This window comes from Arthrobacter sp. Edens01, assembly GCF_001307035.1.
In the GTDB taxonomy this organism is placed as follows: domain Bacteria; phylum Actinomycetota; class Actinomycetes; order Actinomycetales; family Micrococcaceae; genus Arthrobacter_B.
Map to the genome: position 1 here is coordinate 452,819 of NZ_LKIU01000002.1, position 57,671 is coordinate 510,489.

51 protein-coding genes (2 of these 51 running past the window's edge) are annotated in these 57,671 nt (G+C 64.4%); 42 read left to right on the forward strand and 9 right to left on the reverse strand.

The annotated features are described in order from the left end of the window. Together rpsI and glmM are read left to right on the forward strand one after the other, a co-directional pair. Positions 1–33 carry the end of a 30S ribosomal protein S9 gene (gene rpsI, locus AO716_RS02565; RefSeq protein WP_055239379.1) on the forward strand. It extends 465 nt beyond the left edge of the window, so only the last 33 of its 498 coding nucleotides appear in the window; its start codon lies beyond the left edge, outside the window; it ends in the stop codon at positions 31–33. 579 nt (positions 34–612) lie between these two features. After that, on the forward strand, positions 613–1,983 hold the full coding sequence (gene glmM / locus AO716_RS02570) for a phosphoglucosamine mutase (protein WP_055239380.1): 1,371 nt from the start codon (positions 613–615) through the stop codon (positions 1,981–1,983). 22 nt (positions 1,984–2,005) lie between these two features. Here the strand turns inward: glmM and mscL are convergent, their stop codons facing one another. Both mscL and coaA read right to left on the reverse strand, forming a co-directional pair. Continuing rightward, positions 2,006–2,434 carry a large conductance mechanosensitive channel protein MscL gene (gene mscL, locus AO716_RS02575; RefSeq protein ID WP_055239381.1) on the reverse strand — a complete coding sequence of 143 codons (429 nt, stop codon included), beginning with the start codon at positions 2,432–2,434 and terminating at the stop codon, positions 2,006–2,008. A 51-nt stretch (positions 2,435–2,485) separates the two neighbouring features. Continuing rightward, entirely contained in the window at positions 2,486–3,466 is a 981-nt protein-coding gene (gene coaA / locus AO716_RS02580; RefSeq protein ID WP_082413256.1) for a type I pantothenate kinase, read from the reverse strand. A 114-nt stretch (positions 3,467–3,580) separates the two neighbouring features. Here coaA and glmS point away from each other — a divergent pair, with 114 nt between their 5' ends. The 18 genes from glmS to tsaD all read left to right on the forward strand — a co-directional run bounded on the left by glmS (position 3,581) and on the right by tsaD (position 22,555). Continuing rightward, positions 3,581–5,458 carry a glutamine--fructose-6-phosphate transaminase (isomerizing) gene (gene glmS, locus AO716_RS02585; RefSeq protein WP_055239382.1) on the forward strand — a complete coding sequence of 626 codons (1,878 nt, stop codon included), beginning with the start codon at positions 3,581–3,583 and terminating at the stop codon, positions 5,456–5,458. A gap of 28 nt (positions 5,459–5,486) precedes the next feature. Further along, positions 5,487–5,837, forward strand: a complete 351-nt coding sequence (locus AO716_RS02590) for a holo-ACP synthase (protein ID WP_055239383.1) — start codon at positions 5,487–5,489, stop codon at positions 5,835–5,837. Between the two features lie 10 nt (positions 5,838–5,847). After that, positions 5,848–7,386, forward strand: coding sequence for an NAD(P)H-hydrate epimerase (locus AO716_RS02595; protein WP_055239384.1), 1,539 nt, complete (start codon positions 5,848–5,850; stop codon positions 7,384–7,386). A 56-nt stretch (positions 7,387–7,442) separates the two neighbouring features. After that, positions 7,443–9,629 carry a glycogen debranching protein GlgX gene (gene glgX, locus AO716_RS02600; RefSeq protein ID WP_055239385.1) on the forward strand — a complete coding sequence of 729 codons (2,187 nt, stop codon included), beginning with the start codon at positions 7,443–7,445 and terminating at the stop codon, positions 9,627–9,629. Further along, positions 9,626–11,953, forward strand: a complete 2,328-nt coding sequence (gene treY, locus AO716_RS02605) for a malto-oligosyltrehalose synthase (RefSeq protein WP_055239386.1) — start codon at positions 9,626–9,628, stop codon at positions 11,951–11,953. Before glgX ends, treY begins: the two co-directional genes overlap by 4 nt. Further along, the gene (treZ, locus tag AO716_RS02610; RefSeq protein ID WP_055239387.1) at positions 11,950–13,692 is read left to right on the forward strand and encodes a malto-oligosyltrehalose trehalohydrolase; all 1,743 of its coding nucleotides are present in this window, start codon (positions 11,950–11,952) and stop codon (positions 13,690–13,692) included. The genes treY and treZ overlap by 4 nt, the downstream gene beginning before the upstream one ends. Positions 13,693–13,752: 60 nt before the next feature. Next, positions 13,753–14,796 carry an L-glyceraldehyde 3-phosphate reductase gene (mgrA, locus tag AO716_RS02615; RefSeq protein WP_055239388.1) on the forward strand — a complete coding sequence of 348 codons (1,044 nt, stop codon included), beginning with the start codon at positions 13,753–13,755 and terminating at the stop codon, positions 14,794–14,796. A gap of 8 nt (positions 14,797–14,804) precedes the next feature. Further along, entirely contained in the window at positions 14,805–15,311 is a 507-nt protein-coding gene (locus tag AO716_RS02620) for a GNAT family N-acetyltransferase (RefSeq protein WP_268753544.1), read from the forward strand. Between the two features lie 34 nt (positions 15,312–15,345). Then, positions 15,346–16,551, forward strand: a complete 1,206-nt coding sequence (gene alr / locus AO716_RS02625) for an alanine racemase (protein ID WP_055239390.1) — start codon at positions 15,346–15,348, stop codon at positions 16,549–16,551. Beyond that, entirely contained in the window at positions 16,548–17,093 is a 546-nt protein-coding gene (gene tsaE, locus AO716_RS02630; protein WP_055239391.1) for a tRNA (adenosine(37)-N6)-threonylcarbamoyltransferase complex ATPase subunit type 1 TsaE, read from the forward strand. The genes alr and tsaE overlap by 4 nt, the downstream gene beginning before the upstream one ends. Positions 17,094–17,185: 92 nt before the next feature. Continuing rightward, entirely contained in the window at positions 17,186–17,500 is a 315-nt protein-coding gene (locus tag AO716_RS02635; protein WP_055239392.1) for a DUF6507 family protein, read from the forward strand. 5 nt (positions 17,501–17,505) lie between these two features. Next, positions 17,506–18,666 carry a hypothetical protein gene (locus tag AO716_RS02640; RefSeq protein ID WP_152969829.1) on the forward strand — a complete coding sequence of 387 codons (1,161 nt, stop codon included), beginning with the start codon at positions 17,506–17,508 and terminating at the stop codon, positions 18,664–18,666. Beyond that, positions 18,645–18,986 (forward strand): hypothetical protein, encoded by a 342-nt coding sequence (locus AO716_RS02645; RefSeq protein WP_055239394.1) that lies wholly within the window; start codon positions 18,645–18,647, stop codon positions 18,984–18,986. Before AO716_RS02640 ends, AO716_RS02645 begins: the two co-directional genes overlap by 22 nt. 35 nt (positions 18,987–19,021) lie before the next feature. Beyond that, positions 19,022–19,432: a hypothetical protein gene (locus tag AO716_RS02650; RefSeq protein WP_152969830.1), complete on the forward strand. Its 411-nt coding sequence runs from the start codon at positions 19,022–19,024 to the stop codon at positions 19,430–19,432. Next, on the forward strand, positions 19,429–20,244 hold the full coding sequence (locus AO716_RS02655; RefSeq protein WP_055239396.1) for a hypothetical protein: 816 nt from the start codon (positions 19,429–19,431) through the stop codon (positions 20,242–20,244). Before AO716_RS02650 ends, AO716_RS02655 begins: the two co-directional genes overlap by 4 nt. A gap of 63 nt (positions 20,245–20,307) precedes the next feature. Then, positions 20,308–20,976: a tRNA (adenosine(37)-N6)-threonylcarbamoyltransferase complex dimerization subunit type 1 TsaB gene (gene tsaB, locus AO716_RS02660; protein WP_055239397.1), complete on the forward strand. Its 669-nt coding sequence runs from the start codon at positions 20,308–20,310 to the stop codon at positions 20,974–20,976. 26 nt (positions 20,977–21,002) lie between these two features. After that, entirely contained in the window at positions 21,003–21,482 is a 480-nt protein-coding gene (rimI, locus tag AO716_RS02665) for a ribosomal protein S18-alanine N-acetyltransferase (protein ID WP_055239740.1), read from the forward strand. Beyond that, positions 21,479–22,555: a tRNA (adenosine(37)-N6)-threonylcarbamoyltransferase complex transferase subunit TsaD gene (gene tsaD, locus AO716_RS02670; protein WP_055239398.1), complete on the forward strand. Its 1,077-nt coding sequence runs from the start codon at positions 21,479–21,481 to the stop codon at positions 22,553–22,555. Before rimI ends, tsaD begins: the two co-directional genes overlap by 4 nt. Positions 22,556–22,786: 231 nt before the next feature. Here the strand turns inward: tsaD and AO716_RS02675 are convergent, their stop codons facing one another. Together AO716_RS02675 and AO716_RS02680 are read right to left on the reverse strand one after the other, a co-directional pair. Continuing rightward, the gene (locus tag AO716_RS02675) at positions 22,787–24,775 is read right to left on the reverse strand and encodes an HNH endonuclease signature motif containing protein (protein WP_055239399.1); all 1,989 of its coding nucleotides are present in this window, start codon (positions 24,773–24,775) and stop codon (positions 22,787–22,789) included. A gap of 275 nt (positions 24,776–25,050) precedes the next feature. Next, on the reverse strand, positions 25,051–26,199 hold the full coding sequence (locus AO716_RS02680) for a glutamate--cysteine ligase (protein ID WP_055239400.1): 1,149 nt from the start codon (positions 26,197–26,199) through the stop codon (positions 25,051–25,053). Between the two features lie 147 nt (positions 26,200–26,346). Between AO716_RS02680 and AO716_RS02685 the strand changes: the two genes are divergently transcribed. Continuing rightward, positions 26,347–27,159: a shikimate 5-dehydrogenase gene (locus tag AO716_RS02685; RefSeq protein WP_082413257.1), complete on the forward strand. Its 813-nt coding sequence runs from the start codon at positions 26,347–26,349 to the stop codon at positions 27,157–27,159. On the opposite strand, the gene AO716_RS02690 is transcribed toward AO716_RS02685, so the two are convergent. Continuing rightward, the gene (locus AO716_RS02690; RefSeq protein WP_055239401.1) at positions 27,156–28,382 is read right to left on the reverse strand and encodes a class I SAM-dependent methyltransferase; all 1,227 of its coding nucleotides are present in this window, start codon (positions 28,380–28,382) and stop codon (positions 27,156–27,158) included. The genes AO716_RS02685 and AO716_RS02690 overlap by 4 nt on opposite strands. 132 nt (positions 28,383–28,514) lie before the next feature. On the opposite strand from AO716_RS02690, the gene AO716_RS02695 reads away from it, so the two are divergent. The 9 genes from AO716_RS02695 (at position 28,515) to AO716_RS02735 (ending at position 36,799) form a co-directional block, all read left to right on the forward strand. Beyond that, positions 28,515–28,862 carry a DUF6507 family protein gene (locus tag AO716_RS02695; RefSeq protein ID WP_055239402.1) on the forward strand — a complete coding sequence of 116 codons (348 nt, stop codon included), beginning with the start codon at positions 28,515–28,517 and terminating at the stop codon, positions 28,860–28,862. Next, the gene (locus AO716_RS02700; protein ID WP_055239403.1) at positions 28,862–30,196 is read left to right on the forward strand and encodes a hypothetical protein; all 1,335 of its coding nucleotides are present in this window, start codon (positions 28,862–28,864) and stop codon (positions 30,194–30,196) included. The genes AO716_RS02695 and AO716_RS02700 overlap by 1 nt, the downstream gene beginning before the upstream one ends. 76 nt (positions 30,197–30,272) lie before the next feature. Further along, entirely contained in the window at positions 30,273–30,677 is a 405-nt protein-coding gene (locus AO716_RS02705; RefSeq protein ID WP_055239404.1) for a hypothetical protein, read from the forward strand. Then, a complete protein-coding gene (locus AO716_RS02710) occupies positions 30,674–31,987 on the forward strand; it encodes a hypothetical protein (protein ID WP_055239405.1) in 1,314 nt (437 codons plus the stop codon). The genes AO716_RS02705 and AO716_RS02710 overlap by 4 nt, the downstream gene beginning before the upstream one ends. Before the next feature lie 58 nt (positions 31,988–32,045). Then, a complete protein-coding gene (locus AO716_RS02715; RefSeq protein ID WP_055239406.1) occupies positions 32,046–33,194 on the forward strand; it encodes a MalY/PatB family protein in 1,149 nt (382 codons plus the stop codon). A 97-nt stretch (positions 33,195–33,291) separates the two neighbouring features. Next, on the forward strand, positions 33,292–33,654 hold the full coding sequence (locus AO716_RS02720; protein WP_055239407.1) for a DUF6507 family protein: 363 nt from the start codon (positions 33,292–33,294) through the stop codon (positions 33,652–33,654). Further along, positions 33,654–34,892, forward strand: coding sequence for a hypothetical protein (locus tag AO716_RS02725; RefSeq protein ID WP_152969831.1), 1,239 nt, complete (start codon positions 33,654–33,656; stop codon positions 34,890–34,892). Before AO716_RS02720 ends, AO716_RS02725 begins: the two co-directional genes overlap by 1 nt. Positions 34,893–34,979: 87 nt before the next feature. Further along, the gene (locus AO716_RS02730) at positions 34,980–35,381 is read left to right on the forward strand and encodes a hypothetical protein (RefSeq protein ID WP_055239409.1); all 402 of its coding nucleotides are present in this window, start codon (positions 34,980–34,982) and stop codon (positions 35,379–35,381) included. Next, positions 35,378–36,799: a hypothetical protein gene (locus tag AO716_RS02735; RefSeq protein WP_055239410.1), complete on the forward strand. Its 1,422-nt coding sequence runs from the start codon at positions 35,378–35,380 to the stop codon at positions 36,797–36,799. Before AO716_RS02730 ends, AO716_RS02735 begins: the two co-directional genes overlap by 4 nt. Positions 36,800–36,805: 6 nt before the next feature. Here AO716_RS02735 and AO716_RS02740 read toward each other — a convergent pair whose 3' ends face one another. From AO716_RS02740 to AO716_RS02755, 4 genes are all read right to left on the reverse strand, one after another. Then, positions 36,806–37,564: an ABC transporter ATP-binding protein gene (locus AO716_RS02740; RefSeq protein WP_055239411.1), complete on the reverse strand. Its 759-nt coding sequence runs from the start codon at positions 37,562–37,564 to the stop codon at positions 36,806–36,808. Beyond that, complete coding sequence (locus AO716_RS02745; RefSeq protein WP_414826572.1) at positions 37,561–38,577, reverse strand: iron chelate uptake ABC transporter family permease subunit; 1,017 nt, start codon at positions 38,575–38,577, stop codon at positions 37,561–37,563. Before AO716_RS02745 ends, AO716_RS02740 begins: the two co-directional genes overlap by 4 nt. After that, positions 38,570–39,610 carry an ABC transporter permease gene (locus AO716_RS02750; protein WP_235471979.1) on the reverse strand — a complete coding sequence of 347 codons (1,041 nt, stop codon included), beginning with the start codon at positions 39,608–39,610 and terminating at the stop codon, positions 38,570–38,572. The genes AO716_RS02745 and AO716_RS02750 overlap by 8 nt, the downstream gene beginning before the upstream one ends. An 84-nt stretch (positions 39,611–39,694) precedes the next feature. Next, complete coding sequence (locus AO716_RS02755; protein ID WP_082413258.1) at positions 39,695–40,648, reverse strand: siderophore ABC transporter substrate-binding protein; 954 nt, start codon at positions 40,646–40,648, stop codon at positions 39,695–39,697. Positions 40,649–41,036: 388 nt separating this feature from the next. Here AO716_RS02755 and groES point away from each other — a divergent pair, with 388 nt between their 5' ends. The 12 genes from groES to AO716_RS17410 form a co-directional block, all read left to right on the forward strand. After that, the gene (groES, locus tag AO716_RS02760) at positions 41,037–41,333 is read left to right on the forward strand and encodes a co-chaperone GroES (protein ID WP_055239413.1); all 297 of its coding nucleotides are present in this window, start codon (positions 41,037–41,039) and stop codon (positions 41,331–41,333) included. A gap of 69 nt (positions 41,334–41,402) precedes the next feature. After that, a complete protein-coding gene (gene groL / locus AO716_RS02765) occupies positions 41,403–43,013 on the forward strand; it encodes a chaperonin GroEL (protein ID WP_055239414.1) in 1,611 nt (536 codons plus the stop codon). Positions 43,014–43,185: 172 nt separating this feature from the next. After that, entirely contained in the window at positions 43,186–45,276 is a 2,091-nt protein-coding gene (locus AO716_RS02770) for an acyltransferase family protein (RefSeq protein WP_235471980.1), read from the forward strand. 141 nt (positions 45,277–45,417) lie between these two features. Further along, positions 45,418–46,935 carry an IMP dehydrogenase gene (gene guaB, locus AO716_RS02775; protein ID WP_055239415.1) on the forward strand — a complete coding sequence of 506 codons (1,518 nt, stop codon included), beginning with the start codon at positions 45,418–45,420 and terminating at the stop codon, positions 46,933–46,935. A gap of 78 nt (positions 46,936–47,013) precedes the next feature. Next, a complete protein-coding gene (locus AO716_RS02780) occupies positions 47,014–48,153 on the forward strand; it encodes a GuaB3 family IMP dehydrogenase-related protein (RefSeq protein ID WP_055239416.1) in 1,140 nt (379 codons plus the stop codon). 52 nt (positions 48,154–48,205) lie between these two features. Continuing rightward, positions 48,206–49,927, forward strand: a complete 1,722-nt coding sequence (locus AO716_RS02785) for a glycerol-3-phosphate dehydrogenase/oxidase (RefSeq protein WP_055239417.1) — start codon at positions 48,206–48,208, stop codon at positions 49,925–49,927. A 17-nt stretch (positions 49,928–49,944) separates the two neighbouring features. After that, complete coding sequence (locus AO716_RS02790; RefSeq protein ID WP_055239418.1) at positions 49,945–50,436, forward strand: PTS sugar transporter subunit IIA; 492 nt, start codon at positions 49,945–49,947, stop codon at positions 50,434–50,436. Between the two features lie 55 nt (positions 50,437–50,491). Further along, positions 50,492–51,319 carry an SURF1 family protein gene (locus AO716_RS02795; protein ID WP_055239419.1) on the forward strand — a complete coding sequence of 276 codons (828 nt, stop codon included), beginning with the start codon at positions 50,492–50,494 and terminating at the stop codon, positions 51,317–51,319. Next, positions 51,316–51,738, forward strand: coding sequence for a DUF3817 domain-containing protein (locus AO716_RS02800; RefSeq protein WP_055239420.1), 423 nt, complete (start codon positions 51,316–51,318; stop codon positions 51,736–51,738). The genes AO716_RS02795 and AO716_RS02800 overlap by 4 nt, the downstream gene beginning before the upstream one ends. Positions 51,739–51,794: 56 nt before the next feature. Further along, positions 51,795–53,384, forward strand: coding sequence for a glutamine-hydrolyzing GMP synthase (guaA, locus tag AO716_RS02805; protein ID WP_055239421.1), 1,590 nt, complete (start codon positions 51,795–51,797; stop codon positions 53,382–53,384). Positions 53,385–53,522: 138 nt separating this feature from the next. After that, positions 53,523–57,398 carry an AAA family ATPase gene (locus AO716_RS02810; RefSeq protein WP_055239422.1) on the forward strand — a complete coding sequence of 1,292 codons (3,876 nt, stop codon included), beginning with the start codon at positions 53,523–53,525 and terminating at the stop codon, positions 57,396–57,398. After that, a protein-coding gene (locus AO716_RS17410; RefSeq protein WP_160317901.1) for a hypothetical protein crosses the window boundary here: on the forward strand, positions 57,376–57,671 show its 5' portion. Its footprint extends 103 nt past the window's final position; the window shows 296 of its 399 coding nt (coding positions 1–296); the start codon lies at positions 57,376–57,378; its stop codon lies beyond the right edge, outside the window. The genes AO716_RS02810 and AO716_RS17410 overlap by 23 nt, the downstream gene beginning before the upstream one ends.

Genomic DNA, 57,671 nt, shown 5'->3' on the forward strand with positions numbered 1-57,671 from the left:
GCCCGCAAGGCACCTCAGTACTCCAAGCGCTAAAAAGCGCCTTCCCTTTGTGCTGCCGCTGGCGCGTCAGCACAAAGGGGCCCGCGGCGCTTTTCAGTGCTTGGCTCCACAAGCGCTGATCCAGCGTGGCTCGCAAACCCCCGGTCCTGCCGGGGGTTTTTGCGTATGGGTTGGCTCCACAAGCGCTAATCCAGGCACGGACGCTCAAAGCCCCCGGTTCTTACCGGGGGCTTTTTGCTTGCCAGGATTCGGTTGGGCGTGATTTAGACCGCCAGACTAGGCCATATTGCTCACAGCCGTATTCACGCCGGGATAGCGGTGTATCCCCTGGTTGTCACGTGCCAAGGGCCGCCGGGGAGCGTGTCCGATGACGCGCTTGCGGAGTTGGAAAACCCGGCACCAGCTCGAACGGAGGGAGCAGTAAACCCCCTAGCCAATGCCGGGTTCGATCATTGGAGCCCGAAAATGATCGGGAAACCGGGCTGCGTTCTGCCGCACCACGTTTCGCCGCAGGCGATACTGAGGTGGCAGAATAGGCCCGGGGGATGCGCCTGTGCACCCTGAACCGGGCTACTCATTCCCCGGCGACCACATGCTGTAAGGATTTTTTCTATGACACGACTGTTTGGTACCGACGGGGTTCGGGGCCTGGCCAACGGACTGATCACGGCTGAGGTTGCCCTGGGACTGGCGCAGGCCGCAGCAGTGGTTCTGGGACATCGGCAGGTGCCGGCCGGAAAGCGCCCGGTCGCAGTCGTGGCACGGGATCCGCGCATCAGCGGTGATTTCATTTCCGCGGCCATAGAAGCTGGACTCGCCAGCTCCGGCGTCGATGTTTATGACGCCGGGATCCTCCCGACACCAGCCGCCGCATACCTGGTCGCTGACCTTGAAGCAGACTTCGGCGTCATGATCTCTGCCTCCCACAACGCGGCGCCGGATAACGGGATCAAGTTCCTTGCCCGCGGCGGCCAGAAGCTCGACGACGCGCTTGAAGACGCCATTGAGGCTGAAATGGATGCCCCGAGCCTGCGCCCGACCGGTGCCGGAGTCGGCCGGATCAAACGCTTCGCCGATGCTGAAGACCGCTACGTTGTGCACCTTCTGCAGACACTGCCCAACCGGCTTGACGGCCTCAAAGTGGTGCTGGACTGCGCACACGGCGCAGCCAGCGGCTGCTCGCCGCAGGTATTCGCTGACGCCGGTGCGGAGGTCGTTGTCATTGGCGCCGAACCGGACGGAATCAACATCAATGACGGGTACGGCTCCACGCATCTGGCGCCGCTGCAGGCCGCAGTCCTGGAGCACGGCGCGGACCTCGGTATAGCGCACGACGGCGATGCTGACCGCTGCCTCGCTGTGGACGCCGAAGGCGGCATCGTGGACGGTGACCAGATCATGGCCATCATGGCCGTAGCCATGAAAGCGTCCGGAGAACTCAAGGATGACGCTCTCGTAGCCACTGTCATGAGCAACCTCGGTCTCAAGCTGGCGCTCCGGGAAGCCGGCATCAGCATCCGCGAAACCGGTGTGGGTGACCGTTACGTGCTGGAAGCCATGCGCGAGGGAGGCTACAGCCTCGGCGGGGAGCAGTCCGGCCACGTGATTTTCTCCCAGTACGCCACTACCGGCGACGGCGTCCTGACCGGACTCCAGCTCGCCGCCCAGGTGGCACGTACCGGCCGCAGCCTCAAACAGCTGGCCAGCATCATGGAGAAGCTGCCCCAGGTCCTTATCAACGTCAAGAACGTAGACAAGAACGCGGCAGCCAGCAACGAAGCCGTCCGCCAGGCAGTCATCGATGCCCAGGAGAAGCTTGGTGAAACCGGCCGGGTCCTGCTGCGTCCCTCGGGGACCGAACCCCTGGTGCGCGTGATGGTTGAAGCCGCAGACATGGACACCGCACAGAGTGTTGCAGCCAAGCTCGCGGCCGTGGTCGAAGCGAACCTCTCGCTGAAAGCCTCCGAAGGCGCAGGAGTCTAACTCCGCCGGGCCCCCGGCGGAGCTAGTGTTTGGGTCCGCCCGGTGCCTGCGCTGCTCCGTTCGGGGGCTGTGCAGTGAGCGCGTCCCGGATCTCAGTCAGCAGCATGACCTGGGGATCCGCGCTCTGTTCCGGGGTGATCCCCAGCCGGCGGTTCCGGCGTTCAATCATCTTGTTCATCGGCAGCACGATCGCGAAGTACACGGCCGCTGCCACGAGCAGGAAATTGACGACGGCGGTCAGCAGCACGCCGAACTGAATCTGGTTCCCGTTGAAGGTAACCACCGCAAAACTGTCGAAATTCGGCGAACCGACGAGTCCGGAGATGAACGGCATAAGCACTGAATTGACCAGGGCGTTCACAACAGTCGTAAACGCAGCGCCGATGATTACGGCGACCGCCAGGTCCAGGACGTTGCCCTTCATGATGAAGTCTTTGAATCCCTTTAGCATCTCGCCAGAGTAACCGCCCAGGGGTCCGCGGCGCCTCTCTCACCGAAGATTTCAGGTCTTGCGCAGCAACATGCGACGAACCGAGTGGTCCGCGTCCTTGGTGAGCACCAGCTGGGCACGGCCACGGGTGGGCAGGACGTTGGTAACGAGGTTCGGTTCGTTGATCCGCTTCCAGATGTCCAGGGCTGTCTGGCGTGCCTCGTGGTCCGTCAGCCCCGCGTAGCGGTGGAAGTAGGACGCAGGGTTGGCGAATGCGCCGCTGCGAAGCGACTGGAAACGCTGGACGTACCACTCCTCTATGTAGGAGGTCCGTGCGTCCACGTAAATCGAGAAGTCGAAGAAATCACTCAGTGCCAGGCCTGAGCGGCCGTCAGGGCGCGTCCGTGCCGGTGCGAGCACATTCAGGCCTTCCACAATCAGGACGTCGGGGCGGCGGACGACGATTTCCGAATCCGGAACAATGTCGTAAGTCAGGTGGGAGTAACGCGGCGCCCGGACTTCCTCGGCTCCGCTTTTCACCGCGCTGACGAAACGCAGCAGCCGGCGGCGGTCGTAGCTTTCCGGGAAACCCTTGCGTTCCATCAGTCCGCGGCGCTTCAGCTCGGCGTTCGGGTAGAGGAACCCGTCCGTTGTGATCAGCTCTACGTTGGGCGTGTCCGGCCAGCGGCGAAGCATTTCCCGCAGCACGCGCGCTGTGGTCGATTTCCCCACGGCGACCGATCCGGCGACGCCGATCACGAAGGGCGTGCGGGTGGTCTGTTCCCCGAGGAAGGTTGTGGTGGCACTGTGCAGCTTGCCCGCCGCTGCGACGTAAAGGTTCAGCAGCCGGGAGAGAGGCAGATAGACCTCACGCACCTCATCGAGGTTCAGCTGGTCGCCGAGACCGCGAAGCCGGGTGATGTCCTCCTGGTTGAGCGGGGACTCAATCTCATGGGACAGACGTGACCAGGTTTGCCGGTCCAGCTCAACGAAGGGAGTGAAGTTGGTCTCTTGGCCGTTGCCGGAAGATAGCTTCGGAGTTGGTTCGGTCACTCTAGGAATTGTGCACTGCCCGGGCAGGCAATCCAAACGCAGAAGAAGTTTGGACGGGAGGAGCGGTGGATGGCGTTTAGACCGGCAGCGACTGCTGCCGGTACGCTTAGGACCATGTGTGGAATCGTAGGTTATACCGGCCGCCCGGGCGCAGCCGCAGCAGTAGGCCACAGTGCCCTGGACGTTGTCATGGAAGGCCTCAAGCGGCTTGAATACCGCGGCTATGATTCAGCCGGCGTCGCCGTGCTTACTTCAGGACGTGTCGAGTCCCGCAAGAAGTCGGGCAAGCTGGCCAACCTCGTGGCTGTGCTGGAGGAAACGCCCCTGCCTGTGGCGACTACCGGCATCGGGCACACTCGCTGGGCGACCCATGGTGGACCGACCGACGGCAACGCACACCCGCACCTCGCAGATGGGGACAGGCTCGCTCTGATCCACAACGGGATCATCGAGAACTTCGCCGAGCTCAAGGAAGAGCTCCTGGCAGACGGAACAGTGTTCCGTTCAGAAACGGATACTGAAGTTGCTGCAGCGCTTCTGGGCCGTATCTACGCCGGCGACGGCGGCCAGGACCTGGCCCGCAGCATGCAGCTTGCCTGCCAGCGGCTCGAAGGTGCCTTCACCCTGCTGGCAGTCCATGCAGACTCTCCGGACACCGTTGTGGCCGCGCGCCGGAACTCCCCGCTCGTCGTCGGCCTTGGTGACGGGGAAAACTTCCTGGGCTCCGACGTGTCCGGGTTCATCGATTTCACCCGCCGCGCGGTGGAGCTCGGCCAGGACCAGATCGTCACCATCACCCCCGACACCGTCCAGATCACGGACTTCCAGGGCAACCCCGCCGAGGGTACCGAGTTTGAGGTGGACTGGGACGCCGCCGCTGCTGAAAAGGGCGGCTACGACTCCTTCATGGAAAAGGAGATCAACGACCAGCCCCAGGCCGTCGCCGATACCCTGCTGGGACGGTCGGACGCCGATGGACGGCTGACGCTGGATGAACTGCGCGTCAGCCCGGAAGAGCTGAAGTCCATCAACAAGATCATGGTGCTGGCCTGCGGAACCTCCGCCTACGCCGGCCAGGTGGCCAAGTACGCAATCGAACACTGGTGCCGGATCCCGGTTGAGGTGGAACTCAGCCACGAGTTCCGGTACCGCGATCCCATCGTTGATGCCAACACGCTGATCGTGGCAATCTCCCAGTCCGGTGAGACCATGGACACGCTGATGGCTGTCCGGTACGCCAAGGAGCAGGGCGCCAAGGTCATGGCGATCTGCAACACCAACGGATCCACGATCCCGCGCGAAGCAGACGCAGTCCTGTACACGCACGCCGGCCCCGAAATCGCTGTTGCGTCCACCAAGGCATTCCTGGCCCAGATCACTGCCACGTACCTGCTTGGCCTCTACCTGGCGCAGATCCGCGGCAACAAGTTCCAGGGTGAGATCAAGGACATCCTGGCGGACCTGGCCAAGGTTCCGGCCAAGATCCAGCAGGTCCTGGACAGCTCCGGGTCCATCAAGGAACTCGGCAACCTCATGGCAGGGACGTCCTCGGTTCTCTTCCTGGGCCGCCACGTGGGCTTCCCCGTTGCCATGGAGGGTGCGCTGAAGCTCAAGGAACTGGCGTACATCCACGCTGAAGGCTTCGCTGCCGGCGAGCTGAAGCACGGACCGATCGCCCTGATCGAAGAGGGCCAGCCCGTCTTCGTGGTGGTTCCTTCTCCCCGCGGCCGCGATTCACTGCACGCGAAGGTTGTTTCCAACATCCAGGAGATCCGCGCCCGCGGTGCCAAGACAATCGTCATCGCCGAAGAAGGCGACGACGCCGTCAAGGCCTACGCTGAGCACGTCTTCTATGTCCCGGAGTCGCCCACGCTGCTGGCTCCGCTGCTGACCACGGTTCCGCTGCAGATCTTCGCGTGCGCACTGGCTACGGCCAAGGGCTACGACGTCGATCAGCCGCGTAACCTGGCAAAGTCCGTAACCGTCGAATAAGCAGCAGCCAGAGACCTGGGGGAACACCGTGATTGTTGGTATTGGCGTGGACGTGGTGGACGTTCCGAGGTTTGGACGCCAGCTTGAACGCACCCCGGGCCTGCGGTCACGGCTGTTCGTCCCGGCCGAGCGCGAACTGAACCTGCGGTCGCTGGCCGCCCGGTTCGCTGCAAAGGAAGCTGTGGCCAAGGCACTCGGTGCTCCCGCCGGCATGAACTGGCAGCACTGCCAGATTGAACTCGACTCCGCCGGAGCGCCGCGGATTCGGGTAGAGGGCACAGTCGCGGCTGCCGCGGAAGCCCGCGGTGTCCGTACCTGGCACCTGTCCCTGAGCCATGACGGGGACCTGGCCACTGCCATGGTGGTCGCAGAGGGCTAGTCTGGTACGCATGATCAGTGCGTACTCCGGGACCACGGTCCGGGCTGCCGAGCGTCCGCTGCTGGATGCAGGGGCCGGCAGCGAACTCATGCAGCTGGCTGCCCACGGGCTCTACGCCGCCGCTGCACGGCTTCTGAAGGAACGCCGCGGACGGATTTACGGAGCCTCCACGGTGGTCCTGGCCGGTGCCGGCAACAATGGCGGCGATGCGCTGTATGCAGCGGCCCGCCTGCTTCGGCGGGGATCGTCGGCAACTGCCGTCCTCACGGCTTCTTCGGCCCATGAACAGGGACTTGAGGCCTTCAGGCGCCTGGGCGGTAGGGTCTTGGAGCTCAGTGCGGAGAACGCGTCTGAAACGGTGCGGCTGTGCCGCAGCGCGGACCTGGTACTCGACGGAATCCTGGGCACCGGAGGCAGGGGCGGCCTGCGGGGACCCGCCGCGGAATTGGCGGCGCTCCTTCCCGCACGCCTTCGGCGCGGGCAGTCTCCCGCCGTCGTCGCCTGCGACCTGCCCAGCGGCATTGATGCCGACACCGGCCAGACACCGGGGAAGCACTTACGGGCGGATGTGACCGTGACGTTCGGGGCGCTGAAAACCGGTCTGGCCGCTGGTCCCGGAGCAGAGGCAGCCGGGCGGATCGAACTCATAGACATTGGTATCACTGAGTATCTTGGCGCGCCCGAGGTGCAGCGCCTTGAGCTGCAGGACATAGCCGCACTGCTGGCCGAGCCGGTCCCCGGCGACCAGAAATACAGCAGGGGAGTGCTGGGCATCGCTGCGGGCTCAGAGACCTACCCGGGAGCAGCCGTGCTGGCTACCGGAGCTGCGCTGGCCACGGGCACCGGCATGGTGCGGTACCTCGGGGCCGAACCCGTTCGACGTTTGATCAACCAGGCACACCCTGAAGCCGTATGCGCGGACAGCACCGTCTCCCTGACGCACGTGCAGGCCTGGGTTGCCGGCCCCGGTGCGGGAACAGATGAGACCCAGCGGCGCCGGGCCGTGGACGCGATGGCTTCCGGACTCCCTTGCGTGATCGACGCCGATGCTCTCTCTGCTGTCGAACCCGGCCTTGGGCCACAGGTCATCCTGACCCCGCATGCCGGGGAAATGACCGCACTCCTGAACAGGCTGGGAGAAAGCGCGGACCGTGCGGGAATCGAGGCAGATCCCCTGAACTGGGTGCGCAGGACCGCCGCGCTTACCGGGGCCACGGTGTTGTTGAAAGGCTGGGCGACCCTGGTCGCGGCCCCCGGCGGCCCGGTCTACAGCCAGGCCGAAGCAACCCCCTGGCTGGCTACGGCCGGCAGCGGAGATACCCTTTCCGGCATCCTGGGGGCGCTCCTTTCCACGGCCCGAACGCAGTCTCCGGAGCCTGGGTACTACGCCCGGCTGGCCGCTGCGGCAGCCAGCATCCACGGGAGGGCCGGAGCCCTGGCTGCCAGCGACGGACCGGTGCAGCCCTCCCAGCTGCCGGCTGCGGTCCGGACAGTGGTGGCAGGCCTCGAAAGGTGGCGTCCCGGTTCCGTTGAAGCTGACATACTGTAGAAAAGTAAGCAGGCATAGTATTTTGCCTGCCACCCACAGCAGTCAGGAGCTTTTGAATGGAAGTCTGGCCCGGAGATGCCTACCCGCTGGGAGCCACCTATGACGGAAACGGCACCAACTTTGCTCTCTACAGTGAAGTCGCAGATTCGGTAAAGCTCTGCCTGTTCGACGACGACGGTACTGAGACCTGCATACCGCTTACCGAAGTCGACGGGTACGTCTGGCATTGCTATTTGCCGCATGTTGTTCCCGGCCAGAAGTACGGATACCGCGTTGACGGACCCTACGACCCGGCAAACGGCAACCGCTGCAATCCCAATAAGCTTCTGCTGGATCCGTATGCCAAGGCGGTGTCCGGCCAGGTCAACTGGGATCAGTCACTGTTCGGATACAACTTCGGCGACGAGGATTCCCGCAACGACGACGACTCCGCCGCCAACATGATGAAGGCAGTCGTGATCAACCCGTTCTTCGACTGGGACGGGGACCGCAGGCCGCGTGCCGAGTACCACCAGTCGGTGATCTACGAAGCACACGTCAAGGGCCTGACCCAGCAGCACCCTGAGGTCCCGGAGGAGCAGCGGGGAACCTACGCAGGCATTGCCCATCCGGCGGTGATCGCGCACCTCCAGAAACTCGGCATCACCACGCTTGAACTGATGCCCGTGCACCAGTTCGTCAATGACTCCACGCTGCAGGACCAGGGGCTGTCCAACTACTGGGGCTACAACACCATCGGGTTCTTTGCGCCGCAGAACACCTACAGCTCCACGGGGGACGACGGCCAGCAGGTCCAGGAGTTCAAAGCGATGGTGAAGGCCCTGCACCTGGCCGGCATCGAGGTCATCCTGGACGTCGTCTACAACCACACGGCGGAGGGCAACCAGCTGGGCCCCACACTGTCCTTCCGCGGAATCGACAACGCGGCGTACTACCGGTTGATGGAGGATGACCAGCGCTATTACATGGACTACACCGGTACCGGCAATTCGCTGAACGTCCGCAACCCGCACTCGCTGCAGCTGATCATGGATTCGCTGCGCTACTGGGTGACCGAAATGCATGTAGACGGCTTCCGCTTTGACCTCGCCTCTGCGCTGGCACGGGAGTTCTACGACGTCGACCGGCTCTCCAGCTTCTTTGAAATGGTGCAGCAGGACCCTGTGGTGTCTCAGGTGAAACTGATCGCCGAGCCGTGGGATATCGGTCCCGGCGGCTACCAGGTGGGGAACTTCCCGCCCCAGTGGACTGAATGGAACGGCAAGTACCGCGACACAGTGCGGGACTTTTGGCGGGGGGAACCATCCACCCTGGGCGAGTTTGCCTCCCGCATCACCGGCTCGGCGGACCTCTATGAATCCTCCGGGCGGCGCCCGGTGGCTTCCATCAACTTTGTCACCGCCCACGACGGATTCACTCTTCGCGACCTTGTCTCCTACAACGAGAAACACAACGAGGCCAACGGGGAAGACAACAACGACGGTGAATCCCACAACCGGTCCTGGAACTGCGGAGTCGAGGGGCCCACGGATGACCCTGAGGTCCTCTCCCTTCGGGCACGCCAGCAGCGCAACTTCCTGGCCACACTGCTCCTTTCCCAGGGTGTGCCGATGATCTCCCACGGAGACGAGCTCGGCCGAACGCAGCAGGGCAACAACAACGGCTACGCCCAGGACTCCGAGCTGACCTGGATTGACTGGGAACAGATGGACACACCCCTCATGGAGTTCACTGCCGCAGTCAACAAGCTGCGCGCGGAGCATCCCACGTTCCGCCGTCGCCGGTTCTTCGACGGCCGCCCCGCGGAGCGCGGGGAAGGGGACGTCCTGCCGGATATTGTCTGGCTGAACGAAGACGGAACGCCCATGCGGCCCGAGGACTGGGACAGCCAGCTGGGCCGCTCCCTCGGCGTTTTCCTGAACGGGGAAGGAATCCGCGGCAATGACCGCCGCGGGCAGCGCATCACCGACGCCGGCTTCCTGCTGTACTTCAACGCCGACGACGAGCCTGTGACAGTAACCCTGCCTCCGAAGGAGTACGGCACGCTGTGGGACAACGTCATCGACACCGCCGGTGCCGGGGCCGACGGTGAACCGGTTGGCGCTGACGGAAAGCTCCAGGTCGAGGCGAAGTCCCTCGTTGTGCTCCGCGAGCACCAGCAGGAGGAAGAAGACCACGACCACTCCGTGGCAGCTTCGCTGGCCGCCCTGGCGGGTGCGAAAACCCGGGAGGGCACCGTATGAGGACACCGCGCTCGACTTACAGGCTGCAGATCCATTCCGGCTTCACCCTGTATGACGCGGCAGCGCTGGTGCCGTACCTGCAGGACCTCGGAGTGGACTGGATCTACCTCTCCCCGCTGCTCACGGCGGAAGAAGGATCAACCCACGGCTACGACGTGACGGATCCCTCCTCCATTGATCCTGCACGCGGCGGCCCGGACGGTTTCCGTGCCCTGGCGGACGCTGCACATGCAGCGGGGATGGGCGTCCTCGTAGACATTGTTCCCAACCACATGGGCGTCGCCACGCCGCGCGCCAACCGCTGGTGGTGGTCCGTGCTGAAGGAGGGCCGCGGCTCACGTTACGCGGAGGCCTTCGATATTGACTGGGCCGCGGGCGGCGGCAGGCTTCGGCTGCCCGTGCTGGGGGACAACGCGGATGCCCTGGACGAGCTGCGCATCGAGGACGGTGAGCTTCGGTACTACGAGCAGGCGTTCCCCATCGCTGAAGGAACCGCCGGCCCCGGTGATACGGCCCGGGATGTACACGCCCGCCAGCACTACGAGCTGGTGAATTGGCGGCGCGCGGACAGCGAACTCAACTACCGCCGTTTCTTCGGGGTGAATACCCTGGCAGGAATCCGGGTGGAGGTGCCATGGGTGTTCGAGGAATCCCACGCCGAGATCCGCCGCTGGTTCGGCGAAGGCCTGGCCGACGGACTGAGGATTGACCATCCCGACGGGCTGGCAGACCCCGAAGGTTACCTGGAACAGCTCAGTGAGCTGACCGGCGGGGCCTACGTCCTTGTGGAGAAAATCCTGGAACCGGGAGAAAAGCTGCCCGGCAGCTGGCCAGTAGCCGGGACCACCGGGTATGACGCGCTCGCCGAGGTTGACCGGTTGTTCGTGGATCAGGCCGCGGCCGGGCTGCTCACCGAAGCTTCCGATGCAGAGCCCTACCGGCACATGATCCATGACACCAAGCGCGCGGTCGCCGACGGGCTGCTGCATTCGGAAGTCCAGCGCCTGGTGCGGCTGCTGCCCGCCGGGTCCGGTCTGGATACCGGCACAGCTGCAGACGCCCTCGCGGAGCTGCTGGCCTGTTTCCCGGTGTACCGCAGCTATCTTCCCGAAGGCGCCGGCTACCTTGAGGAAGCAGCCCTGAACGCCCGCGTTCGTCGTCCTGACCTGGACTCTGTCTTCGACGTGCTGGTGCCCCTGCTGCGTGGAAACACGCCGGACAGCCGGGACGGGCTCGGTGAACTTGCCGTGCGGTTCCAGCAGACCTCCGGGATGGTTATGGCCAAGGGCGTCGAGGACACCGCCTTCTACCGCTACACCAGGCTGACATCCCTGAACGAGGTTGGCGCGGACCCTTCCCTGTTTGCCCTGGAACCGCACGACCTGCACCTGGGGATGCTGGTCCGCCAGCAGGAAGCCCCGGATGCCATGACCACGCTCAGCACCCATGACACCAAGCGGAGTGAAGACACCCGGGCACGAATAAGTGTCCTGTCCGAGATGCCGCAGGAATGGACCGAGGCTGTTCTCCGGCTTGAGGAACTGCTGCCGCTGGGAGACCGCCCACTGGCCGACCTGATGTGGCAGGCGCTTTCCGGGACGTGGCCGCTGGACCGGGAAAGAGCCCATGCCTACGCCGAGAAAGCGGCGCGGGAAGCCGGGCAGAGCACCACATGGACAGCGCCGGACGAGGCTTTCGAGAAGCAGCTTCACTCTCTGGTGGACGGTGCCTTCGACCACCCGGAGGCAAACGCGATTCTGGAAACAATCGCAGAACGTATCAGCAGCGCCGGATTCTCCAACTCCCTTGGCGCCAAACTGGTTCAGCTGACCATGCCGGGTGTCCCGGACGTATACCAGGGGACCGAACTCTGGGACTATTCCCTTGTGGACCCGGATAACCGACGGCCGGTGGACTTTCAAACCCGTACGGCCCTTTCTGCCGCCTCGCCAGACTGGGCGGGGACCGGCAAGCTGCCCGGGATTGACCGGGCAGGTGAGGCAAAGTTCCTGGTGACCAGGGAAGCGCTGCGGCTGCGCCGGGACAGACCGGATCTCTTTTCCGGCTACTCGGCGCTGATAGCCAGCGGCCCGGCGGCTGGTCACTTCTTTGGCTTTGACCGAGGGGGCGCGATGACGCTGGTGACCCGGCTTCCGCTGGGGCTCGCCCGCGACGGCGGATGGCGGGGAACAACTGTGGCGCTGCCGCCCGGTTCCTACCGGGACAGGCTGACCGGCCGCACTTTCAGCGGCGGCGCTGCCCACGCTGATGAGCTTTTCGCTGTGTATCCCGTTGCCCTGCTGTCCCTCGAGGAGGAACGATGAGCACCAACTTTGATGTGTGGGCTCCGAACGCCGGCAACATGCGGCTTGTTGCCAACGGGCAGCAGCAGCAGATGACGCAGGGGACCGGCGGGTGGTGGCATGCGTCGGAGGCGGTGCCGGGTGACGTTGACTACGGCTACCTCCTCGACGACGCGACTGATCCAGTTCCCGACCCGCGCTCGAGGCGCCAGCCCGGAGGCGTGCACGGGCTGTCCCGGACTTTTGACGCCGCGGCCTTCCCCTGGACGGATTCGGCCTGGATCTCACCCGGGCTGACCGGAGGCGCGATCTACGAACTGCACATTGGCACCTTCACGCCCGAAGGAACGCTGGACTCCGCGGCGCAGAAACTGACGTACCTGGCGGACCTCGGTATCCAGTACATCGAGCTGATGCCGGTCAACGCCTTCAACGGCACCCATAACTGGGGCTACGACGGCGTGCTTTGGTACGCCGTGCAGGAATCCTACGGGGGACCGGCCGCCTATCAGCGGTTCGTTGACGCAGCGCATTCGCACGGAATCGGAGTCATCCAGGACGTCGTCTACAACCACCTGGGTCCCAGCGGCAATTACCTGAACCTTTTTGGTCCCTACCTTCATTCGGGGCGCGGCACCGGCTGGGGCGATGCGGTGAACCTGGATGGTCCGGACTCGGACGAGGTCCGCGCATATATCCTGGGCAACCTTGAAATGTGGTTCCGCGACTATCATGTGGACGGACTGAGGCTGGATGCGGTGCACGCACTGCAGGATGAGCGGGCCCTCCACATCCTCGAAGAAATGGCTGCGCTCACGGACGACCTCTCCGCAGACCTCGGCGGTGCACTGTTCCTGATAGCTGAATCCGACCTGAACAATCCGCGGCTGATAACTCCCCGAGACCTCAACGGCTACGGCCTTGCAGCGCAGTGGTCTGACGACTTCCACCACGCGGCCCACAGTAACCTGACCGGCGAAACTGACGGGTACTACGCGGACTTCGACTCCCTCGCTGCCGTGGCCAAGGTGCTGCAGGGCGGGTATTTCCACGACGGCGGGTTCTCGTCTTTCCGGGGCCGCAGCCACGGCCGGCCGCTGGACACAGCACTGCACTCGGCGCGACAGCTGGTGGTAGCCACACAAAACCACGACCAAGTGGGCAATCGTGCTGCCGGGGACAGGAATACTGCCACCCTGGGGAACCAGCAGCTGGCGCTCGCCGCGGTCCTGAACCTCGCGTCGTCCTGCACTCCCATGATCTTTATGGGCGAGGAATTCGGGGCGTCTACACCCTGGCAGTTCTTCACCTCCCATCCCGAGGAAGACCTGGGCAGGGCCACCGCTGAGGGCAGGCTTCAGGAGTTCGCGCGGATGGGATGGGACCCTGCAGCTGTCCCGGATCCCCAGGACACGGCCACCTTCCAGAATTCGAAACTCGACTGGTCAGAACTCACTGATGACCATCACGGAGAGCTGCTGCGGCTTTACCGCGATCTGCTGGCCCTGCGGAAATCCATGCCGGAGCTCACCGAGCCCGATTTCCGGAAGATCGACGTTGATTTTGACGAAGTCTCCCGCTGGCTCAGCATCCAGCGAGGGAAGGTGGTCGTGGCCCTGAACTTTGCCGACTCGCCGAGGGAACTGCCGCTTCCACTGCAGGGACCGGTCAAGGTCGCGCTCGAGACGGCGCCCTCGGTAATGTACGACGGCGCGATCCAGCTCCCCGGGTTTGGTGCGGCGATTGTCTCCGGTTCCTGAGCGCGCGGACACCCCGCCCGCATCCTCGATTCACCGCAGTACCGATGGCAGGATGGTGTCATGACTTACACCCCTGCTCCGGACCGCTATGACTCCATGCCCTACCGCCGCGTTGGACGCAGCGGACTGCAGCTGCCGGCTGTGTCGCTGGGCCTGTGGCACAACTTCGGTGATGACGTGCCGTTCGACAGGCAGCGCGCCATCCTGCGCCGGGCCTTCGACATGGGGGTGACCCACTTTGACCTGGCCAACAACTATGGTCCGCCGTTCGGAAGCGCTGAAACCAACTTCGGCCGGCACCTGAAGGACGACTTCCGGCCATTCCGGGATGAACTGATTATCTCGAGCAAGGCCGGCTATGACATGTGGCCCGGTCCTTACGGCAACTGGGGTTCGCGGAAGTACCTGCTGGCCAGCCTGGACCAGTCGCTGGAGCGGATGGGCCTGGACTACGTGGACATCTTCTACAGCCACCGGCCGGACCCCGAGACGCCGCTGGAAGAGACCATGGGAGCCCTGGATACGGCGGTCCGTTCCGGCAAAGCCCTTTACGCAGGCATTTCCTCCTACTCGGCCGAAAAGACGCTGGAGGCGGCGCGGATCCTGGGAGAGATGGGAACACCACTGCTGATCCACCAGCCGTCCTACTCCATGCTGAACCGGTGGGTGGAGCAGGGCGAACCGAACCTCCTCCAGGCGCTGGCCGAGACCGGCACCGGTTCAATCGCGTTCTCGCCGCTGGCCCAGGGCCTGCTCACGAACAAGTACCTGGGCGGGGTCCCGGAGAATTCACGTGCGGCTGCGGGCAAGTCGCTTGACCCCGCGCAGCTCTCGGAGGAGAACCTGGAACGGGTACGTGGACTCAACCGCATAGCGGAGGCCCGGAACCAGACCCTGGCCCAGATGGCCATCGCGTGGGTGCTGCGCCCGCAGCGGAACAGCTCGGTGACCTCGGCGCTGGTCGGCGCTTCCAGCGTCCGCCAGCTTGAAGACAGCGTCGGCGCGGTACAAAACCTTTCCTTCACGGACCAGGAACTTACGGACATCGACACGTTCGCCCAGGACTCGGACATCAATCTCTGGGCTGCTGCCCTGAAGGCCTGAGGAAATCCTTGGGGCTGAACATCCGCGAAGCGGAGCCCGGGGACTGGCCCGGGCTCTGGGAACTGATGGAACCAACTGTCCGCGCGGGCGAGACCTACTGCTGGGACCGGGACATGGAACAGGACGGGGCTCGGGAAACCTGGCTTGAGCCCCGTCCCGCCTATGTCTACGTCGCGGAGGAAGCCGGCAGGATCTTCGGCACCGCCCAGCTTCACCCAAACCGGGGCGGAGGCGGCAGCCATGTGGCGAACGCGTCCTTCATGACCGCTGCGGCTGCCACCGGACGCGGCGTTGCCCGGGCCCTGGCAGCTCATGTCCTGGAACAGGCTGCTGCCCAGGGCTACCTCGCCATGCAGTTCAACGCGGTGGTGGAGACCAATACCCGGGCGGTCGCCCTCTGGCAGTCACTGGGCTTCCAGATCCTGGCGACCGTTCCGCGTTCCTTTCGGCATCCTGTGCACGGCCTTACCGGCCTGCACATCATGCACAAGGACCTCGTCGACGGCGGCCGGTGATTCGTTGCCGGGCCGTCAGTGAAAGAATGGACCCGTGAATTACCTCGAAACTGTCCCTGCGGCGGAACGCAGCGCCGTCGTTGATCTTGCTGCTATCCGCCACAACGTCCGCCACCTCGCAGAAATCGCTAAGCCGGCCCGGCTCATGGCCGTCGTGAAAGCCGATGCCTACGGGCACGGTGCACTGGAGGTGGCCCGAGCAGCGCTCGACGCCGGTGCGGCATGGCTGGGAACTGCCCATATTTCCGAGGCACTGGCGCTGCGGACAGCAGGAATCACTGCTCCTATCGTGGCCTGGCTCCACACCGCGGACAGCGACTTCTCCGCCGCGGTAGCCGCGAACATAGACATTGGGGTGTCCGGCTGGGAACTTGACGCTGTAGTTGCCGCTGCCCGGGAACTCGAAGTCCCGGCCCGGGTCCATTTGAAGATTGATACCGGGCTCGGGCGCAACGGCTGCCCCGAAGAACTGTGGGAGTCCTTCGTGGGAGAGGCGCTGGCCTGGCAGGAAGAGGGACTGCTGCGCGTCGTCGGAATCTTCTCCCACCTGGCCGTGGCAGATGAGCCGCGCCGGACGGAAACCGACCAGCAGCTGCGGAAGTTCCGTGATGCCGTGGCCGTGGCGGAGGACGCCGGAGTCGACCACGAGGTCCGGCACATCGCCAACACCCCTGCCGTACTCTCACGGCCGGATTCGCACTTTGACCTGGTGCGGGTGGGGCTGGGCATGTACGGACTCTCCCCGTTCCCAGGACAGAGCGCGGCAGAGCTGGGGCTGATCCCGGCCATGACACTGAAGACAAGAATCGCCAACTGCAAGGAAGTACCAGCCGGACAGGGCGTGTCCTACGGGCTGCACTACCGGACAGCGGCACCAACGACCCTGGCACTGGTGCCTGTCGGCTATGCCGACGGCATCCCGCGGGTTGCCACCGGAGGCCCCGTGATGGTGAACGGGGAAGTGTTCCCGGTAGTCGGGCGCATTGCCATGGACCAGATGGTCATTGATCTGGGCCGCACCGGGATTGCAGGAACGGCTGAGTCTTTCCTGGGGAAGGAAGCGGTGCTTTTCGGAGCTGCCGGCGCACCCAGCGTGGACGAATGGGCGCAGGCCGCGGGTTCCATCAACTACGAGATCATTACCAGGATCAGCGGCCGGGTGACCCGCAGCTATGTGGACTCGGAGGCCGGCAGTGCTGACGTTTCCCTCGACGCGGACTCCGAGGCAGTACTGCCGTGAGTGCTGACGCCGCAGCTCCGGCCTGGGAGCACGAATACCGTACCTCCAGCGCTGCGCAGACCCGGGAACTGGCCCGCACACTCGGCGGTGCGCTGCGGGCAGGAGACCTGCTGCTCCTGACGGGAGAGCTGGGTGCTGGGAAGACCACTTTCACCCAGGGTCTGGGCGAAGGCCTGGGTGTACGGGCAGGGATCATTTCCCCCACATTTGTCCTGGTGCGCATTCATCCAGCGCTGGGCACCGGACCGGACCTGGTACACGTAGACGCCTATCGGCTGGGTTCACCGGCGGAAATCGACGACATCGATCTGGAGAACACCATGGACACAGCCGTAACGGTGGTGGAGTGGGGACACGGACTCGTTGAGCATCTCTCTGAGAGCCGGCTTGAAATCACCCTGCTGCGTGCCACCGGGGGAGCATCGGGTGCAACCGGTGAACTGGTCACGGACTTCTCAGCGGAGGACGACGACGAGGAGCGGACCATCCGGATCGCCGGGTATGGTCCGCGCTGGGCTGAGGCGCCCGTGCCGGCTCCCTAACCCGGGCATGGGCAATGGGGAGTTCTCCCCATCGCGGGTGCAGCCGGGCGCAGATACGATAACCGGAACCGGACAGCGCTTTGGGGGAGGGTATGGTCAGCTGGGACATTGACCTGGCAGCAGCACGATCGGTGGTGAACCGCACCGCCGACGAGGCCGCCAGCTTAGCCGATGCGGCGAGAAGCCTTCAGGAGGCGGCGGAGGGGGCGCAGGCTGCTGCAAGAAGCGCTGTGGTCGGGGATGCACTGAAGGCGGCGTACGAGGAATACGCCGGACTGTTGATCGCTAACGCCAGGAAGCGGGCCGAGACCTCCTGCACGTCTCTTCACCAGGCACTGGACGCCTACCAGAATGCAGACTTTGATATGGCGGCGCGCGCCCAGGCAAACGCTGCGGCGGCGGGATGAAGACGGTGGATTTTTCCTCACTTCCGGATTTTGCGGAGGCCGGGGAACTTGAACGCCAGGCAGAGCTGCTGGCCGCTGCCGGGACAGATGCCTCCGGCACCACCACGGCCTGCCGTGAAATATGGCAGGGTCTGGGCGCGGTGTACCGTGCCCCGGAAGCGCAGACCGCATACGGTGCCTTCGACAAGGTCGAGGCATACGGTGACGAAGCCGGAACCGTCACGGGCTTGATCCGCACAGCCTTGGTGGAATTTGCCCGGGAGGCCAGGACACTGAGGCGGCAGGCCGATGACCTGATTTCCCTTTCGGGCCAGTGCACTGCCCAGGCGGGAGCGGATGCAGACCCCGAAAGCCGTGCAGCCCAGATCGCATCGCTGCAGTTGCAGGTTCAGGAGATCTGCCGGAGCTACGCCGCAGCAGAGGCCCGGTGCGCTGACTCAATCCGGGCGGCAACCGGCTTGCTGCCGGACAGCGGCATCCTTGGCAGCAGCGGATTCGGCACCACCACGTCCCTGGCAGACACCGTCCTGGAACATGTCCATCAGTCACAGCTGCACATTCGCCAAACCGTCGATGTCAGCGGTGATCTGGCCGCGGAGCTGCGTCTGGACAACATTCCGTACGAAGTCATGGACGGCGGCGTGCGCTACACCCGGTCTCCCTCCGGCATCTTGATTCCCGTGGAACGGTCCGTGGACCTGACCCGGGTCCCGTTCCCGGCAGACGACTTTGCACGTCCGGGGCCTGAGCTGCGGCTCAATCCTGAGGCAGCGACTCCTCCTGCCTGGGCGCGTTGGGGCGGACGGGGTCTTTTTGTGCTGGATGCGGGTATAACCGCCTGGGACCAGGGCAGCGAACAGTACAACGCAGACAGGACCGAACATCCCGACTGGACTCCCGGGCAGCGGGCCCTGTCCGTCACCGAGAACGTGGCGATTGTTGGAGGCGCTTCCCTGGCAGGCGGTGCCGGAGGTGCCTGGGCCGGAGCAAAGGCCGGAGCCGTCGTCGGTGGTGTTGTTGGCAGCTGGTTCCCGGTGGTGGGAACGGCAGCCGGCGCGGTCGCAGGCGGTATCGTGGGTGGCATTGCCGGCGGCATCATAGGCAGCGGCGTCGGAGAAAAGATCGGAAAGAAGGCCAAGGACCTATGGGATTCATTCTGGGGCTGATCCTGAGCCTTGTGGTGCTCACCATGGGGTGGCGCGCCTACACCGGCCGCTGGCGTACCTGGGTAGGCCACCCCGGCCTTCTGCCGAAGGTGAAGGCCTATCCCGCCCTGGGCATGCTCTACGGCGGCGTGGGGCTGCTGACCGGAACGCTGCTGTGGGATGTGGACGGCGACTCCCTGCCCAGGCCTCTCCTAGGAGTGCTGCTGGTACTCATGCTTGGCGGAATCTGGACCTTCCTCATGAGCCTGGTCTGGCTACCGCGCTTCATGCTTCCCCGGTGGGTCAAAATGGCCGAGAACGCTATGGAACGGACAGCGTGAAACAAGCGGACGTCATCACCACAGATTCTGTGTGCATGCAGGTTCCGCCTGGTTGGGAAGCCAGCCGCGAGGGAACCGAGGCCCTGGTCCTGGCACCCCCAACCGGTGGCTTCCGCGCCAACCTGACCCTCCGAACGCGTCCGTTTGAGGGCACGGCGGGCCGGGCTGCAACCCAGGAGATCGCCGGTGTCCTTGCCGCGCTTGGATGCCCCCAGGTGCTCAGCTGGAACCTGTGGCCGTACGGCCAAGGCGCAGAGGGCCGCTGGATTGAGTACACCTATGAAACCTCGGAAGCGGTTCTGCACGTCCAGCAGTGGTTCCACCTCCGGGACGGTTTGCTTACCACCTGCACCGCCACATGCCGGACGTCTCAGCTTCCGGCCTATGACAACGACTTTTCAGCCATGGCCGGCAGCATCGAGGTAACGGACGGAAACAGGGGATGAGTGACTTTACCGCGGCAGAGCCGCGCCTTGAGCCTTTTGCCTCAGAGCAGGCAGCTGAACCGCTCGAAGCCCTTTCCGGGCTGGCGGCGAGCCAGGATTTCCGCTCTGAGGGCCCGTGGCTTTCACCGGGTGCCCAGGATGTGCTTCTCCTGCTGGGCAGGGGCGGCAGGCTGGGACGCTTCGGATTAGGCAGTGCGCAGGAGGGCTTGGCTGAGCTAGAGGCAGCAGGGTTGGCAACGGGCAGGGGCCGGCTGACCGCCGAAGGAAGGCTTGTGGCTTCCCCGCTCGGCGGCACATCAGGCAGCGTGCAGTTCACCGCGGGCTGCGGCGGCGAAAAGTCGGCGTTCTACGGTGCGCTGGGCAGCGAAGGTGTCCTGGTGCTGGCCGGACCGTCATGTACCAGGCTGCGGATGGGGGGCCAAACAGAAACGGGTCGGCGTCAGGTCGATTTTCTGTCCCTCGACCAGTTTTTTCCCGCGCTCGCAGCATGGCTCGGCCTTGGACCTTCCTGGCTCCTGGATGCTGAGGCAAACATCTCCCCGGACGCAGTCCAGGCACGCATGTCCGGCGCATCCGGCACAGAGGTTCCCCTTCCCGAAGATGCGGGCGCGGCCGTGCGGAACATGTGGGAGCAGGAGTGGTTCGTCTGGCAGCAGGTTGGGGGTAGCACCGGCCTGCAAACCGGTATCCAGGCGGGGTCCGCGGGAACCTGGCAGCTGGTGAACAGCCCCGGGGGTCTGCTGCTGAAGCCCTGGCCCGCAGCGCAGGCCTACCGACGCCTGCTGCAGGCGGTCGGCGCCGAGCTGGCCTGACCGTTTGTCCGGTCGTTGCCCTCCCGCACCAGGAACTGCGGGCAACGGCGTAAACTGAACACCGTGCTTATCCTCGCCATCGACACCTCTGCCATAGCCAGTGCGGCACTACTCAACGGTGAGGGTGAAACGCTTGCGGCCTTCGCCACCGAGGACACCAAGTCCCATGCCGAGGTGCTGGCGCCGGGTATCCAGAAACTGCTGGCTGATGCCGGTGTTTCCGGGGGACAGATCGATGCGATAGTCACCGGGGTGGGTCCCGGGCCGTTCACAGGGCTGCGGTCGGGCATTGCGACCGCCCGGACACTGGCCTTTGCCTGGAACAAACCGCTGCACGGCCTCATGAGCCTGGATGCCATCGCCGTGGACGCGGCCCTGGATGCCTGGCGGGCCGGGGTGGATGAGTTCATTGTGGCCACAGACGCCCGGCGCAAAGAGGTCTACTGGGCCCGCTACCGCAGTACCGGCGGGACTGCGGAACTCCTCGATGGCCCGCATGTCAGCTCTCCGGCTGAGGTTCCGGGGCTGCCCGCCTACGGTGCAGGTGCAGGCCTCTACCCGGACGTGCTGCGCACGGTGCAGGACTTTGCCGGCGCCCAGCCGACGGCTGAAGCGCTGGGGCGCACCGCCGTCGTACGCCTGGTTCGTGGTTTGGAGCTGCTTCCGGACCTGCCGCTCTACCTGCGCGAATCCGATGCGAAGGTGCCTGGCCCGCGGAAGCGCGCACTGTGAGCGGGCAGCCCGCCGTGATCCGGGCGATGACCGAGGACGATATTCCTGCTGTGGACGCGCTGGAGAAGGCGATGTTCCCCGTCGATGCCTGGCCAACCGAAATGTTCTACGACGAACTGCACCAGCGGGATACCCGTTCCTACTATGTGGCCGAGGGGTCCGACGGCACAGTCATCGGATATGCCGGGCTGATGTGTGTGCTGCCCATCGCCGATGTGCAGACCATTGCTGTGGACAGCGCCCATGAAGGTGCCGGCACAGGCTCCAGGCTTCTGGCTACCCTCCTTGATGAGGCAAAGCAGCGAGGTGCAGATGATGTGCTGCTCGAAGTGCGTGCCGACAATCCCCGGGCGCAGCGGCTTTACCGCTGGTTCGGCTTTGAACAGATCCATGTCCGTCCGCGCTATTACCGCGATGGAGCGGATGCTCTCATTATGCGGCTGGAGCTTTCCTCCTGGCACGGTGCTCCGGTGCGCGAATCCAACCCTGTGAAGGACGTCCAATGAACCGCACCGCTCCCTTGGTGCTTGGCATCGAATCCTCCTGTGACGAGACCGGCGTCGGTATTGTCCGCGGCGATACCCTGCTGACAAATGCCGTGTCATCTTCCATGGAGGAGCATGTCCGCTTTGGTGGAGTCATTCCGGAGATCGCCTCCCGTGCCCATCTGGATGCCTTTGTCCCCACGCTGCGTCAGGCCCTGGACGAGGCCGGTGTGACGCTGGACGAGGTCGATGCGATTGCCGTGACTTCCGGTCCCGGTCTGGCCGGGGCATTGATGGTTGGTGTTTGCGCGGCGAAGGCTTTGGCTGTGGCCACGGGCAAACCGCTGTATGCCATCAATCATCTGGTGGCCCATGTGGGCGTTGGCGTTCTTGATGGTGGCGAACTTCCGGAGAACCTTGGTGCGTTGCTTGTTTCCGGCGGGCATACCGAGATCCTGCGGGTTGGGTCTTTGACCTCGGACGTTCAGCTGCTTGGTTCCACTATTGATGATGCTGCCGGTGAGGCCTATGACAAGGTTGCCCGCATTCTGGGCCTGGGGTATCCAGGCGGCCCGGCTATCGACAAGCTTGCCCGGCAGGGGAATCCGAAGGCTATCCGTTTCCCCCGCGGACTGACACAGCCGAAGTACATGGGTACTGCCGAGGCTCCGGGTCCGCACCGGTATGACTGGTCCTTCTCCGGCTTGAAGACTGCTGTTGCCCGTTGTGTGGAGCAGTATGAGGCTGCCGGGCAGGAGCTTCCGGTTGCGGATATTGCTGCCTCGTTCCAGGACGCTGTTGTGGACGTGATTACTTCCAAGGCTGTTCTTGCGTGTACTGAGCAGGGGATTACGAACCTTCTGCTTGGCGGTGGTGTTGCTGCCAATTCCCGGCTTCGCGAGCTCACTGCGGAGCGTTGTGCTGCTGCCGGGATTTCGCTTCGTGTTCCTCCTATTCGTTTGTGTACTGACAACGGTGCGATGGTTGCTGCTTTGGGTGCGCAGATTGTCATGGCTGGTGGGCAGCCTTCCGGTGTGGACTTCACTCCGGATCCTTCGCAGCCTGTGACCAGCATTCACCTTCCTGCCGCCTAGCTGGAGGCCGGCGCTCAGGTTGCGGCGTCCTTCGGGCTGAAGGGGTTGCCTAGTCCGGGAGCCGGGAGCCGGGAGCCGGGAATCCCGGCAGCCCGGACGCCTCGCAGCCCGGAAGCCCTGAAGCCTCGCAGCCCGGTATCCCCGCCAGCCCTGCTGTGCTGTAGTCCAGTCTCGGTGCCGGTGCGTTTGCCGCCTTGCTGATGCAGCCCACGCTCTTGGCTGGTGACGGGCCTAGAAGGGCGGAGGGTCGTCCCCTGGACCTTTCGTAACCGGGCCCTGCCCTGGAGCTTTCGCAACCGAACTCCGCGACGCCGCGAACCGGTTGCTGCCGGTGTTCCCGTCTAGTAAGGAGTCCAGTGCGGGGTCTGTAGTGTAGGTGCGGCCGGTCGGTGAGTTCCATTCGATGGTTCCGGCCCTAGGCTGGCGTGCTTTCCAGTGCCCGAGGGTTTTGAAGCGGTGGTGCTTGGGGCAGAGGTGTTCCAAGTTCGCGTGATCGGTTGGCCCGCCGTGCGAGTAGGGCGTGGTGTGGTCGATCTCTGCGTTTGTGACTGCAACTGAGCACCCGGGAAAGCGGCAGGTGCCGTCCCTCGCCTGAAGCCAGCGTTTGAGCCCGGCAGGGATCCGCCGTGTCCGTCCCACGTTGAGAATTTCGCCGGTAGTGGGGTCTTGGAGCAGGGGTGTCCAGTGCAGGGCGTCAAGGATCATTGAGCGTGCGGTCTCGGGGGTGATGGGACCGTAGCCGCTGAGCTCCGCGCGGTTTTCATTTAGCCCGGCGAGGGTGTCTGCGCTGATCAGGACCATGACTTCGGTGCGGACTTTGGAGCGGTACTGGTCCCGGTGCCTTTCGGCCCGTCGTGGACGCTTCCGTACCCGGCTGACATGAGAGCTGGAAGCATGGAGGTCTCCGGGAACGGAAGCCGCCCTAGGCCCGATGGCGGAATCGGAACCGGAGATCTGCGGACCGCCGGAAAGGGAAGTGGTTTCCAGCCCGGTGGGGAGGTCGGGACGGATGCCGGATGTCTCCGGAGCTCCGGGCGGGGTGGCAGACGGTTCGCCTTCGAGGAGGAGCTCGGCAAGGGTGTCGGCGCGGAGCTGGTCCATGGTCCGCGGATCACCGGCTCGTTTCCCTGCTTTGGCAGCATCGGTAAGGGCAGCGAACATGGCCTGGCCCTTCTCCGCGGCGATGATCGCACTGAGGCAGGACATGCCGTCAGGCAGGGGCTGGAACGTCACCCGGCGCTTGTCCCTGGCTTGACGATGCCGGACAGGAATCAGATCCGGAAACCGGGATTCACGCAACCGCCGGGCACGGCGCCCGAACCCGGCGGCAGTCCGTCCCTCGGCAGCGGCCAGCAGATCCCGTTCAAACGCACCGCGCACACTCAGGACCGCGCCGGCATGAACATTGCCTGCTGTGGCCGCTTCGCCAGGCCCGTCCGATCCCGCTGCCGTGCCTGCCGGCGCTCCATCTGCCCCGCACGGTGCGTCTGCTCCGCCCGGGCCGTCCGGCCCGGACTGCCCGGACCGTGCATTCGAGTCCTCGAGGCCAAGGTCCAGCTGACCGGACTCCCCATCAGACGGTGTACCGGCGCCAGTTGGTGCGGCAGCGTCTTCGGCATCTGCGTCGACCTCCGGTAACTCGGGGAAGTCGGTGGGCAGGTTCTGGGTTTCCTCCAGAATGATCCGGGCGTGCTGGAGCGCTATCCGTCCTTCGGCCAGCTGGGCCAGAGTCTGCGGCGCATCGGAGCAGAGGCGGGAAGATTCACTGATGAGTTGCATAGCGGTCATGTGCGGAATGTTCAGAACTGTGGATGCCTCGGCCGCGGCAAGGCTCATGGCCAGGGCGGGTTCTTCGCGTCCGGAGGCGTCGGCGATGTCGCGAGCGAAGAGCACTTCCAACCGGGCAGCAACCCGGGCCTGCTGGGCCTGCGCCCACGAGACCAACATGCCCAGACGCTGCAGAGCCGACACGGTCTCCTCATAGCTCAGCGACTCGGCCCCACGCAGCGACAACCGACCGGAAAACCCCTCCGGCAGCGCCGGCACGGGGGTGTCATCGACCAGCGCCGGATCGGCGCAGAATACGGCGCCACCAGAAGCCGCAAACCTGGTGGCTGAACAGCTTGAGGATGAGGAGTCCGCACCCGGCACCCCGCCCGCGGCACCATCCTGTTCCCGGTCAATAGACCGGAAATCAGTGGTGTCCGAGGAGCGGTTCATACCCCAACACTCTCAGCTGCCACTGACATTTCAGGGCCCTAGATGGCCCTTTTCGGAGTCCTCGATTACGGGTCTCTCACCCGCTTTTCGCGGCCGGTATTCAGACGAATACGGGCAGACAGCCGCTACGTGCTGAGGAAGCGGAACGGCGGTACCAAGCTGTTTTGCTGGCACCGAACCCCTAAGCTCACAGCCAGGAAACGCGGAAAAGCGGGGAAAGGAACTGCCCCGGCCCCGGAGTTGAGCCGCGCCACCGACGCGGCCAAAACGGAAGGCTAGCCCTCGCCGCGCAACTGGGCGACGCCGTCGTGCACCACTGCACGCAGGTCGCCGCCGTTAGCCTCGGCCACACGGCGCTGGCGCTGGTAGCCCGCACCGCGTTCGATAATGCCCGCAACATCAGCGAGCTCGGCACTGCAGCCAAGCTTCTCGGCGACCGGAGCCAGACGCGGAAGCACGTCCTCCAGGAGGTGCTCGGTGACCAGCTTCTCGTTGCCGGCAGCATCGAGAATGATGATGGCATCGAGACCGTAGCGGGCAGCACGCCACTTGTTCTCCTGCACATGCCACGGGGGCATGGTCGGAATCGTTCCGCCATTGTCCAGAATGGTGGAGAACTCGTCGACCAGGCACTGGGTCAGCGCAGCGATGGCTCCGATATCGGTAGCGGTAGAGAGTCCGTCGCAGACGCGAAGCTCAATGGTTCCAAGCGCAGGAACCGGACGGATGTCCCACCGGATCTCACTGATCGAATCAATCACGCCGGTGGTGAACATGTCCTGTACATACGACTCGTACTCGGCCCAGGAACGGAACTGGAAAGGCAGTCCGGCAGTGGGAAGCTGCTGGAACATCAGCGCACGCTGGGATGCATAACCGGTATCGTCACCGGACCAGAACGGAGAAGACGCGGACAAGGCCTGGAAATGCGGGAAGTAGTTCACCAGGCCATCCAGTACCGGCAGGACCTTGTCCCTGGAATCCAGACCGACATGAACGTGAACACCGTAAATCAGCATCTGCTGGCCCCACCACTGGGTGCGGTCAATGAGCTTGGCGTAACGCTCCTTGTCCGTCACCGGCTGGGAACGCGGCACGGCAAAGGGATGGGTGCCGGCGCAGAACAGCTCCACACCCATCTCATCTGTGACCGCCCGGACGGCAGCCATGGAACGGGCAAGGTCAGCTTTCGCCTCAGCGACGGTAGAACAGATTCCGGTCACCAGTTCAACGGTGTTTTCAAGCAGTTCCTGCTTAATGTGCGGGTGCTCGTCGTCCGGGCTGAGATTCGGATCATTGGCGTTCACTGCCCGCAGGACTTCGTCGGCTACCGAGAGCAGTTCACCGGACTCCCGGTCTACCAGGGCCAGTTCCCACTCGACCCCCAGGGTCGACTGCGGTGAAGCTGCGAACTCAATATCCAATACGTCTCCTGCTGTGCGCTTCGAAAGGTGTCTCCGGTTCCGCACCATTGCGTTCTTAGAGCTGACTTCAATCGTAGCCCGGCTGTCAGCCTGCTCAGTCCCGCTGCGAAAGCTCCGTCGGAGGGTGCCGCACGCCATAATGGAGCAATGCCGATCCTGAACAAAGACATGACCCTGTGCATCTCCCTGGCAGCCCGCCCGAGCAACATCGGCACGCGGTTCCACAACTACCTGTACGAACAGCTGGGATTGAACTTTATCTACAAGGCCTTCGCACCCGCAGATCTGGCCCAGGCCGTGGCAGGCATCCGTGGCCTGCCTATCCGCGGAGCCGCCGTCTCGATGCCGTACAAGGAAGACGTCATTGCCTTCGTGGACCGCATGGATCCCTCCGCCGCGGCGATCGATTCAGTGAACACAATCGTCAATGACGACGGCGTCCTCACTGCCTACAACACCGACTACCTCGCGATCGCACGGCTGCTCGCGGACCACGAGGTCTCCCCGGCCGGCTCGGTGCTGCTGCGCGGTTCCGGCGGCATGGCCAAGGCCGTGGCCGCGGCACTGCGCGACGCCGGTTTTGGCGGTGTCACGATCGTGGCGCGCAATGAAGGCACGGGCAGGGCATTGGCGGACCTGTACGGGTTCAACTGGATCCCGGAACCCGGCGATGCAACCGCGGACCTGCTCATCAACGTCACACCGCTGGGCATGGCAGGAGCCGACGAGGACATTCAGTCCTACGAAAACGAAACCATTGCCGCCGCGCAGACGGTGTTCGACGTCGTCGCCCTTCCCTCGGAGACGCCGCTGATCCGTGCCGCCCGTGCTGCCGGGAAGAAAGTCATTACCGGTGCTGAGGTCATCGCGATCCAGGCCGAGGAACAGTTTGTGCTTTACACCGGAGTCCGCCCAGCGCCCGAGCAGGTGCGCGAAGCCAGCGAGTTTTCGCGCAGCTAGCTTTCCACGGGGAAGGAAACGGGTTCGACGACGATCGCCACGCGGTCCTCACCAATCCGGGTGAGGACCAGGGTGGCTTTGTTCGGGCCCTTGCCTGAGCCGGTGAGCAGCTGCTTGCGCAGTTCTTCGGGAGTGACGGCCATACCGCGCTTCTTGATATCCAGGACCCCGATGTCGTTCGCACGGACCCAGGCCTTCAGCGCCTTGACGTTGTAGGGCCGGACTTCGAGGATCCGGTAGGCACGGGCGAACGGGGTCTCCATCAGTTCCGGTGCGGCAATGTAGGCGATGTGCGGATCCAGCAGGTGCCCGCCCAGGGAACGCGCGACGTCGGCCACCAGACCCGCGCGGATCACCGCGCCGTCGGGCTCATAAAGATAGCCTTCAGCCGGGCCGGTCCGTACGTCCTGTGCGCCTGGAACGTAGTCATCGTGCGAGGTCAGCTCCGCGGCACCATTGGGGCCGATGACCAATGCCGCGCGGCGAATGCCAGGACGGCGGAGTTCGTTGAACCACAGGGTGGCTTCGATGACGTCGCCGCCCACGGATACCCACTGGACTTCGCAGTTCGCCGGGACCGATTCATGCGGAATTCCCGGGCCAAGCTTCACTCCAACGGGCATCCCGCGATCGGCGAGGGACTCCACAAAGGACAGGGGAGGGGAGAAGGCCTCCGGGTCAAAGATGCGGGAGGTGCCCGACGTCGACGTGGTACGCCGTGCGGGATCCAGCCACACGCCGTCGAATCCCGTCAGGTCGAAGGACTCCGCGTCCCCCTGCACTACCTTTGCTTCCGGCCAGGGCATGAGGTTGATGGTGGCCACGGCGGCAGTGATTTCATCAAGCTCGACGGCGGTGACCTGGCGGTCCAGCGTGGCCAGGGCCAGCGAGTCGGCGCCGATGCCGCAACCCAGGTCGGCCACCTTTTCCAGACCCGCTTCCTGGTAGCGCTGGGCATGCAGGGCAGCGACGTTGAGGCGGGTGGCCTGTTCGAGGCCGGCCGGAGTGAACAGCATGTGCTCGGCGAAGGGCCCGAACTTGGCGCGGGCCTTCATCCGCAGCTTGGCCTGGGTGAGGACGGCGGCAACGAGCTCGGGTGAGTGCCCGGCCTTGCGCAGGTCGGTGTTCAGCTTCAGGGACTCGGACTCCAGATACGGGCCGAGCGAGTTGAGCAGGGCCCAGCCTTCGGGGGTCAGGACGTGGGCAAGGGAAGTGTCGGGCATGGATACAAGCCTAGTTCGTTTGGCAGACCGCCCATGAGGGTGCCATGAGGCGTTGATGGGGAGTTCTCCCCATCGCAGTGTTCCTTTCGTTCCTTTAGAGTCTTAGGGTCCGCGTCTCATCCAGGGGGAAAATTGGCTGTTCCAGGCTATGACATATCCGTAGAAGCGTGCCGGGGGATCCTGAATACGGTTGGCACTGATCCCGGACCGGAGGCCGCGCACAGGGAACTGAGCGCTGCGGTCGATCAGGCCTTGGCAGCCATGCCCAGCCCGTCCATCGCCTCTGCACTGATGGAACTCTGGAACAGCACCCTCCACGTCCAATGCGAAGCGGCCCAGGCGCGGGTACACAATGCGGTCACCGGTGTCGGGTCAGCCGTGGACGCCTACATCGCCGGCGATCTGGAGATGGCCGAGGAAGCCCGCAGGGCAGCGACGCAGGCACCGGACCTCGAACTCGACGATGTGAAGAGCATCTGATGCTGGACACCACAGGCCTGCAGGGCTGGGCGGAGCCGGAAACCACGCAGGCCGGTGCCGACGCAGTGAAATCTGCGGGGGCAGCCTTCCGGTCCGCGGTCGCCGACCAGGCAGCAGCATGGTCCGCGTTGTCCGGCTGCTACAGCGCGCCCGAGCGGGAAGATGTCCTGGCTGTTTTCACAAACATCACGCCGCACGCGGAACTGGTGGGTTCTGCGAGTGAGGAAGCGGCAGCAGCCCTGGGCAACTTCGCTGAACACGTCGCTGCACTCAAACCGCTGCGGCAGCAGCTCCTGGAACGCGCAGGCTCGTTCGGTCCGGCGGCCTGCACACCGGAGGACCCGGACGGCAGCATGCAGGAACTGTCCCGGTTAGTGCTGCAAAGCGAAATCGATGGTCTTGCGCGGCGGTACCAGGAAGCGGAAGAAACGTGTGCGGCCGCCCTGAACAGCGTCACCGGACACGATCCAGGCTGGCTGGGGGCTGTCGCCGGCCCGAATATTGGTCTTGTGGCAGCAGCAGCGGACAACGTCATGGGGGTCCATACCTTCCAGCGCGTCACGGTTGTCAACGTCCGCGAGGTCCCGATGCCGGTCCTGGAGCGGCGCTTCACTCCGCTGCTTGGCTCCTATGACCTGCTCACGGGTCCGGAGCAGCAGGGGCACCGTTGGCTGAGGCAGAACGGCCAGTGGATTTCTGTTCATTCTCCCCTGCACCCCGACGCCGGTATCACCCGGCGCCAGTGGTTTACCCAGGAGGTTTACCGGACGGTGCGTGAATGGCGTCCAGAGGTAAACCGGACCCTGTACAACCAGTCCGGGTGGTACCGGACACGGGTGGATGCCAGCCCTGGCCGCTGGCACGTTCCGGATCCGCAGACTCCCCGCTGGGCGGAGACCCCCAACTCCCTGAAGGCGGTCAAGATCGGGGGTGGTGCACTCACATTAGCGATGGCCGGCATCACTTTCGCGGACAACAGGGCCGAGAACCACAACCAGCTGCTGCGCGAAAACCCGGACATGAGCGCCGCCGACCGGGAATTCCGGGCCAACGAGATGGCGGCTGTGCAAACCGGTACTTCCGTCGTGATCGACGTCGGAGCAGGTGCCGCCGGTGCTGCCATCGGCACCATGGTCGGCGGTCCGGTGGGAACAATCGTAGGCTTCGGTATAGGCATGGGCATCTCCTGGCTGACGGATGCCGGAAGCGACGGCAACAGCTTCAAGGACAAGGCATCCGATATTGCGGTTGATGCTTATGACAAGACGAAAGATCTCATATCTGACGGCTTTGAAGCTGCCGGCGACGCCTGGGACAGATTGTGGGGGAAATGACCGCCCGATCTAGTGTTGAAGCACCACCGGATCATCTCCCGCCTCGCGGAAACCAGCCAGAGAAGGACGTTGCATTGTGAGTGATTTACTGGTTTTCGGAATCTTGGGAGGGCTGGGGCTTTTCCTGCTGCTCTGCGGCATTATGGTCCACCTGAAACGGTGGCTGCGGCTCCTGCTCATGAACGGACTGTTTCCGGGGCAGCCGGCCCTGGCGACGACGTGGCTTGGGTTGTCCTTTTGTCTGCTGGCCCTGGGCGGCCTGGTGGGGACGGAGAGGTTGCCGGATCCGGTACCGGGTCTCCTGGGGCTGATCTTGTTCCCTGCCATGATTGCGGGCGTGGTTGGAATGTTCTGGTATCCAATGTTCCTCCGGCCCCGCTGGATGCGCCGTGACGCAGCACTGCAGGCCAGGGGCGAAGACCTCTTCGCCAAACGTTTCCTTCAAGGGCAGGGCAAGCCGTCAGACGGACAGCAGCCGTGAGCGGGGGACTCATCTCGGAAGTGGCCGCAGGGCTTGTGGTACCCCGGCCCGAGGGCTGGGAACAGCTGGACGCCCCGGCGGACAGCGTTGTGCTGGCCCATCCGCCCGTCCCGGAAGGACACTTCCGCCCGAACCTTGTTCTGCGCCGCAGCGAATCAGATTCTGTTTCGCTGCCCCGGCTCTCAACGGCTGCGCTCGCGGGCACCCTGGTCCTTCCCGGAACACACATCATCTCCAATGAGCTGTGGCATCAGCAGCTGGACCCCCAAGGGGCTCTGGTCGAAGGCCGCCGGCAGCGCTTCGTGAGGGTGGCCGAGGGACAGGTTGTGTGCGTGGACCGCTGGCTTTTCAGCGACTGCGGCGGTTCGCTGGAAGCCACGGCAAGTTATGCGCTCGAACAGCACACCGGAATGCGCCCGCTGTTCGAGGACATGGTCTTCCAGATGCGCCGTGCAGCTCCTGTGGCAGCAGGAGCCCCAGCCAGTCCTGCCGGTGCCCAGCCCCGACTTGACCCGGCAGCTTCGCGGCTGCTCCAGACAGCTGCTGAGGATCTGGCGCCGCTGCGGGCCGAGCAGCGCCACCGGGTGAGCGGACAGGTCATTGGTCCGGAGAGCCTCAGCCTGCTGCTGTCCATGGCAAACCGGGATGCGCTGGGACGGTTTGACGCCGCCGGCGCCAGGGAATCTGCCGCCCAACTGCAGGCACTGGGGCTGCTGGACGGCCGGCGGCTGACTCCGTCAGGAAGGGAATTCGTGGAGCCGCTGCGTGGGCTCCAGGCGCAGTTCACGGTCAGTGCCGTCGGCCCTGATGGCTCCACCGGCATGGATGCCTGGCTGGGAGCCGGCTCGGCGCTGGTCGCCGCCGGCCCGTCCGCCTCCGAGATGCAGTCCACGGTCATACCTTTCGGCAGCTGCGAGCTGCTCTGCGTTGACGCTGCAGCGCTGCCAGTCTTTCTTGCAAAATGGCTTCCCCTGGTACCAGCCTGGACCGCGGGCCAGTACCCGCTGCGGCTGTCAGGAGACCTGTTTGAGCACCGCCTCAACGGGGGTTCCGACGTCGAGGCTCCAGCAGGACTGGGTGAAGCCGAAGCGCGGATGTGGGCCCAGCCCTGGGTGGGCTGGAACGTTGAGCATGTGCACAGCGGCAGAAAGCTGGGCTGGGTCACGGCAGGAGACGCGGGCCCGTTCCTGGCGACAGCCGATCCGCGGAACGGCGGCGTGGCCCTTGAACCTGAGCCTGCGTCGGCGGTTTGGGACACCCTGGTCGATTTCATCCTTGCGGCAGCCCAAGGAGCATTCGACCCGCGGTGAGCGGCGGACCCTCCACGGGTACGCGAGCCAAGGCACACGACCGGGTATCTTGGGGGCCATGACTGAGATGGCTGTTGATTCCCTCGATGTTCTGCGCCGGCGCACCAGTGCCAAATGGCGCACCCATCCGGAGGATGTCCTCCCGCTTTTCGTGGCGGAGATGGACTATCCCCTCGCGACGCCCGTGGCCCGTGCGATGATCGGGCGGATCGAAGCGTCCGACGTCGGCTACGTTTCCGGACCCGGTCCGGTGGGTCCGGCGTTCGCCGGCTTCGCGCAGCGGCGCTGGAACTGGGAGGTGGACCCCGAGGATGTACGGACCACCACCGACGTCAGCGTGGCAATCGTGGAGACTCTTCGGCAGGTTCTCGACCCGGGGGACGAGGTCATCATCACTCCACCGGTTTATCCGCCGTTCTTCGACCTTCCGCTGGAGGCGGGCGGCAAGATACGTGAGGTGCCGCTGCTGCAGGACGACGCCGGGTGGTCGCTGGATCTGGGCGGACTCGAGGCGGCCTTCGCCGCGGGTGCCAGGGCATTGCTACTGTGCAACCCGCACAACCCGCTTGGCCTGGTGCACCCTAAGGAAACGCTCGACGCCGTCGCCCGCCTTGCTGCCAGGTACGGTGCCACCGTGGTCAGCGATGAAATCCATGCGCCGCTGGTCTACTCCCCGGAGGCCTTTACTCCCTTTCTCTCGGTGTCCGACGAGGCACGCGCCCACGGTGTATGTGTCACTGCGGCCAGCAAGGGGTGGAACATCGCCGGGTCAAAGTGCGCGCTGATGATTGCCTCAGCCCCCGAAACCCGGCTGCTGCTGGATGAAATGCCGGAGGAAGTTGGCTTCCGGACCTCGATCCTGGGCCTGCACGGCACGGCCGCCGCGTATGCGGAGGGCGAGGAGTGGCTCGACGGTGTGCTGGTAGTCCTGGCCTCCAATCGGGAACTTTTACGCGAGCTTCTGGCCGCGGAGCTGCCGGGAGTGGGATACCGGATGCCGGACGCGAGCTATCTCGCGTGGCTGGATCTGCGTGCACTGGGCTGGGGGACGGATCCAGCGGAGTATGCCCTGGAGAAGGCGCGTGTGGCGCTGGAACCCGGCCTAAAGTTCGGGACAGCCGGGGCAGGCTACGCCCGGTTGAACTTCGGCTGTGCGCCCGAGGTGCTCGAGGAAGCTATCCACAGATTGAGCGCAGCCAGAGGTTAACTGCCTGGAAACCCGTACGCTCACCCGAAACGGAGCACAGCGCCGGCGGGGGCAGGGAACCTCCCGGCGCAAACTATGGAGGGTTTCAGGAGGGGACATGCCGTTGAATGGCTACAGCGTCAATCCGGAAGGATGCGCAAGCGTCCTTTCCCAGGTAGAGGAAGACGACGCCAGGCACGAGGCGGTGTCCGCCCTGCGGAATGGCATGTGCGCAGCAGAGGCAGCGTGTACGGGCGGTTTTGGAATGGTGGCGCAGGCGCTCGCCGAGGTATGGCAGGACACTATGAGCCTGCAGATAGAGGCCGCGGAGGCACGCATCCGCAACGCGGCTGAGGGCGTCCGGAAAGCCGTCTTTATTCTTGCGGGCGCGGACCAGGAAATGGCTGAAACAGCGAAGGCCGGCCTCGCGGAGCTTCAGGCCGGATTCTTGCGGGAACCTCAACTGAACAGGGCCAGCTGATGCCGATCGAGACATCCAGTCTCTTTGGCTGGTGTTCGCCGGATGCGGTGGAGAGCGCGGCACCAGCAGTGAAACGGAGCGGGGATGCGTATCTCCAAAGTGTGGAACAGACCGGCGACACCTGGAAGCAGCTTGGACCGCACTACGCCGGAGACGGCGCCACCGAAATGATCACTGCGTATCGGAACGTGGCGCCTAACGCCGGGCTGCTCGCGGACACAGCCAAAGTTGTCAGCAGGGCGCTGACGGAATTCGCCGATGGGATTCGTTTCCTGCAAATCCGGCGGACGGCGCTCCTGGAACGAGTGAAAGCCGCAAACCTGCGCGCTGCGCAAGAACAAGAGTCCGTCTGCCGCGCAGAGCCGGTATACACGCCACAGCCGGCAGCCACGGCGGACCTGCTCCTGCCTGCCGAGGTATCTGCACTGGCCGCCCAGTACCGTGCCCTGGAAGAGGAAACTGCTGCAAAACTGCGGTCCGCATCTCACGGAGACGGTGGACTCCTCGATCTGGCAACAGGGATCCCGGCGACGATTATCAATGGAATGGTCGCCAAGGGGATAAGCGCCACCACTGCTCGCCAAACTGTTACCAAAGTACCGACACCCGTCCCGGTGTACCGCCGATACCTAACGGCGGAGGAGCGTATACGGCATATGGCCAGGGGGCGTTGGATCACTGACGGGGAATGGAAACTCACTACCGTCTTCGGTTTCGATCTTCGGCCTAATGTATTCAGGGGCCTCTATAACCACTCTGGCTGGTACCGCAACCGGGTCAGTGCGAACCCATCAAATTGGGTGCTGCCGGACAAATTCAAAGACCTCGGCACAGCAGCCAAAGGGATCAAGATCAGCGGCGGTGTATTCACAGCTGTTACAGCGGGATTCACGATTGCCGGGGAGCGGGAGGACGCCTACAACGAACTGCTGCAGGCGAACCCGGGATGGAGCCGGGATGAACTCAACGGACGGGCAAACCTCGAGGGCGGGGTCAAGGGCGGTACCAAGGTCGGCATAGACCTCACGGCTGCGGCCACGGGCGCACTCATTGGTACCGCTATCGGAGGTCCCGCCGGCACCCTGCTTGGTGCCGGAATCGGGATCGGGATTTCCGTGGTCACGTCAATAGAGTTCGATTTCCTGGGGGGCCGGACCCCGAAGGACTTTGCCGCTGATGGTGTCATGGAGGCCATCGATAACTTCGCCAACGGGTGGAACAAACTCTTCGGAGAATAGGCTGCTCGCACCACGCGAGGCACGGAAGATCCTGGGATCTGTCGAGCAGGACAGCCATCGGCAACACAACGAAACGTAAGGCAGGACATGGAATCTGAAACTAACGAGTGGATGCTCGCAGCGATCTTCTTCTTTCTGGGGATCGTCCCGTTTGTAGGTGGTGTCCTTCTTTATACAAAGAAGTTCGTTGGGCTGCTGATCCTGGATAGTTTCATGCCCGGGAAACCGTCACTGGCCACCACCTTTTTAGGGGCGTGGCTCCTTCTTATGGCTCCCCAGCATTTCGTGAATGAAACCGGCATTGATGCACTGATCATGCCCTACAGTGCTCTTCTTCTCGGATGCCTCGCCATCGGACTCATGGGCTGGTTCTGGATGCCGAAGTTCCTCCAACCCAAGTGGATGAAAGAGGGAGACAAGTTGGAGGCGCGAGGGGAAGACCGGTTTGTGAGGGACTTCTACGACTCGAACGGGGAAAAGAAGCAATGACTAATGCTGCCGGCTTCAGCTACGAACGCGCAACCGGTATCCGGTTCCCCCGCCCGGATGGCTGGGAGATTGCCGAGAGCTCCGGCAACACGATTGCCGTCGCGCATCCACCGGTACCCTCCGGGATTTTTCGGCCCAACATGGTACTGCGCTGGGCACCTGCGAACCGGATCTCACTGGCCCGTTACGCAACCGCGGCACTGGCATCGACTATGCAGACAGCGCAGCAGATCCGCATCATTGCCCACGAGGTGTGGACACTCAACGCCGCCCCGGACGGCCCGGTAACCGGCCGCAGGCAGCGCTTCGTTCACCAGATAGAACAGCATCCGGTCTGCGTGGACCGCTGGCTGTGGATCGCGGGCAACCGGGTATACGAGGCGACGGCAAGCTACACCGTTGACCAGCTCGTTGGAATGAAGCTGCTGTTCGAGCAGATGATCATGGATCTTCGGATCGATCCCGGAGACGAAACAGGGAACGGGGCCGCGGAAGACCAGGAAACCAGCCTGATGGACACCATCGCACCAACAGAACCACGCCTGGATAAAGGGGCAACCCGGCTGGCAGGAGAGGACCGGGAGGATCTGGACCGTCTCGCAGCATCCCAGCCCTACCAGGAACCGGCCCTCCTGCTGCCCATCCCTGCCCTGGAACTAATGGACAGCATGACGAAGCGGAACCGGCTGGGAATGTTCCAGCGCAAGGGCTCGGAATTCGCAGCGCTTCGGGACGCAGGTTTCCTTGCCGCAGACGGCTCGCTGACACCGGCAGGCACTGCGTTCGTGGCACCGTTGCGCAGTCCGGACGCAGCCTTCAGTGTCACAGCTGGCGACGCACACGGCGGGGCAGTTCTCCAGGTATGGACAGGCGGCGGCATCGGCAGGGTGACCGCGGAACCGTCGCGCTTCTCCACTCCATCCGTGCAGGTACCGGGCCCGGATGACCTGTCCGTTCAGGTGCTTCAAGCCAATGCCGTCCCCAAAGCCATAGCGGACTGGCTGGGCTTCTCGCCGGCATGGAGCATTGCGCATGAACCGGTGGTCCTGACGAAGGACCAGTACGAGGCCAGAATGAAGTCCGCCCAGGTCAGCGCCCCGGAAGGCCTGGGTGAGGCTGCCAGACGTATGTGGGAACAACCATGGACTGATTGGGAAATCGTCGATGAGCGGGACGGCGGCTGGTTCGGTTTCGTCAACGCGGGATCTGCCGGCCAGTACCGGCTGGGGCCGGCCGCAGGGACCGGCTCGGTGATGCTGGAGCCGGTCTCCACGGCGGTTGTCTGGGACACCCTGGTGCGGTTTATCCATGCAGCGGTTGAAGGAACCCCGCTCTGGATCCCGGAGCTGACGGGCTTCGACCAGCGGCCGGAAGACGGCACGGCACCGGAAGGAAAGGTCTGGGCGGACTACGCTTAGGCACAGCTAGGCGAAGTACACGCCGATCCGGTTGCCCTCGATCTCCTCGATGCGGATGTCGATCTCGTAGATGTCCCTCAGGACTTCCGGCTGCATGATCGCTGACGGCGGCCCCTGGTGGAGCAGTTTGCCGTCCGCCATGGCAATGATGTCGTCGGAGTAGCAGGAGGCAAAGTTGATGTCGTGGATGACCAGGACAACGGTCTTGCCCAGCTCATCGGTAAGCCTGCGGAGCAGGCGCATCATCTCCACGGAGTGCTTCATATCAAGGTTGTTGAGCGGCTCATCCAGCAGCAGGTAATCGGTGTCCTGTGCCAGCACCATGGCGATGAACGCACGCTGGCGCTGGCCGCCGGAAAGCTCGTCAACGAAGCGGTCGGCCAGCTCGGTGAGGTCAAGGAAGGCCATGGCCTGTCCGATCTTCTCGCGGCAGACCGACGTCGGGCGTCCGCCGTTGTGCGGGTAGCGGCCAAAACCGACCAGGTCGCGGACGGTCAGCCGGACGGTCAGGTGGTTGTCCTGCCGCAGGATGGCCATTTTGCGGGCCAGATCCTTGCCGGGGGCGCTGGAAACGTCCAGGCCGTCCACGGTGACCGAACCGGCGTCGGACTTCAGCAGGCGGCTGATGATCGAAAGCAGTGTGGACTTGCCGGCACCGTTGGGGCCGATGATGGAGGTGACGCCGCCTTCCTTGATGTGGCAGCTCACCTCATCAACAACCGTTTTGCCCGCGTACTGCTTGGTGACGCCGGTGACCTGGATCATTTGAGGGAGCCTTTCAGGAGCAGGATCAGGAAGACGATCCCGCCAACGAATTCAATGACAATGCTCAGCGCGGTATCGAAGGCAAAGATGCGTTCGAGGACCAGCTGGCCGCCGACCAGGGCGATGATGCCCAGCAGGACGGCGATGGGAACCACGGCTTTGTGGGAGAAGTGGGAGCACAGCTGGTAGGCCAGGGAGGCCACCAGCAGCCCGAAGAACGTAACCGGGCCAACCAGCGCGGTGGAGACGGCAACCAGGACCGAGCAGATCACCAGAACGCCGGTCACCGAGCGCTTGTGGTTCACGCCCAGGTTGATCGAGGTTTCCCGGCCAAGGGACATCACATCCAGTGAGTGCCGCATCCGCCAGGCCGGAACGCTGACGATCGCCACTGCAATCAGCGAATAACCCAGCAGCGCGCCGTCCACATTATTAAAGGAAGCGAAGAACAGGTCCTGCAGGATGATGAACTCGCTCGGCTCGATCAGCCGCTGCAACAGGGAAGACATGCCCCGGAACATGGTGCCGAGGACAATGCCCACCAGCAGCATCAGGTGCAGGGACTTGCCCCCGCCGGTGAAGAGCCAGCGGTAGAGCAGGAAGGAGAAGGCCACCATCAGGGCGACTTCCATTCCGTAGCGCAGGGGCTCGGACATGGAAAGCACCAGCCCGCCGCCGAAGGTGAAGACCAGGACGGTCTGGATCAGCACGTACAGGGCGTCGAAGCCCATGATCGACGGCGTGAGGATCCGGTTGGCGGTCACGGTCTGGAAGAGCACGGTGGAGACCCCGACGGCGTAAGCCACCAGGATCATGGAGCCCACCTTGATGGCGCGGCGCGGCAGGACGTAGCCGATGTTTCCGCGCAGTTCGATGGTCATAAAAACGGCGACGAGGGCTGCGGCCACGACGGAGAGTGCAATGATCCAGAACCGGGGGGAGATGTTGCGGACGGGACGGCGGCGCTGCACTGTCAAAGCGGAGGGCAGGACGCTGGTGGGGGAGCTAGGCACGGGCGGAGCGCTTTCGAAGGAGCAGGTAGAGGAACAGGACGCTGCCCACGGCGGAAACGATCACGCCCACGGGGATTTCGTAGGGGTAGCGGATGGTCCGGCCGATGATGTCGCAGGCGAGCACAAATCCGGCTCCGAAGATAGCTACCCAGGGAATGGCGCGGCGGACGTTGTCTCCCACCAGGAGGGATACGAGGTTCGGGACAATCAGTCCCAGGAACGGCACGGAACCCACACTGACAACCACGACGGCGCTGATCAGGGACACGATGATCAGGCCCAGGGTCATCACGCGGTTGTAGTTCAGGCCCAGGTTGGTGGTGAATTCCTGGCCCATGCCGGCAACCGTGAACCGGTCGGCGGCCAGGAATCCGATCAGGGTCAGGGCGCCCACGATCCACAGCAGCTCGTAGCGTCCTCGCAGCACGCCGGAGAAGTCGCCGGTCATCCAGGAGTTCAGCGTCTGCAGCAGGTCGAACCGGTAGGCGAAGAACGTGGTGACGGCGGCAATGACACCGCCGAGCATGATGCCCACGAGGGGGACGATCAGCGTGTTGCGCAGCGGGATGCGGCGCAGGATCAGCAGGAAGAGTGCGGTTCCGGCAACTGCGAAGAGGGTTGCCGTGGACATTTTCATAAACAGCGAGGCGCCGGGGATGAGGACTGTCACCACGAGGATGCCCAGGGATGCGGATTCGATGGTGCCGACGGTGGACGGTTCAACGAACTTGTTCCGTGCCATCAGCTGCATGATCAGCCCGGCCACGCTGAGCGCCATGCCGGCGAGGATGATGCTCAGTGTCCGCGGCACGCGGCTGATCCAGAAGATGTTCCAGGCGTGTTCGTCCCCGGCCAGCAGCGAGGACAGGGAGACGTCGCTGACCCCCACGAACATGCTCACGATGGCGAGCAGAAGGACGGCGGTGCCGCCCAGGACCAGCATGGCTGCAGGGCCGGGGACCCGCCGTCGTGGTCCGGATGCGGCAGAGGCCCCGGCGGTGGCCGGAGCTGCGGGGCTGATCTGTGTTGTCATGAGGGTTCCGTCTCCCTCGCTGGCCGGGGCCACCCGAAGGCGGTCCCGGCCAGCGAGGATCTAGCAGGTAAGGGGACGGGGTGGTTAGGAGATGCCGTCCTGGACAGCGCTGACCATGGCGTCAACGTTGTTCAGGCCGTAGCCCACGAGGTACCAGCTGGAGGAATCGAGCATGGTGATGCGGTCGTTCTTGGCAGCCTTGGTGCCCATGACAAGCTCGTTGTCCAGCACCGCGGAGGCTACTTCACCGGCGTTGCCGACTGCGACGTCGCGGTCGATGACGAACAGGTTGTCCGGGTTGATCTCGGCGACATATTCGAAGGACACGGATTCGCCGTGCTGGGCTTCGGACTTGATGTCAGCAGCCGTGGCAACACCAAGGACGTCGTGGATCAGGCCAAAGCGCGAGCCTGCGCCGTAAGCAGTCATTTCGCCGCCGCTGGTCATGATGATCAGGCCGTTGCCGGCGTCGGCTGCGGTTGCCTTGGTGTCTTCGACCTTGGAGTCGAGCGCGGCGAGCTTGTCTTCGACTTCGGCTTCCTTGCCGAAGATCTCACCGATGATCTCGGTGTTCTCGATGAAGGAGTTCCAGGGATCCGCAGCGTCAGTGCTGAGGTTGATCGTGGGGGCGATCTTGGAGAACTCTTCGTAGGAGTCGGCGGTGCGGCCGGACATGATGATCAGGTCCGGAGCGCCGGCGCTGATTGCCTCGAAGTCCGGTTCCTTCATGCTGCCGATCTTGGCGTAGTCATCCGAGCCGTACTTGGAGAGGCTTTCGGGGAAGTTTGCTGCCGGGACGCCGTCCACCTCGATGCCCAGGGCATCCAGGGTGTCCAGGGCGCCCAAATCGAAGGTGTAGACAACCTCCGGGTTCACGGGGACTTCGGTGGTGCCCTGCGTGTGCTCCACAGTGATCGTGCCCGCTTCGGTGGCAGCGGGTTCGGCGGCGGCATCTGTTTCCTGGCCGCACGCGCTGACGGCAAGCAGGGAAACGAGGGCGGTTCCGGCCAGCAGCCGGGACTTCATTGTCGTCTTCACGAAGGGTGCTCCAGTATTTCTCTTGGATTGTGGCCCGGCTGCCAGGGGGATCGGCATTAGGGTATAAAATTGTTTGCTAATTTTTGCGCGCCCTTGAAAGTTATCTTGTTAGGCAAGGCTAAGCAACTTTGGGACAGGTGAAGCGGCCGTCCGTGTAACGGAACGTAGAAATGCCTCGGCGCACCAACCAGGTACCCCTGCAGTGCCCGTTTGAATCTTTGTTGGCACTCACCTTGACCGAGTGCTAACCGTTGCATAAAGTCGGAGCTAGCACTCCCCTAGTGAGGGTGCTAATTCCTGAGGGAAGCGCCCACCGGCACCCGCGACGACGGCAAGCGCCTACCGACGGTCCACAAACCCGTTAGTAACTAAGCAAAGGAGAGCCCGAGTGTCGGTCTCTATTAAGCCCCTTGAGGATCGCATCGTTGTTCGCCCGCTCGAAGCTGAGCAGACCACGGCCTCCGGCCTGGTCATCCCGGACACCGCTAAGGAAAAGCCCCAGGAAGGTGAAGTCGTAGCAGTCGGCCCCGGCCGCGTTGACGACAACGGCAACCGTGTGCCGATCGATGTTGCCGAAGGCGACGTCGTCATCTACTCCAAGTACGGCGGAACCGAGGTCAAGCAGGGCGGCCAGGAATACCTGGTGCTCTCCGCACGCGACGTGCTGGCCATCGTCGTCAAGTAAGTCTTCGAAGACCCCGGCCAGATTCGGCCGGGGTCTTCTTTGTAGATGTAGTTCTGAAAGGACACACACATGGCAAAGCAGTTGGAGTTCAACGACTCCGCCCGTCGTTCACTGGAAGCCGGTGTCGACAAGCTCGCCAACACCGTCAAGGTCACCCTCGGCCCGCGCGGCCGCAACGTGGTGCTCGCCAAGACCTGGGGCGCCCCCACCATCACCAACGACGGCGTGACGATCGCCCGCGAGGTCGAGCTCGACGATCCGTACGAGAACCTGGGCGCACAGCTGGCCAAGGAAGTTGCCACCAAGACCAACGACGTCGCCGGTGACGGAACCACCACCGCAACGGTGCTGGCCCAGGCCCTGGTGAAGGAAGGCCTGCGCAACGTAGCCGCAGGTGCCGCTCCCGGTGCCCTCAAGCACGGCATTGAGACCGCAGTTGAAGCTGTGGCCGCCCGCCTGCTGGAGAACGCCAAGGAAGTCGAAGGCAACCAGGTTGCCCACGTTGCCGCTATCTCGGCACAGAACGAAGAGGTAGGCCAGCTCCTGGCCGAAGCCTTCGACAAGGTTGGCAAGGACGGCGTCATCACCATCGAGGAATCCTCCTCGACGTCCACCGAACTGGTCATCACCGAAGGTATGCAGTTCGACAAGGGTTACCTCTCGCCGTACTTCGTCACCGACGCCGAGCGCCAGGAAGCCGTCCTTGAAGACGCACTGATCCTGATCAACTCCGGCAAGATCTCCTCGGTTGCAGAGTTCCTGCCGCTGCTGGAAAAGGCACTGCAGGCCTCCAAGCCGCTGTTCATCATTGCCGAAGACGTGGACGGCGAAGCGCTCTCCACCCTCGTGGTCAACAAGATCCGCGGCACGCTGAACGTTGTTGCCGTCAAGGCACCGGGCTTCGGCGACCGCCGCAAGGCCATGATGCAGGACATCGCCACCCTCACCGGCGCCCAGGTTGTGTCCCCGGACCTCGGCCTGAAGCTCGACCAGGTTGGCCTGGAGGTGCTGGGTTCGGCCCGCCGCATCACCGTCACCAAGGACAACACCACGATCGTTGACGGCGCCGGCTCCGAAGCCGACGTCGCTGACCGCGTTGCCCAGATCCGCGCCGAGATCGAGCGCACGGATTCCGACTGGGACCGCGAGAAGCTCCAGGAACGCCTGGCCAAGCTGTCCGGCGGCATCGGTGTGATCAAGGTTGGCGCTGCCACCGAGGTTGAGCTGAAGGAAAAGAAGCACCGCATCGAGGACGCTGTGTCCTCGACCCGCGCTGCCCTCGAAGAAGGCATCGTTGCCGGCGGCGGCTCCGCACTGGTTCACGCCGCACGTGCACTGGATACGGATTCCGAGGTGGCAAAGCTCGACGGCGACGCCGCCACTGCCGTTGGCCTGGTCCGCCGTGCGCTGGCCCAGCCGCTGCGCTGGATCGCCGAGAACGCCGGCGCGGAGGGCATGGTTGTTGTGTCCAAGGTTGGCGAGCTGGAAGTCAACCACGGCTTCAACGCCGCCACCGGCGAATACGGCAACCTGATCGAAGCCGGCATCATCGACCCGGTCAAGGTCACCCGCTCTGCACTGCGGAACGCTGCCTCCATCGCTGCGCTGGTCCTGACCACCGAAGCGCTCGTCGTCGAAAAGCCTGCTGACGACGAAGATGATCACGGGCACAGCCACTAACACCGGCTAACCATTTGGGCCCCGTCCGGCACGGTTTTCTCCGTACCGGGCGGGGTCCTTTTGCGTCCCCGGTCTTTGCGGAGCAGACCCGTTGGAAAGCCGGGATGCAGCTGCCCGGAGCGATCACCGGTAAACTCTTGCGGTATTTGCCCCGGAGAAAGGACACCTGCGAGTGTCAGCACCCAAGCAGCACGCTGCCGCTCTGCACCCCGTGAATCAGGGGGCGCCCCCAACTGCCGAACGCCGTTACCGGCCCGAAGTCCAGGGCCTTCGCGCCCTGGCCGTGGTGCTGGTGGTTGTTTACCATGTGTGGCTTGGCAGGGTGTCCGGGGGAGTGGATGTCTTCCTGCTCATCTCCGCGTTCCTGCTCACCGGGTCCTTTGTCCGCAAGGCCGAAGCTGGCCGCGCGCTTGCGCTGGGCCGCTACTGGCTGCACATGTTCAAGCGGCTGCTGCCTGCAGTTGCCGTTGTGCTCCTGGCCGTACTGGCCGCAGCCGCGGTCCTGCTGCCTGCCAGCGTGCGCCAGGACCTCATCGGACAAACCTGGGCGTCCCTGTTCTATGTCCAGAACTGGGCCCTGGCGAACAACGCCGTCGACTACCTCGCAGCGGACCACAGCGCCGCCAGCCCGCTGCAGCACTTCTGGTCCCTGTCGATCCAGGGACAGGTCTTTATTCTCTGGCCCCTGATCTTCGCCGCGGCTGTGCTGCTGGCACGGCTCACGGGGAAAAGCTGCCGGTTGATCCTGGCCGCCATCTTCACCACGGTGTTCGCGGCCTCGCTGACGTTCTCCGTCTGGGAGACCGGTGCCAACCAGGCCTATGCCTATTTCGACACCCGGACCCGGCTCTGGGAGTTTGCCCTTGGCTCGCTGCTGGCCCTGGCGCTTCCGTATCTTCGCCTGGGCAGGCGGGCCCGGATCCTGCTTGGCTGGGCGGGTGTGATTGCCATGCTCAGCTGCGGAATCATCCTGCAGGTCCAGCAGCAGTTCCCCGGCTACCTGGCGCTGTGGCCCACACTCGCGGCAGCAGCGGTCATCGCCGCCGGAGACACGGGAACCCGGGCCGGTGCGGACCACTGGCTCAAAGCCAAACCGCTGGTGATGCTGGGCAACAATTCCTACGCCTTGTACCTGTGGCACTGGCCCGTCCTGGTGTTCTGGCTCATCGCTTCCAAACAGGAGAACGCCGGCATCGTCGACGGCGCCGTCGTTGTTGCCGTCTCCCTGCTGCTGGCCGTCCTGACCACCAAACTGGTGGAAGTGCCGCTGCGCGAATGGGCCTGGCCCCAGACAGCCCCCTGGCGTTCCGCCATGGTCCTGGCCGCATCCTTCGCCCTGGTTGCCGCCCCGCTGGCCGGCTGGCAGGCCCGGGTGGATGCCCAGGCGGAGGCCGTTCGCCTGCAGTCGATCGCAGACAACCCGGGTGCGCTTTCCCTGGACCCGGACTTTGAAATGGCTTCGGCTACCCAGGCGCTGGTGAAGCCCGCACCGTCGGACATGGACCAGGAATGGGCACAGCTGGACGAGCCCTGCGAAGAGGGAGTTGCCCCCGCGGCCGGAAACTTGCTGGAGAAACACTGCAAACAGATTGGCAGTGCAGACGGCGCAGCGAAAACCCTCGTGGTCCTGGGCGACTCCCACGCCATGCAGTGGACCGCTGCGCTGGGTCCGGTCGCCCTTGCCAATGACTGGCACGTTGTTACGGTCCTGAAGATGGGCTGCCGGTACGGGGCAGAAGACCCCGACCGGTCCGAGGGCTGCAACGAGTTCAACCAGGCTGCCGGTGACTACGTTATGGACCTGATGCCGGACGCTGTCTTTACGGTGGCGTCGGTGACCCGGGAATCGGTTCCGGACGAAACACTCGCCGGAGGCTACGACGACGGCGTCCGCGGCTTTGCCGAAGCCGGCATCCAGGTCCTGGCCATGCGGGACAACCCGCGCTTTGAGTTCGACATGTTCAAATGCCTGGAGTCCAATGACTTCAACGCGCAGGCGTGCCACGTGCCGCGCAGCCAGCTGCTGACCGAAACGTCCCCGCTGGAGGGCCTCGAGGCGCGGATTCCCGGAGTCCGGGTGCTGGATATGAGTGACCAGTTCTGTTTCGAAGACGCCTGCCCGGGAATCATCGGCAACGTGATTGTCTACAAGGATCACGACCACCTGAACCGCACCTATCTGGAAACCACCTCGCACGTGCTGGCCGAACGTATCCTGGCCGTCACCGGGTGGGAGGGCGTGACCGTGCCGGGAACCACATAACGGATCTTCCGGCGGAATAGTGGGGCCCGCAGATTTCGTTCTACGATTGAGTGAATAACACTTGGAAGAAATCCTGGATAGATCCGGCCGTGATCGACCCGGTCGCCACCACACATCTTCAGTCCTGAAAGAGGCGCGCACTTGAGCCAGCAGTCCCCAGAACACGATCCGTTCGGCTTCGTCGGACTTACCTACGACGACGTCCTCCTGCTGCCCGGCCCCACGGACGTCATCCCGTCCGAAGCCGATACCAGTTCCCGGCTGACCAAGCGCATCACCGTTCAGACTCCGCTGCTTTCCGCCGCGATGGACACGGTCACCGAATCCCGCATGGCAATCGCCATGGCACGCCACGGCGGCCTGGGCGTGATTCACCGCAACCTTTCCATTGCGGACCAGGCGGAGCACGTGGACCGCGTCAAGCGCAGCGAATCCGGCATGATCACCAACCCGGTGACGATCGACCCCGACGCCACCCTGCAGGAACTCGACGACCTCTGCGCCCACTTCCGCGTCTCCGGCCTGCCGGTCGTTGACCCGGATAACAAGCTTCTGGGCATCGTCACCAACCGCGACACCCGCTTCATCCCGCGCTCTGAGTACCCCACCCGCAAGGTCGGGGAAGTCATGACCCGCATGCCGCTGATCACCGGGCGCGTTGGAATCACCCCCGATGAAACCGTTGAGCTCCTGGGCAAGAACCGCATCGAGAAGCTCCCGCTGGTGGACGATGCCGGACGTCTCCAGGGCCTGATCACGGTCAAGGATTTCGACAAGGCCGAGCAGTACCCGTTTGCCACCAAGGATGACGAGGGCCGGCTGCGCGTCGGTGCCGCCGTCGGCTTCTTCGGCGACGGCTACGAGCGCGCCATGGCACTGGTTGACGCCGGCGTCGACGTCCTGGTGGTGGATACCGCCAACGGCCACAGCGCAGGCGTGCTGGAAATGATTGCCCGCCTGAAGAAGGACCCCGCCGCAGCCCATGTGGACGTCATTGGCGGCCAGGCAGCCACCCGCGAAGGGGCCCAGGCGCTGATCGACGCCGGTGCTGACGCCATCAAGGTGGGCGTAGGCCCCGGCTCGATCTGCACCACCCGCGTCGTTGCCGGCGTTGGCGTTCCGCAGATCACCGCCATCTACGAAGCAGCCAAGGCTGCAATTCCTGCCGGTGTTCCGGTCATTGCCGACGGCGGCCTGCAGTACTCGGGCGACATCGGCAAGGCGATCGTTGCCGGTGCCGACACCGTGATGCTCGGCGGACTGCTGGCAGGCTCCGCGGAAAGCCCCGGCGACCTGGTGTTCGTGAACGGCAAGCAGTTCAAGACCTACCGCGGCATGGGCTCCCTGGGCGCCATGCAGACCCGCGGAAAGAACACCTCCTACTCCAAGGACCGGTACTTCCAGGCCGATGTGCCCAGCGACGAAAAGCTGATCCCCGAAGGCATTGAAGGCCAGGTGCCCTACCGCGGCCCGCTGTCCGCCGTCGCGCACCAGCTGGTTGGCGGCCTGCGCCAGACCATGTTCTACACCGGTGCACACACCATCGCCGAGCTGAAGGCCAAGGGCCGCTTCGTCCGGATCACCCCCGCCGGGCTGAAGGAATCCCATCCGCACGACATCATGATGACCGCCGAAGCGCCGAACTACGGCCGCCGGTAGGCCCTCATAAGCAGGCAGGCACCGTTCCCGGCCGGGAACGGTGCCTGCTTCTTTTAAGGACTGGGATAACCTAGAGCAGTGACTAACGAGATAGAGATTGGCCGTGGCAAGCGTGGGCGCAGAGCCTACTCCCTGGATGACGTAGCGATTGTGCCTTCCCGGCGCACCCGTGATCCGCAGGATGTCTCGATCAACTGGCAGATAGACGCCTACCAGTTCGAGATGCCGGTTATCGGCGCTCCCATGGACTCGGTGATGTCTCCTGCAACTGCCATCGCGCTGGGCCGCCTGGGCGGGCTGGGAGTGCTGAACCTCGAGGGCCTGTGGACCCGCTACGAGGACCCGCAGCCGATCCTGGACGAAATTGCCGTCCTCAGCGAAGAAAACTTCAACCCCTCGGCCACCCGCCGGCTGCAGGAAATCTATGCTGCGCCGATCCGGGCCGAGCTGATCACCTCCCGCCTGGCGGAGGTACGCGAAGCCGGCGTCACAGTCGCCGGGTCCCTGACACCGCAGCGCACCCAGGAGTTCTACAAGACTGTCCTGGCCGCCGGCGTCGACATTTTCGTGATCCGCGGCACCACAGTCTCCGCAGAACACGTCTCCAAGAACGTTGAACCGCTGAACCTCAAGCAGTTCATCTACGAACTCGACGTACCCGTCATTGTCGGCGGAGCCGCCGGCTACACCCCGGCCCTGCACCTGATGCGTACCGGTGCTGCCGGCGTCCTGGTCGGTTTCGGCGGGGGAGCAACGACGACGACGCGGCGCGCCCTTGGCATTCACGCCCCCATGGCAACTGCCATCTCTGACATCGCCGAAGCCCGGCGCGACTACATGGACGAGTCCGGCGGACGGTACGTCCACGTGATCGCCGACGGCGGCATGGGCACCAGCGGCGACATCATCAAGGCCATCGCCATGGGAGCCGACGCCGTCATGCTCGGCTCCGCGCTGGCACGTGCCGAGGAAGCCCCGGGCCGCGGCTGGCACTGGGGACAGGAAGCACACCACAGCGAGCTGCCCCGCGGAGACAGGGTCCACCTGGACACAGTCGCCCCGCTGAAGGAAGTTCTATGGGGTCCCTCACACCACACGAACGGAACCTCCAATTTGATGGGGGCTCTGCGGCGGGCAATGGCAACCACCGGATACTCTGACCTGAAGGCGTTCCAGCGGATCGACGTGCTGGTATCGCCATACCTTTACAACAACTGAGCTTTTCCAACCCCACCACCCCCGGGGCACGCTTCAGAGAGGAATCTTGACCATGGCAACAGATGCACTCAGTCCGGAATACCGCGAAGCAGCCCTTGAGAGACTGCGGGCCACAGCTGAACCGGGGGGACAGCTTGATGTCCTCATCGTCGGCGGCGGCGTAGTTGGAGCCGGTGCGGCACTGGACGCCGTCACCCGAGGCCTCAAGGTGGGCATGGTTGAAGCACGGGACTGGGCCTCCGGCACGTCCTCGCGCTCCTCCAAGCTGATTCACGGCGGCCTGCGCTACCTCGAGATGCTCGATTTCGCGCTGGTCCAGGAAGCATTGAAGGAACGCGGCCTGCTGCTGCAGCGCATCGCACCGCACCTGGTCAAGCCGGTGCCGTTCCTGTACCCGCTGACCAAGCGCTTCGTGGAACGTCCCTACGTGGGTGCGGGCATCTTCCTGTACGACACCCTGGGCATGACCTCCGGAAACTCCCGCGGAGTTCCCATGCAGAAGCACCTCAGCCGCCGGGGCACCCTGCGGGCTGCGCCCAGCCTCAAGGATGACGCCATGATTGGTTCCATCCGCTACTACGACGGCCAGGTGGACGACGCCCGCTATGTGGCGAACATGGTCCGCACGGCCGTGCACTACGGCGCGGCCGCCGTGAACCGCCTTTCCGTGGTGGACTTCCTCCGCGAAGGGGAACGGGTAGTCGGCGCCCGGGTACGTGACCAGGAGACGGGCGAGGAATTCGACATCGCGGCCAGCCAGGTGGTCAACGCCACAGGTGTCTGGACCGACGAGACCCAGGCAATGGTTACCGACCGCGGACAGCTGAAGGTCCGGGCATCCAAGGGCATCCACCTGGTGGTTCCCCGGGACCGCATCCAGTCCACCGTCGGCATGATCCTGCGCACCGAAAAGTCCGTGCTCTTTGTGATCCCCTGGGGACGGCACTGGATTATCGGCACTACGGACACCGACTGGAACCTGGACAAGGCCCATCCGGCGGCCACCTCGGCGGACATCGACTACCTCCTTGAGCATGTGAACCGCGTCCTGAAGCGCCCGCTCACCCGGGAGGACGTTGAAGGCGTCTACGCCGGGCTTCGTCCGCTGCTGGCCGGCGAGAATGACTCAACTGCAAAACTCTCCCGCGAACACGTCGTCGCGCATCCTGTGCCGGGACTGGTGGTGGTGGCCGGCGGCAAGTGGACCACCTACCGCGTCATGGCAAAGGACGCAGTGGACGAGGCCGCACGCGCCCTGGATGAAAAGGTGCCCGAATCCTGCACCCAGACCATCCCGCTGCTCGGCGCCGTCGGCTACAAGGCGGCCTGGAACCGGCGCCACCGCACCGCTGAGGAGTACGGAATCCACGTTGTCCGGGTGGAGCACCTGCTCAACCGCTACGGAGCCCTGGCCGGTGAGGTCCTGGACCTTATCGCTGCCGACCAGACCCTCGGCGAACCGCTCCCTGGAGCTGATGACTACCTCGGCGCTGAAGTCGTGTACGCAACCACCCATGAAGGCGCCCGGCACATCGAAGATGTGCTGGCACGCCGTACCCGGATCTCGATTGAGTCCTGGGACCGCGGTGTCTCGGCGGCGCCTGTGGTGGCGGGCCTGATGGCGCCGATCCTGGGCTGGGACGAGGCACGGGTGGAGGAAGAAGTCCGCCACTACCGCGCCAGGGTCGAAGCCGAGCGGCTCAGCCAGGAGCAGCCGGACGATATTTCCGCCGACGCTGCCCGGCTGGCAGTCCAGGACATTGCACCGCGCTGAACCAGGAGCCCAACGGCATGAGTGATCTCAGTCTGAATGCGTCCGGCGCCGTCCTGACCGATCCTGAAATGGTCATCCTGGAGATGGAGGCCAAGGACCGGGACGACGCCGCGGCGCAGCTGGCCGAACGGATGTACCGGCAGGGGCGGCTCAAGGACCTGGACGGGTTCCTGAAGGATGTCACCGCCAGGGAACACCAGATGGCAACCGGGCTGCCCGGCGGTATTGGCCTGCCCCACGCCCGCAGCGTGTATACGGTCAAGACATCCATTGCCGTTGGGATCTGCAAGTACGGGCACAGCGTGGACTTCGGCGCTTCCGATGGCCCGGCTACGGTGGTGCTTCTGATCGCCACCCCGGCCGCGGCCTACTCGGAACACCTGGAGGTGCTGGCCACGCTGGCCCGGTCCCTGTTCCGGCCGTCGTTCCGGGAATCCCTGCGCCGTGCGCAGGACCCGGAAGTCATCGCTGAACTGATCAACTCCTCGCTCGTGTTCTTTGACCACTGAGGCCCCCTGGAGGCGGCATTGGGTTTTCTACACGACTACGAAGTACCGTTAAGCCGTGCTTAAGACTGCCCTGCAACCGCGCTGGATCGCCGGACTCCTGTTTGCCCTGGCCATATCCACCGTGTTCGTGCTGCTCTCCGAATGGCAGTTCTCGGCAGCGGAAAGCGAGGGGCCGCCGCCCGCAGAGGACACTGAGGTTGTCCGTCCGCTGACGGAGGTCTTCACACCCGGTGTGCCGCTCTACGGAACCCAGGCGGACCAGATGGTCACGTTTACCGGGTCCTTCCAGCCCGAGGACCAGGTCCTGATCGGGAACCGGCTGCTGGACGGCGAAGAAGGTTACTGGGTGGTGACCTCCTTCGACGTCGACGGTGCCCCGCAGGATGCATCGATCCCCGTCGTGCGGGGCTGGACTGAAGACCCAGGCAATGCCGGAACGGCCCCCGACGGCGATGTCACCATCACCGGCCGGCTGCTGCCACCTGAGGCCCCGATCGCGGGTCCCGTCCCCGACGGCACGATCGCTGCCCTCTCCAGCGCGGAGCTCGGCAACATCTGGGACGAGCCGCTGTATTCGGCGTTCGTTACCGCCCACGAGACACTGGTGGACGGAGTTCCGGCCGAATCGGGCTTGGAGACCGTGACGGTCGCCCCGCAGCCGCAGGAAACCACGATCAACTGGCTGAACATCTTCTACGCCGTTGAATGGGTCGTGTTCGCAGGCTTTGCCGTGTTCCTCTGGTGGCGGCTGCTTGCCGACTCCTACCAGCGCAGCCTTGAAGAAGACGAATACGAAGATGACGACGAATTCGAAGATGACGACGAATATGCCGACGGGCAGGGCGAAGGCACCGGCCCAACTACCAGTGAGGTAAAGAAGTGAGCGACCCCGCAGTCACCAAGAAGCCGCGGCCCAGGAAGAAGAAGCGGCGCTTCGGAGGCACACACGCGCAGATCCGGACAGCGCTGGCTTTCTACAAGGTCTCCTCGTGGGTGACCGGCATCTTCCTGCTGCTCCTCGTAGCCGAGATGATCATGAAGTACGTGCTGGACATTCCGCCGGTAATCGTCGGCGGGCTGAACCTTTACACGGCAGTGCTCATCGCCCATGGCTGGCTATACGTGGTCTACCTCTTCGCCGACTTCCGCCTGTGGCAGCTGATGCGGTGGCCGTTCTCCAAGTTCATCGTGATTGCCCTCGGCGGCGTGGTGCCGTTCCTCTCCTTCATCGTGGAAGCCCGCACCCACAAGCAGGTGCTGGCTGAGCTGGAAGCCCACCCCGAGGCAGCCAAGAGATACTAGCCACCTTCTCCGGCGCGATGTGCGGGAGAAGTCCTGCGGCGACTATCCTTGGAACCGTGACTAATCCCGCGACTCCTCCCATTGAAGAGCGCCCCGTCCTCGTAGTGGATTACGGTGCCCAGTACGCGCAGCTTATTGCCCGGCGCGTACGTGAAGCCGATGTCTACTCTGAGGTCGTGCCGCACACCTACAGCACCGAAGACCTTCTGGCCAAGAACCCGGCAGCGATCATCCTGTCCGGCGGCCCCTCCAGTGTTTACGCTGAAGGCGCCCCCAAGGTGGACCCCGAACTGTTCGAATCCGGTGTTCCGGTCTTCGGCATTTGCTACGGATTCCAGGCGATGGCTGCCGCCCTTGGCGGCAAGGTCGCGGAAACCGGCCTGCGCGAATACGGGTCCACGGATGCGTCAGCACTTGGTGCCCCGCGCTCCATCCTCGAAGGAACGCCCGAGCACCAGAACACCTGGATGAGCCACGGCGACAGTGTCCAGGAAGCACCCGAGGGCTTCGAAGTCCTGGCCAGCACCGCCGGAGCTCCGGTGGCAGCTTTCGCCAACGAGGAAAAGAAGCTCTACGGCGTGCAGTGGCACCCTGAGGTCAAGCACTCGGCCCACGGCCAGCAGGTCCTGGAGAACTTCCTGTTCAAGGGTGCAAGGCTGGACCGCAGCTGGACCACCGGCAATATTGTCGAAGAGCAGGTGGAACGGATCCGTGAACAGATCGGTTCAGCCCGTGTGATCTGCGGCCTTTCCGGCGGTGTGGACTCCGCCGTAGCCGCTGCCCTCGTGCAGCGTGCCGTGGGGGATCAGCTCACCTGCGTTTTCGTTGACCATGGACTGCTGCGCGAAGGCGAAGCAGAACAGGTTGAACGTGACTTCGTTGCTGCCACCGGCGTCAACCTTTACGTCGCCAATGAGCAGGAGCGTTTCCTGAACGCGCTGGCCGGGGTCACTGATCCCGAGACGAAGCGCAAGATCATCGGCCGTGAATTCATCCGCGCGTTCGAAGAAGCCGAGCGCGCCATCATGGCCGAGGCCAAGGCATCCGGGGAACCGATCCGCTTCCTGGTGCAGGGAACCCTGTACCCCGACGTCGTCGAATCCGGCGGCGGCGAGGGCGCAGCCAACATCAAGAGCCACCACAACGTGGGCGGGCTGCCCGAAGACATGCAGTTCGAGCTCGTGGAGCCGCTGCGGCTGCTGTTCAAGGACGAGGTCCGTGCCGTTGGCCGTGAGCTCGGCCTGCCGGCGGAAATCGTCGGACGCCAGCCGTTCCCCGGCCCCGGACTCGGAATCCGCATCATCGGCGAAGTCACCAGGGAACGCCTGGACCTGCTGCGCCGCGCTGATGCCATTGCGCGTGCAGAACTGACTGCCGCGGGCCTGGATGACGACGTATGGCAGATGCCGGTTGTGCTGCTGGCTGATGTCCGCAGCGTCGGTGTGCAGGGCGACGGCCGGACCTACGGCCACCCCATTGTCCTGCGCCCGGTCTCCAGCGAAGACGCGATGACGGCGGACTGGTCCCGCCTGCCGTACGACCTCCTGGCCCGGATCTCCAACCGGATTACCAACGAGGTGGACGGCGTGAACCGGGTGGTGCTGGACGTTACCAGCAAGCCGCCGGGAACGATCGAGTGGGAGTAGCATCATAGAGCGCGGGGGACGGCTGAACAGCCGTCCCCCGCGTTGCTATCCGGAGCTATGAGGTCAATTGACGATAGCTTGGAAGGTATGCCAGTTTGGTCGAGATCGTCGCGCGGAAGTGCAGGAAAGAGGGCATCAGTGTCTGAGCAGAATCCCGGGGACAGCGCCTCGGACTTCCTGCTGCCGTGGCTGGCCGGACTCGGCCAGCACGCCGGTTCGGACACGCTGCTGCATTTCACGGTCAGCCCGGAAAGCAGCATCGACCTGACCCATGCGCATCCTTCCGGACTCGCACAGCTGCTGGCCGGCAGGCGGACCCGGCTTTCCACCCTCCTGCGCGATGCCGACCATTACCGCGTGGCCATGCGCGCGGCCCGGGCGCTGCGCGCCAAGATCTATGAGCTGGGCTCTGACCGGGGGCTCGACGTCGGTTACCTGGCCGCCGGAACCGCGTCCTGGCGCTATGCCTCCGATGAGGCACTGCGCCCGGAGTCCCTCACCGCTCCTGTGCTCCTGACCGCAGTCAGCCTCACGGTCCATGCATCCCAGGACGACTACGAGCTCCAGCTCACCGGCAAAGCTGAACTGAACCCCGCGTTCATCCGCCACCTCCAGTCGCAGCAGGGGCTCGACGTCGACTCTGACGCGCTGGCCCGTCTCGCCTACGGAACTGCCCGCTTCGATCCCCACCCGGTCCTGGACCGCCTGCGCGCCCTCACAGAGGGTGTGCGCGGCATGAACATCGAGCACCGTCTGCTGGTTTCGACCTTTGCCGACCTTCCGGACCTGGCCGAAGACACCGCACTGGACCCCTCCCATCCGATCCTCCGTGCGCTGATGGATGCCGCCGTTGATGGCAGTTCAACTCCCGCCGAGCCCGCCGACCCCGGACTGCCTCCGCTCGATGACCGTGCGCCGGCCGATGAGCTCCTGGTCCTGGACGCGGACAAGGAACAGCAGGAAGTCCTGGACCTGGCCGGAGCCGGCGTATCCCTGGTAGTTTCCGCACCCCCCGGAACGGGGCAAACCCAGACCGCCGTCAACGCAGCCGCCTCTCTTGTGCACGCCGGCAAATCCGTGCTGGTGGTGGCTGAGCGCCGCGGAACGCTGAACGAATTCGTTTCCGCCCTGGACAGCCTGAACCTGGGATCGATGGTGCTGCAGCTCGGCGCAGGGCTGAGCGAGGAAGCGCTGCGGGACCGGCTGGTCCGGGCAATTGTCCGCAGCGAGAAGGCAACCGAACCGAACCTGGGCAACCTGCATAAGGTGCTGCAGGAGAGCCGGCATCAGCTGCGGGACCATGTGAAGTCCCTGCACAACGTCCGGCAGCGCTGGGGGTGCTCGCCCTACCAGGCCATGCAGTCCCTCGCGGAGCTGACTTCCATGACGCCGGCCCCTGCAACCACGGTCCGCCTGAAGCGCAGCGTCCTGGACAGCATCACCGACCGCACCGAGCTCACCGGCCGGCTCCGCCGCGCCGCAGAGCTGGGCAGCTTCTCCCGGGCGGCGGTCTCCAGCCCGTGGTTCGGGGCCAAGCTCCTAAACCGCAAGGAGACCGAAGCAGCCCACAAGCTGACTGAGGAGCTGGCCGAGGCGCTGCCGCAGCTGCGCGCCCGCGTGCAGGAAGTCGCCGAACACTCCCAAATCCGGCTGGGGGAGACTTTTGCCCAGTGGGGTGAGCAGCTGGAACTGCTCGTTGCTGTCCGGGAAAGCCTGGACAAGTTCACCCCGGACATCTTCGACCGCCCAGTCACCGATCTGATCTCCGCCACAGCCTCTTCCTCCTGGCGCCGCGAACACGGCGTGGACATGAGCTCCATGACCAGGTCCCGCCTGCGCCGGGTCGCCAAGGAGTACATCCGCCCGGGCGTGCATATCTCCGACCTGCACACCTCTCTGGTACAGGTCCAGCAGCAGCGCCTGGTCTGGGCCCGGTACGCTACCACCCAGCGCCACCCCTCGGTCCCCACCGGACTTGCCGACCTGAACCGCACCTACCTTGAGGTCAAGGAGCAGCTGGACACCCTGACCCGCATCCTCGCAGGGACACCCGACAAACCGGACCTTGCTGCCCAGTCGCTGGACGACCTGGAGAAGAAACTGAGGGCCCTCGCCGGGGACAAGGAGACACTGGAAACGCTTCCCGAGCGCACGCTGCTGGTGGACGAAATGCGGGGGCAGGGCCTCGGTGAGCTGCTGGACGACCTCGAAGCACGCGAAGTCACGCCCCGCCAGGTTGGCTATGAACTTGAGCTGGCCTGGTGGCAGTCTGCCCTGGAAGCCATGATCAGCGGCGACGACTACCTGGCCATGTCCGACGGAGACAGCCTGCGCAGGCTCGAGGCCGAGTACCGGCTGGCGGACAACGCGCACATTGCCTCCGGTGCCTCCAGGCTGCGCTGGGGACTGGCCCGCCGTTGGAGCGAGGGGATCAAGTCCCAGGCCAAGGACGCAGCCCGGCTCAAGGAAACCATCAAGACCGGACCGCTGACCGTGGACTCGCTGTCCAGCCAGTCCGACGAACTCGTTACCTCCCTGCTGCCTGTATGGGCCGCCAGCCCGCTGCTGCTGCCCATGATGCTGCCGGGGACACGGCGCTTCGATGCGCTGATCATCCTGGACGCCGAGTCAATGAGCCTGCAGGCCGCGGTTCCGGCAATCGCCCGGGCCGGACAGGTCATCGCCTTCGGCGACGGAAACCTGGATGGCCCGAAGCCATTCAGCATCAACGTCCAGCGACAGGAGTCCGGGGCCGCTGATGAACTGCCCAGTGCCTTCGATGCACTGTGCCGTATCCTCCCGTCCCGTACCCTCTCCACCGTTTACCGCGGCACCGACAAGCACCTGCTGAAGCAGCTGAGTGATGAGTTCTACGCCGGACGGCTGTCATGGGTTCCCCGCGGCGATGAGGTTGCCACTGGCGAACGGCCCCTCACCGTGGAGTACCTCGCTGATGGCACGGGCATGCCCAGCGCGGACCAGGAAGGCGTGGAAAGCGTCTCCGCCGAAGTGAACCGGGTTGTCGACCTGGTCTTCGAACACGTCCGGCGGCGGCCGAGCCAGTCCCTGGCCGTCATTACCGCCAGCCCACGCCACGCGGTACGCGTGGCTGAAGCAATCCGGGTGCAGATGGCCAACTTCCCCTGGGCATCGGACTTTTTCGCTCCGGGCGCCGAATCGTTCCGTGTTGTCCCGGCAGACCGTGCCGCCGGGCTGGTCCGCGATGCAGTGATTTTCTCCCTCGGCTTCGGCCGTACCCCGCACGGACGGGCGCTGCACAACTTCGGTCTGCTCTCCGAACCCGGAGGACGGGGCCGGTTCGTGAATGCGATGACCCGTGCCCGCCACCGCCTGCATGTGCTGACATGCTTCCAGCCCTCTGACCTTGATGAGTCAAGGCTTGGCCATGGTGCCAAGGACTTCTACCAGCTGCTGGTGCGGGAGCTTGACGGCAGCCCGGTTGCCGCGGCATCCAGGGAACGCTCCGCAGGGAACTCGATCATGTCCGACGATCCGCTGGTGGCGGACCTCGTTGGCCGCCTCCGCTCACGCGGGGCGGAAGTTTGGGACCACTACGACGACGCCATCGACATTGTTGCTACGGTCCGGCGGTCTGCGGATTCTGATCCGGCGGTTCCCATGGCCATCGAGTCCGACGGGACATCCAGGTACCGCAGCATGAGCGTCCGCGAAAGAAGCCGGCTGCGCCCCCAGTTGCTGGAACGGCTCGGCTGGCGGTACATGCCGCTCTGGACCATTGAAGTGTTCACCGATCCGGCAGCGTGCGCGGATCTTGTTGGACGTTATTTGGGACTGTCCGCCCCCGCCCCGGAACCGGAACCTATCCGTGAAGCGCACACGGCAGCTGCACCGGTGAAAGTAGTACCGCATGGCAGCACCAGAATCCGGCCCAGGTCGGAAGAACAACCCAACCCGGCTATCCGGGCCGCGGCAGCAGCTGCGGCTGCGGCCGGCGGAATCGACAAAGCGAATGAGCCAAGAACCGAGAAATGATCCCGCAGCGGAAACATCCGGCGCGAATGCTGAGTCCTCGCTGACCAGTCCCGCTGCGGACAAAGGTTTACCCGGGGCACAAGCACCGGCGCGCAGGCGTGTCCCGCGCCGAAGCACGTCTGCGCCTACAACCCTGAAGCAGGCAGCAGCGCTGCTGCACACCGCACCGGCTTCCGCATCGGAGCCGGCCGGGTCCCGGTCTGAGGGTGCTGAGTCAGGCCCGCCCGAAAGCGGCGGGCGGGGGCGCAGGCCCGGCACTGCCGGTCCGGGCCT

Bases quoted from the DNA above. Each gene is read 5' to 3' on its own strand.
- glmM (WP_055239380.1), top strand. From the start codon at position 613: ATGACACGACTGTTTGGTACCGACGGGGTTCGGGGCCTGGCCAACGGA.
- mscL (WP_055239381.1), bottom strand. From the start codon at position 2,434: ATGCTAAAGGGATTCAAAGACTTCATCATGAAGGGCAACGTCCTGGAC.
- glmS (WP_055239382.1), top strand. From the start codon at position 3,581: ATGTGTGGAATCGTAGGTTATACCGGCCGCCCGGGCGCAGCCGCAGCA.
- AO716_RS02595 (WP_055239384.1), top strand. From the start codon at position 5,848: ATGATCAGTGCGTACTCCGGGACCACGGTCCGGGCTGCCGAGCGTCCG.
- glgX (WP_055239385.1), top strand. From the start codon at position 7,443: ATGGAAGTCTGGCCCGGAGATGCCTACCCGCTGGGAGCCACCTATGAC.
- treY (WP_055239386.1), top strand. From the start codon at position 9,626: ATGAGGACACCGCGCTCGACTTACAGGCTGCAGATCCATTCCGGCTTC.
- treZ (WP_055239387.1), top strand. From the start codon at position 11,950: ATGAGCACCAACTTTGATGTGTGGGCTCCGAACGCCGGCAACATGCGG.
- mgrA (WP_055239388.1), top strand. From the start codon at position 13,753: ATGACTTACACCCCTGCTCCGGACCGCTATGACTCCATGCCCTACCGC.
- AO716_RS02635 (WP_055239392.1), top strand. From the start codon at position 17,186: ATGGTCAGCTGGGACATTGACCTGGCAGCAGCACGATCGGTGGTGAAC.
- AO716_RS02645 (WP_055239394.1), top strand. From the start codon at position 18,645: ATGGGATTCATTCTGGGGCTGATCCTGAGCCTTGTGGTGCTCACCATG.
- AO716_RS02650 (WP_152969830.1), top strand. From the start codon at position 19,022: ATGCAGGTTCCGCCTGGTTGGGAAGCCAGCCGCGAGGGAACCGAGGCC.
- AO716_RS02655 (WP_055239396.1), top strand. From the start codon at position 19,429: ATGAGTGACTTTACCGCGGCAGAGCCGCGCCTTGAGCCTTTTGCCTCA.
- rimI (WP_055239740.1), top strand. From the start codon at position 21,003: ATGACCGAGGACGATATTCCTGCTGTGGACGCGCTGGAGAAGGCGATG.
- tsaD (WP_055239398.1), top strand. From the start codon at position 21,479: ATGAACCGCACCGCTCCCTTGGTGCTTGGCATCGAATCCTCCTGTGAC.
- AO716_RS02675 (WP_055239399.1), bottom strand. From the start codon at position 24,775: ATGAACCGCTCCTCGGACACCACTGATTTCCGGTCTATTGACCGGGAA.
- AO716_RS02685 (WP_082413257.1), top strand. From the start codon at position 26,347: ATGCCGATCCTGAACAAAGACATGACCCTGTGCATCTCCCTGGCAGCC.
- AO716_RS02690 (WP_055239401.1), bottom strand. From the start codon at position 28,382: ATGCCCGACACTTCCCTTGCCCACGTCCTGACCCCCGAAGGCTGGGCC.
- AO716_RS02700 (WP_055239403.1), top strand. From the start codon at position 28,862: ATGCTGGACACCACAGGCCTGCAGGGCTGGGCGGAGCCGGAAACCACG.
- AO716_RS02715 (WP_055239406.1), top strand. From the start codon at position 32,046: ATGACTGAGATGGCTGTTGATTCCCTCGATGTTCTGCGCCGGCGCACC.
- AO716_RS02720 (WP_055239407.1), top strand. From the start codon at position 33,292: ATGCCGTTGAATGGCTACAGCGTCAATCCGGAAGGATGCGCAAGCGTC.
- AO716_RS02725 (WP_152969831.1), top strand. From the start codon at position 33,654: ATGCCGATCGAGACATCCAGTCTCTTTGGCTGGTGTTCGCCGGATGCG.
- AO716_RS02730 (WP_055239409.1), top strand. From the start codon at position 34,980: ATGGAATCTGAAACTAACGAGTGGATGCTCGCAGCGATCTTCTTCTTT.
- AO716_RS02735 (WP_055239410.1), top strand. From the start codon at position 35,378: ATGACTAATGCTGCCGGCTTCAGCTACGAACGCGCAACCGGTATCCGG.
- AO716_RS02740 (WP_055239411.1), bottom strand. From the start codon at position 37,564: ATGATCCAGGTCACCGGCGTCACCAAGCAGTACGCGGGCAAAACGGTT.
- AO716_RS02750 (WP_235471979.1), bottom strand. From the start codon at position 39,610: ATGACAACACAGATCAGCCCCGCAGCTCCGGCCACCGCCGGGGCCTCT.
- groL (WP_055239414.1), top strand. From the start codon at position 41,403: ATGGCAAAGCAGTTGGAGTTCAACGACTCCGCCCGTCGTTCACTGGAA.
- AO716_RS02785 (WP_055239417.1), top strand. From the start codon at position 48,206: ATGGCAACAGATGCACTCAGTCCGGAATACCGCGAAGCAGCCCTTGAG.
- AO716_RS02790 (WP_055239418.1), top strand. From the start codon at position 49,945: ATGAGTGATCTCAGTCTGAATGCGTCCGGCGCCGTCCTGACCGATCCT.